The sequence below is a fragment of the Paraburkholderia sp. BGA-UO-ETr-F12 genome, assembly GCF_059567945.1.
In genome coordinates this window covers 1-57,362 of sequence record NZ_JCAQOZ010000064.1, presented here as the reverse complement: position 1 = coordinate 57,362, position 57,362 = coordinate 1, and the positions used below count along the sequence as shown (strand labels likewise).

Here is a 57,362-nt window from a genome sequence, read left to right as displayed (position 1 = left end):
ATCAAAAGCCCGGCCGCTCTCTATGTCATGAATACGAGGATGACATGAACTCCACTCTGGGTAACGTAGCGCACGTACAAGAGCAGCGCCCGCGTTCGGCAACGCCGTTTTCCGTAGGCCTGCTTGGCATCGCGATCGGCCTGCTCACACTTTGGCTGCTGCGCGACAATACTGCGCTGGACGGCGCGGCGCGCAGCACTGCCGCATGTCTCGCGATCATCGCAACCATCGCGCTATACGAACTGTTTGTCGCGCGCGCGTATCTACGCCCAAGCGCGGGGCTTGCGGGCCAGGCGCTCCGGCCGCTCAGTATTGCGCGCGTGGCTTTGCGTCTTGCCGCGCTGGCCTCCGTATATGTCGGCATCGGTCTGCTCTACTGGCTGTTGCCCGAGTATCACGGCACGTTCTACCAACCCTTCTGGTCTCTGATCCGCACGCTCGCACCGTATCTGATGGTGGCCGCGCCGTTTTACTTTGCGTGGATGGACAGGCGTCAGCGCGAAGTCGACGATGCCTATTTGTTGTGGGGCCGTCTGGTGTTTCTCGGACAGCGCCCGGGCAACTGGAAGCCCGTGCGTGAAATGCTGGCGGGATGGATGGTGAAAGCGTTCTTCCTGCCGCTGATGATCACCTATCTTTCCACCGATGCGGACCATATCGGCGCGTCGCTCGCGACCGCCATGAACGCACCGTTCTCTCTCGCGTCGTTCAGGTTCATGTATGACCTGTCCTTTACGATGGACTTGATGTTCGGCACAGTAGGTTATCTGTGCACACTGCGCATTCTCGATACCCACGTGCGCAGCGCGGAACCCACCACGCTCGGCTGGCTGGTTGCGCTAGTCTGTTATCAGCCGTTCTGGTCGCTCATCTCGAACCAGTATATTCACTACCAGGGCACGATGTTCTGGGACAACTGGCTGATCTCCGTACCCATTATCCGATTCATCTGGGGCAGCGCAATCATCGCCCTGGTCTTCTGCTACGCGCTTTCCACTGTCGCGTTCGGCTTGCGATTCTCGAACCTGACCAATCGCGGCATCATCACCTCGGGTCCTTATCGCTTCACGAAGCATCCGGCCTACATCACAAAGAATCTCTCGTTCTGGCTGGTCTCGGTGCCGTTCGTCGAACCGTTGGGCTGGCAAGTCGCGTTCACGCACTGCGTCGCGCTGACGGCCGTGAATCTGCTGTACTTCATGCGCGCCAAAACCGAGGAACGGCATTTGATGAACGACCCCGACTATCGGGCTTACGCAGAATGGATCGAGAAAAATGGCCTGTTTGCCAGAATCGGACGCGTGTTTAAATAAGATGTTTATTCTATGAACGCGCTGGCACACATTTTTTGCAGTGCAACATTTCTGATGCCGACAGAAATGAAAGCCGCACTTTTTACCGGCGACATGCGACCGCCAATGGAATCGCAGAGACAACGCCCGCCACCGATTTTCCGGACGCAATAGAAACTCGTCTGCTGCGTTGCACCCAGAACGTTACGTAACGTTCCGGGTCGTGCTCAGGATTCGCGGCTGAGCGCCAGCATATTGGCCAGCCCGGCCTTCGGACGCGCAAACAGGAAACCTTGCGCCAGCGCCTGTGGCCAGGCGCTCAACCATTGCAACTGTGCTTTGGTCTCGACACCGCTCACCACGACCTGTACATCGAGCGCATGGAGCAGATCCAGTAACGCCGACATCACCACGCAGGCGCGTGGATCACGCGGGACCATGGCCATCAATTCAGGCGCAATCGCGACCGTGTCTACGTCGAGTGCACCGAGCAGCGCGAGCGAAGACGCGCCGTTGCCCCACTTGCCCAGCGAGATGCCGGCTCCCGCCGATCGCAGTCCTGCCGTCAGGGTACGCAAAGACAGCAGACGCGCCGCGTCGGCGCTATCGGGCGCTTCGATTTCGATCAGATTGGCCGGCACGCCATACGAGCGCGCGATACGTGACAAGTCGTCGGCAAACGATTCGGTCACGGCCACCTGTGCCGGCACCGTGATTGCGACCGGCAGCAGCGCCATCTTCGCGGACAGGCAATCGCGCAGTTCACGGCACACGCCTTCGATGACGAACACGGCCATCTCCCGCGCGACTTGCGGATGCTCGAGCGGCATCATGAAAATGCCGGGAAGCAGCAGTCCGTAATCCGGATGCGTCCATCGTACCTGCGCTTCGAGGCGCGTCAGCGCTCCGCTTGCCACGCGATAGGCGCCCTGAAACACGAGATGGAATTCGCCGGCGCGCAGACCCTGGCTGACACGGCTTTCGAGTCCGCCCAGCGTCGCGGGATCGTCGCGCGCGTCGTCCCAATCGGTCTGCTCAACGCAAGCGTTACGCGTGCCGAACGACGTTGTGAGCGAGACGGGTTTTTCATAGTCGAGCGTTAGCATGGCGGAGGCGCAATTTTTTAACCTCGCCAATGTATGCACATGTCGTGCCAAGTGCTGCGCTCACTTCGCAATCCAACCGCGACCATCACCGATAAGCCCCACGGAACAATGGTTTACGGCGATAAGGATCGTATCTGCCGAGGCATGATTTTCATTATCGAACGTTCGTACGGGCGCGTGTGTTACGTAGCGTTCTGGTTCGACGTTACGGTCTATCGCGCAATGCGTAGCGTGTTGGGATTACCACAGCAGTCTTTTCACATCCGGAAATTGTGTCCTGCATGACGAACAGCACGCTCGTTCACGATCGGCAAAATTTAGACTTTCGCACCGCACCAATAAAATTTGACCGATAAAAAAAGATTTACTAGTATCGGCACCAACGCAGCATGCAACGACTGCGCATTCCTCATACAGTCATTCAAGGCGGCCGATGCTTCAGATCCCCCTCACCGACGCCGATTGGGCGCGCGTTCAGAATCTCTTTCCCACGACCGCGTCCGGGCGCGGGCGTCCTCGTCGCAGCGATCGCGAGATCCTCAACGCGATACTCTGGGTGCAGCAAACGAAAGAAAAATGGCACAGGCTTCCGGCGACTTTTCCGCCACAGCAGACCTGTTATCTGCGATATATGACGTGGAAGAAAACGGGCGTTCTGGATCAGGTGAATGAACGCCTTCCGTTGTGCGATTCGGCGTTGTCGACCTGCTGAATTAGCATCAAGCATTGCCTGGCATCCCGCATCGATTCAGAAGCGATTCGCTGTCTCGCGATTCGCTTCCATGAGCGCCGGCCCCTTCAGCATGTCAGGCCTTGCCGTTCATTCGATCCATCACCGCCATCAGATCGGCGAGCGACTGTTTGCATTGCGTTGCGTTTGGTGCGCTAGCGCGCAACGCGCTCAGTGCACGGTCGATGGCCTTGTCGACGATATGCCAGTCGGCTGCGGCACGAGGCTTCAGCGAAGGCTCGGCGTCATCCCACGCCAGCTCCAGATCCTTGATGCGCGCTTTGCCGCCCGCGAGATCGCCCTTGTCCACGAGTATGGCGGTGTCTGCGGCGATCTTGCGAAACGACGACAGATCGCCAAGCTTCGACACCTTGACGGCCTCTGCCGCTGCCGTTGACGCGAAGCCGATTCCGCCCAGGTCGCCGCCCCCGTCGCCGCGCCCGAAGCTGATGGCGGAGACAGCGATGAAAGAAGCGACGACAGCTTTGTTGAGCGTGCGTTGATTCATGATTGTCCTCTTCCGTATGATCCGGTTATGTCGATAGACGATTGAAAATGAGCGACGTGCACGGCTTATTGAGCGGCGCACGTTCAAGGCTCGCGTGCCGGGACTACCCGCACGGACCGCTGTTCGATTGCAGTCGCGACAATCACCAGCACGACAATGGCACTCAGAAATAGAACGCTCGTATTGATCGTGCCGAGGCCAAGGCCACCGTAAGCGCGCGACTGCGAAAGGAGGTCGCCAAACGAAGCGCCCAGGGGCCGCGTCAAAATATAGGCAAGCCAGAAAGTCAGCACAGGATTCCCGCCGACGTAATAGATAGCGCTCACCGAAGCGATCAACGCGCCGAATACCACAACACCGAACAGGAAGCCGAGTCCCAGAGCTTCTGTCGCGAGATCGCCGGCCGCGGTGCCGAGCGCGAACGTCACCAGCACAGCGGCCCAGTAGAAAAGCTCGCGCCGCGTCGTGTAGATCGTGTGAATCGACAGCGTCCGTTCACTGCGATACCAGAGCGCGAACACCGCGACCAGCGCCAGAGAAAACGCGATCGTGCTAGCGTAAAGACTGACATCGAGCTTGTCGGTCAGTGCATCGGTAATCTGCGTGCCGACCACGCTGACCAGCACCACGGTCAGCCAGTAAATCCACGGTATGTACTTGCGCATGCGAAGCTGCATGACCAACGCGGCAATCAGCAACGCCGACATCAATGCGCCAGTGAACGCGGTACCGAGTCCCACATGCACGGCAAGATAGTCCGCGCCGGTTTCACCGACCGTGGTCGCCATGATCTTGATCGCCCAGAAAACAGCTGTTGCCTCGGGCACTTTGTTCCGCATCCCGGCAGCACGATCATTCGCGGTCTCTAGCAAGCTGGTTCTCCCATTGGTCGGCATTCAATTCGACGTTGCGAGCAGGCGTGCTGGCGCTTACTCATGCGGCGAATAGTGCAATGGCGAACCTTATGAAAACCTTATCCGAGACGCCGGCGCAATCACGGGAATGCAGCAGGGGAACGAAGGCAGAAAAAGGTCCGAAGAGGCGCCGCCGCGAACCGCGCGCCGCCTCTTCGGACCTTGAATCGATCGTTATGGACTATTTAAAAACGCGTACGAATACCCGTTGTCAACTCCAACTGGTTCTTCGCTCCGTACGTCGTCGCCACGACATAGCCGCGGTGCAGCTTCATGTAGTCGCCGGCCACGTATAGTTCGGTGCGCTTGGACAGGTGATAGAACATCGAGGCGTACAGGGTTTCCTTATAACCGCTGCCTGTGCCGGTATCCGGATCAAAACTCAGGTTGGCATTGGCGATACTGCCGTTCGTATCGAACGCCGCGTTCGACGTATGCATCTGCTGGTAGCCGAGTTCGTAGTCGAGGGGACCCTTCGGTGCCAGCTTGAACGACACCGTCCACGCATTGTCACGGCGTTGGCCCAGCGCACCCTGATCGCCGGTGTAGTGGAAATAGCCGGCATTCACGCGGAAGATGCTGTACGTGTAATTTCCACCCACCGAGTACGCCTTGTTGGTGAAGCCGTTGTTGTTCACGTGGTTGTAGAACGAAGACACATTGAACGGGCCACCGTCATAGCCAAGTGCAACGGAATACGTAGCGTTGTTGCCGAAACTCGTCTTGTTGCCGAAAGCATAGCCCGCTGACGTGAAAATACCGTTGTTCCACAGCTTCTTCCAGGCAAGACCGTTCTCGTAACGGGTACCCGTAGCGCTGCCCGCGTAGAAGATCAGTTGCTTGAAGTTGTTGGTATTGGTCCAACCGCCTTCTTCCGTACTCAACCTCGCGCTGGTGTACGGATCGCCGTAGATCGCGGACGCATCGCGTGCAATCGTATTCTGGAACCCCGCGGTGAACTTACCGATGGTGTCGCTTTCCACCCCCACCCATGCGTCGCGATCGAAGATCTGACCCGGGTCTTCCATGGCGCCGTCGCTCACGCGGTACTCTGCTTCCAATCTGAAGATCGCCTTCAGGCCGCCACCCAGATCTTCCGCACCCTTCATACCGAACCGGCTGCCGCTGAACCACGGTTCACCGTTGATACCCATTGAAATTACGTGTTTGCCATCGGCGTTCGCGTTGGTCTGATAAGACACTGCACTCAGATCCATCAGGCCGTATAGCTGTACGTTCGATTGCGCGTGAGCGCTGCCCACCGCCAGGACACCCGTGCTCGCCACCAGCAACAAGCTGCTCTTTTTTACCATCGTCTCCTCCGATCCTGCTGCGTTGAATTGATCTGATATCCATTTGCGTAGCAGAACAAAGGATAGTCAGACCAACCCTTCACGCCTCTTTCGCAGAAGCATGGGAAACGTCGGTGAAAACACTACATATAACGATATTTAAATGAATCGAATAACCTGCTCGATACGAAGAAATACTCGCCGTTGACGCTATAACGTCTCGGCAAATGCTTCGCACGGCACTTCTTCGCGCAGGATGTAACCCAATCCTCGCAAGGTCATGATCTTTGCGCTGGAACTGGCAAGATGCTTGCGCAAGCGGTGAATGTAGATATCGATGGCATCGGCGCTGGGTTCGTCGTCAAGTGCGAAGACCTTGTCGATCAAGGTGGACTTCGAAACTGTTTTGCCCTGCTTCAGCATCAGCGTTTCGAGGATCGCATGCTCGCGCCGCCGCAACGGCAAAGGCTCGTTCTGCAGCACGAATTCACGGGAGTCGAACAGATAGCGCAGATCGCCGCAGTCGATCGACTGCCCCTTGTCGCCGGCCGCCTGGCGGCGGATCAGCGCCTTGATGCGTGCGACCAGCTCGCGTGCGTCGAAGGGTTTGACGACATAATCGTCCGCGCCGACCGAGAAACAGGCTACCTTGTCGTCGGTCGAACCGTTAGCGGTGAGCATCAGCACCGGCACGTTGTCGCGTTTGCGGCGCAGGCGCGCCAGTACGTCCTTACCGCTCATGCCCGGCAGCCGCAGATCGAGCAGCACGGCGTCGTAGCATTGCAGACCGAGCAGCGTCTCGGCCCGCTCGCCGTCCTGCGCCCAGTCGATCGCGAAATGCTCGACCTGCATGAGGTTCATCACCCAACGCGCGAGGTCGGCGTCGTCTTCAACGAGCAGCAGTTTCATAAGTCTCCCCTCATGTACCGGCGTATCAAACCGCTGCCGACCATAGTCGCATCTCGACGGTGGCGACCAGACCAACACCGCCCTCTCCCGGTTCGAGCGTTACCGCACCGCCCTGCCGGTGAGCGATCTCGCGCACGATCGGCAAACCGAGGCCGGTTCCGTCCGCATGACTCGACGCGCGATAGAAGCGTTCGAACACGCGTGCCCTCGCTTCGGCCTTGATTCCCGGCCCATTGTCGATCACACGCACAATCGCCCGGTCGTTGCTGCGCTGGGCATGCACGGTCACACGGCCACCGGTTTGCGTATAGCGCAGCGCGTTGTCGACAAGATTGGTGACGAGCGCAGCGGTCAACGCCTCGTCGCCCGTTACGTACAAATTGTCTTCCAGTTCGGCCCCCAGGTCGATTTCACGCGACTGCGCGAACGCAATCAACTCCTCCAGCACGCCCGCGATCAACGCGCCCAGATCGACCCGTTCGCGCGTATTGGGCGCCGCCGCCGATTCGGCCTGAGCGAGTAGCAACAGTTTGTTGGTCAGGGTGGTCAGCTTGTGGCTGCTTTTATGCATGCCCGCCAGCGCTTCGCTGAGCGGCGCGTCCCGATTTTCACGTTGCCGCGCGAACTGGATTTGCGCGACCAGCAGCGCGAGCGGCGTGCGCAACTGATGCGCGGCGTCGGAGATGAATTGCCGCTGGGTTGCGGCCTGCTGGCCCATGCGCGCGATGCACTGGTTGATCGCGTCAACGATAGGCCTCAGTTCGACATGCAGGCGCACCACGCGTATCGGTTCGAGTTGCGACGCGTTGCGATCGGCGACGTCGTCTTTCACCTTCATCAACGGCCTCAGCTCGAAGGTCAGCCCGAGGTAGACGAACACCATGGCGAGCACCAGCGTGAGCACCTCACCGAACAGTTGCGGCCGCAGCAGGCGCCACAGCATGGCGTCGCGCGAGCCCTCCGTCTTCGCGACCGCGACGATGACTTCCTCCGTGCGGCCCGAGTCGTATAACTGCCGCACATAAACAGCCGCGCGTACCGGCCGGCCGTCGTCGAGATGAGTGTAGTAGAGCATCGGGGCATCGCCCGCGCCGCGCGGCACCGGCAACTCGAGGCTGCCGGCCAGCAGGCGGTGGCCGCTCGCTTCGACACGATAGTAGACACTGTCCTGCTCCGGCGACTCGAACAGCTCGAGCGCGGCAGGTGGAACCTGAATCGAAACGCTGCCGTTGTCCCAATCGATGTCCTCGCCAATGATGCGCATCGACGATAGCAGCGCGTTGTCCTGAACCAGATCGGCCGTGGTCTGCGCGTTACGGTACGAAATCAGGCCGGAAATGGAAACGAACGCCGCCAGCGGCAGCAGGAGCCACCACAACAAACGTCCGCGCAAACTGCCTGAAAACACGATTCGTCGTTCCTCTTTTCTGGAAACCAGCGCACCTTTCGCTGGATGTTTAATAGGTCGACAGCAAAAATTCTAGGTGCGCGAATCCTTCCCAAAGCTTTCACATGAGCGTTTCCGGCGCCGATTGCGGGTTTGTCCCGACTGGTTCCAGATTCGTCGATCCGAAGCGGCCGGTTCAAGCGGGCTGACGCCCTTCGGCCGCCGCTCGCGGAAACGAAACGCTTACATGTACGCCTTTGCCGCCTTCGCCTGGTTTGAGCACGATCTCAGCGTGATGCGCATCGGCGATTTCGCGCACGATGGCAAGGCCCAGACCCGTTCCTTCCGTATCCGTCGATGCCCGGAAAAACGGTTCGAATACGCGATTGCGCGACTCGGCCGGAATGCCGGGGCCGTCGTCCCGCACCGACACGGTGACCAGACCGTCATGCGCGCCAACTGCCACCGTCACGTGGCCGCCACTGCCGGTATAGCGGATCGCGTTCTCCGCGAGATTGGCGATCAACGCCTGAAGCAGGCCGCGATGCCCGGCCACCGGCGCGGGGCCGTTCAGTTCGGCACCCAGATCGATGTCCCGAGCCTGCGCGAGCAGCGCCAGGTCCTCCACCACGTCCATTGCCAGCGGCACCAGATCCAACGTTTCCACGGCCAGTTGCCGGTTGTCGGCGGCCTCGGCCTGTGCAAGCAACAGCAGCTTGTTGGTCAGCCCGACCATCGAACGGTTGCTGCGATGCATCGCGGCGAGCGCTTCGTCGAGCGCGGGATTCAGGCCGTCCTGCTGACGCGCGAACTGCAATTGTGTGCCGAGCAGCGTAAGCGGCGTGCGCAACTGGTGCGCAGCGTCGGCGATAAAACGCCGTTGTGCGGCGACCTGTACGCCAAGCCGCGCGATGCATTGATTGATCGCTTCGACGATGGGCCGCAACTCGGTATGCAGGCGCTCGACGCGAATCGGTTCGAGTTGCATGGGGTCCCGGTCGGCGACGTCCTCCTTTACTTTCATCAGCGGCCGCAATTCGAAGGTGAGGCCGATGCAAGCCAGCGCAACCGCCAGCACGATCATTTCGATCTGCCGAACGAGTTGCGGCTGCCACAATTGCTGTGCCATCGCGTCGCGCGAGCGCACCGTCTTGCCCACCGTCACCCGTACCCGGTGCGTCGCGCCGTTGTCGTACATCAGCCGCACGAGGCCGACGGCGCGCACGGACTGGCCATGAAACTGGGCATCGTAGTGATCGGCCCGATCGGACGGTAGCACCGCGTGTTGCGGAAAATCCGGCGTGCCGGCCAGCAAGCGGCCATCGTCGACCCGCACGCTGTAGAACACTTGGTCGCGATACGGCGACGCGAATATCTCCAGCGCGGCCGGCGGCACGTCCACGCGCAGAAAGCCGTCTACCCATTCCACTTCGCCGGCGATCATTCGCGCCGACGAGATCAGCTGGTTGTCCTGCACCAGATCCGCCGTCCGCCGCGCATTGTCGTACTCCGCCTTGCCGGTGACGAACACGTACAGCGCGAGCGGCACCAGCAGCCACCACAGCAGACGCATGCGCAGGCTATTGGTCATCTTCTTTCTTGCGCAGCAGATAACCGAGCCCACGCAGCGTGACGATCGCGGCCGAACTGCCGTCGAGTTTCTTGCGCAGCCGCGAGATGTAGATTTCGACCGCGTCCTCGCTCGGCTCGTCCGCCAGCGTGAAAATCGCGTCGACCAGCGCCGGTTTGGTTACCGTCTTGCCCAGCCGCAAGATCAACGTTTCGAGCACCGAGCGCTCGCGTGGCGTGACATTCAGCGGTGCGCCCTTCAACGTGAACTGGCGCGTGTCGATGTCGAACGAAAGATCGCCACACACAACCTCGCTGGCTTTCGACGGCGACTGACGCCGGATCGCCACCTTGATCCGCGCGATCAGTTCGCGCACTTCGAAAGGCTTGACCAGGTAGTCGTCCGCACCGGCGCCGAGCAGTTCCACTTTTTCGTCGATCGATCCGCTTGCGGTCAGGATCAGTACCGGTGTGGCGTCGCCGCGCTGGCGCAGCCGGCGCAGCACGTTCTTGCCCGACAGCTTCGGCAGATTCAGATCGAGCAGGATCACGTCGTAGTGGTTGGTGAGCAGCAGGTGGTCGGCGGCGTCGCCGTCCTGTACCGCGTCGAGCGCGAACGCTTCCTGCTCCAGCATTTTCGCGAGCCAGTGCGCAAGCGTCGGGTTGTCTTCGATAAGCAGCAGCTTCATGGTGGGAACGGCGGACTGGGTCACTCGATGCGCGGAAAAGTCAGGACGCCGATTGTGCCGTAAAACAGCGGCCTTGCGCGCGGCTTGCGTGATTCGTGGCCTACGTTATGGGGTTTGCCAGGGGGTGGCGGGCAGGATGATGTGAATTCTCGGGTTAACACCCATAATTTGCCCCCAGCCCCGAAAGCTGCCAGAAGGTTTGCGATTTTTATAATCCCCGTCATTCACCCAGAAAGCGCCGCATCCGCAGATAGCGGCGACCAAACCTAAGGAGACTGCTTCATGCGTACCTTGCGCCAGATTGCCGCTGTGTCAGGTGTTGCGTTCACCCTTGCCGCCGCTTCGGCCGCGGCTCACGCCGAGAAGCTGACGATCATGGTCGGCGGCGCCACCAAGATCATCTATCTGCCCGCCAAGCTCACGGAGCAACTCGGCTACTTCAAGGACGAAGGACTCGACGTCGAAATTCTCTCGCAACCGGCCGGCGTGGATGCTGAAAACGAACTGCTGGCCGGCGCTGTGCAAGGCGTGGTGGGCTTCTACGATCACACCATCGACTTGCAGAGCAAGGGCAAGGAAGTCCAGGCGCTGGTGATTTTCGGTCAGGTGCCGGGCGAAGTGGAAATGGTCTCCACCAAGGCTGCCGAGACATTCAAAAGCATGGCCGACGCGAAGGGCAAGACGCTGGGCGTGACCGGCCTCGGGTCGTCGACCAGCTTCCTCACGCAATACCTCGCGCAACGCGCGGGCGTGCCGTCCACGCAATACACGCTGCTGCCGGTCGGCGCGGACAACAGCTTTATCGCCGCCATCAAGCAGAACCGTATTGACGCGGGCATGACCACGGAGCCGACCGTCTCGCAGTTGCTGAAGACCGGCGACGCCAAGGTGCTGGTCGATATGCGCACGCTGGAAGGCACGCGCGCCGCGCTCGGCGGCACGTATCCGGCGTCGAGCTTCTACGTGCAGCGCGCATGGGCCGAATCGCACAAGGACGACGCCGCGAAGCTCGCGCACGCGTTCGCGAAGACGCTGAACTTCATCGCGACGCATAGCGCGGATGAGATCGCCGCGAAGATGCCGAAGGACTACTACGGCAACAACAAGGATCTGTACGTCGGCGCGCTGAAGGCGTCGCTGCCGATGTTCACGAAGGACGGCAAGATGCCCGCCGACGGCCCGGAAACGGTTCTGAAGGTGCTGTCGGCATTCAATCCTTCGGTGAAGGGCAAGCATATCGACCTCGCCAAGACCTACACCAACGACTACGTGTCGGCACCGGTCAAGACCGCGGCGAAGTAATGCGCTAGAGGTAGTGAGGTCGAGGCAGTGAGCGCGAAGCAACGCTCTCGACGTCACGCCCATTCAACATCAAGAGAACTGCGAGGCACCAGCCGATGAACCAACCCATGTCACGCGATACGCCGGCCATCGAAATGCGCAACGTATCGTGCCGTTTCATCTCTCCGGACGGCAAGGCAACCGTCGCATTGCGCGATTTCAGCATGTCGGTGGCGCGCGGCGAATTCGTCGCGGTGGTCGGGCCGACGGGTTGCGGCAAGTCGACCACACTCAGCATGATCACCGGCTTGCTGAAGCCGACCACCGGTGAAGTACGCGTGATGGGCGCGCCGGTGGACGGCATCGATCCGCGCATCGGCTTCGTGTTTCAGGCAGACGCCGTGTTCCCGTGGCGCTCGGTGCTCGACAACGTGGCGGCCGGACCGCTGTATCGCGGCCGCTCGAAATCCGCCGCCTACGACGAAGCCAACGAATGGCTGCGGCGCGTGGGCCTCGACAAGTTCGGCAAGCACTATCCGCATCAACTGTCGGGCGGCATGAGAAAGCGCGTGGCGCTCGCGCAAACCTTCATCAACAAGCCGGAAATCCTGCTGATGGACGAGCCCTTCTCGGCGCTCGACATGCAGACGCGCACGCTGATGCAGGACGAACTGCTGCAACTGTGGGGCGGCGCCGGTTCGGTGGTGTTCGTCACGCACGATCTGGAAGAAGCGATCGCGCTCGCCGACCGCGTATTCGTGCTGACGGCCCGCCCGGCCACGCTGAAGAAAGTGTACGAAATCGATCTGCCGCGTCCGCGCGTCACGTCGGAGATTCGCTACGAACCGCGTTTCATCGAAATCTCGCGCGACATCTGGCATGACCTGCGCGAAGAAGTGCAGATCGGTTAATCAAGGAATGGCAAACATGTCTACGACCCCTCAACAGATGATGCCTTCGGGCATCGATCCCGTGACGCTCGCCCAGGTCGAGCGTGTCGCGCAAAAACGCATCCGGCAGCGCCAGGCATTGGTGATTACGCTGCGCATTGTCGTGCTGGTGGTGGTGCTCGGCGGGTGGGAATTGTCCGCGCGCCTGAAGTGGATCGATCCGTTCTTCTTCTCGATGCCCAGTGCGATTTTCGATCAGATCGTCGACTGGTTCGTGAACGGCACGTCGCAAGGTCCGCTCCTGACGCAAGTGTGGGTCACGCTGGAAGAAACCGGGCTCGGCTTCATTATCGGTTCGGTGGCGGGTGTGTTCTGCGGCATCGTGCTCGGCCGCAACAAGCTGCTCTCCGACGTGTTCAGCCTCTACATCAAGATCGCCAACTCGATTCCGCGTGTGGTGCTCGGCTCGGTGTTCGTGATTGCGCTCGGACTTGGCATGGCTTCGAAGGTGGCGCTGGCGGTGGTGATGGTGTTCTTCGTCGTGTTCGCCAACGCGTTTCAAGGTGTGCGCGAGGCAGACCGCTACATGATCGCGAATGCGCAGATTCTCGGTGCATCACGCCGTCAGGTGACGACCTCGGTGGTGATTCCGTCGGCGCTGAGCTGGATTCTCGCCAGCTTGCACGTGAGCTTCGGTTTTGCGCTGGTCGGCGCGGTGGTCGGCGAGTTCCTCGGCTCGAAGCAAGGCATCGGCCTGCTGATCTCCACCGCACAAGGCGCGTTCAACGCAAGCGGCGTGTTCGCGGCAATGATCGTGCTGGCCGTGGTCGCACTGGCCGCGGATTATCTGCTGACTGCGCTCGAACACCGGCTGTTGAAGTGGCGGCCCGCAGCCGTTTGAGTTGACCGTCAGGCTGCATGAAAAAAGGGGCGCCATCGGCGCCCCTTTTTGTATCAAATTGCGCAACAAACCTTACCTGAATTGACGATTACTCTCGCCAGATCGCAAAACTACAATGCAATCACTGACTACGAACAACATTGCTCGTAGCAAGATAAAGACCGAACTGGAGGTAGTTCATCATGAAATCGCTCATTCAAGCTGTTGTTATCGCCGCTGTGCTGGCCGCTCCTGTTGCCTCGTTTGCGCAGTCCAACCAGCCCGTGACCCGCGCCCAGGTGCGTGCAGAACTGGTTCAACTCGAAAAGGCCGGCTACCAACCGGGCCGTGCCGACCCGTACTACCCGGCTGACATTCAGGCTGCACAAGCCCGTGTCGCCACGCAGAACGGTACCGCACAAGCCGCGCAAAGCAGCTTCGGCGGTGTGGTGAGCGGCTCGTCGCAATCCGGCCATGCGGTTCCGGCAGACGGTCCGAAGTCGATCTACTTCGGCAACTAAGCCGATACGCGAGCCGGTAACCAGGCAGTCCAGCGGAATCCGCCACAGAGACTTTGCTGCTTGCCCTGTCGGCTGCCAGGCGCGCAGAACAGCCGCGCGCACTGATTCAAACGAACTGGCCCGCGACCGGGCATCCCCGGTCGCGGGCCAGTTCTGTATTCGATACCTCCGTCATCGGGCTCCCGATGACTTCGCCTGGACCTCCGTGGTCTGGGCGCTTTTTTCTATTTCCGCATAGATTGCGACGCCGTAGCAGTACCCGACACCGGCGTTATTCGCGGGCGATCAGACCGTCTACTTCGCCACGCCCCGTGACGAGACAGCTCGACAGGAAATTTTCACCTTGACTGCTGGCCCCGGCGTTACCGAAGCCCTTTTTCAACGCATTAGCCTTGACCAGCTCCGCGCCCTGGTGGCACGTTATTGTCCCCATTTCCCCGGCTTGCGCGCGCATCAGCGCCCTATCCGCCATCAGATAGCCAAGCAACAACACCACAGCAATATTGAACGCTTGTCTCATGGATCGTCTCCTCTTTTGAAGAGACTAACGCGAACCATCGACTCAGGATGCTAGGGGTTTCCCGATTGGCAGCAATTCAATGATGCAGATTAAGTGAAGCGGATTTTCGCGTGAAACTGCTATGCGGGGCTATCCGTTAGGATATTGCGGGCGATCAGTGCTGGTGAAAAGATATCGCCGCCACGCGCAGATGCCGGAACCGGGAGCGTCGGAGTTCTGGATGCGCAGGCAAGGAGGGGTCAGCGGGTCCGCACGGCCATGCTGAACGGATTATCTGGCAGCGCCATTAACGTGTAATGGTTTTTAGACGCGGCATGGGTTGCACGTCTTTTGTCCAATGCATTCGAATTAAAACGGATAACGAAGCATCTGCAGATGCGAACCCGACACTCAAAATCGTGCTTCGATCTGCTTGATCCGTTTCTCAACAGTCGCGCGCACCAGTCCATTCGAAGGCACCAGCAGCAGCGAAGACGCGATGATTCCGTACACGTGGTTGCGCCGGACCTTGGAGACCTTGGCCGGATCGAGCCAGGCCGCGTTATCCACCAGCAACAACAGCGTGTCCAGGCCGATCAGGATCGGCCACAAACAGGCGAGACGCAAACGCACCGACCACGCGGGAATCGCCAGCGTGTAGTCGAGCGCCTCGCGGAAATGATCCAGCGCACCGCGCACGAGTTCGACCATCAGAGGCCTCGCGCGAGCGGAATTCGCCGGCAGCAGCAGGTCTTGCACGCTCAGGTCGTATTGATCGAGCATCGTCTGCGGGAGGTAACAGCGGCCGATCCGCAAGTCCTTGCCGCAATCGCGCAACACGTTGGTCATCTGCAGCGCTTTGCCGAAACGCACACCGCGGCGCGCCATGGTCTCGGGCCGCTCTTTCAGCGTGCCGGGCATGTGTGCGTAAGTCATCGTGGTCCAGAATTCGCCGACGCAGCCAGCCACCAGATAGGTATAGCGGTCGAGTTCCGCATATTCGCGCAGCGCGGCGATCTGCCCGGAACGCTCGTCGGGGAACGCGCGAAGGTCGAACTCCATGCCTTCGGTCAGCGTCGAGACGATTTCGCGTACGGCCTTGCGGTCCGACTCGCTCAGTTGCGCGAGCACCTCGAGCGCGGGTGCAAGCGATTCCAGCAAGACCTTTTCATCGGACTGGACCTGCTGCCCCGCTACTTCGGTTGCCAGACGCTGGAACAGTGCGCCGTCATCCGGCGCGCCGTCGATCCGGCCGCGCAGCGACAGCAGCAGCGCAAGGCGTTGCTCTGGCGAGATCAGCGACGTGTCCGCGATAGTGTCGGCCGCGCGCGCCAGCAGGTATGCGAGGCCAATCGGATCGCGCATCCCGGCGGGCAGCACGCGCAGCGTGAGGTAGAAGGAGCGGGAAACGCCTTTCAGGAGCGGACCGAGAAGAAAGGCCCGGGTCGGATTCTGCATGAGTGGGATCAGGTGAGTATTAGGCGAAAATCAGGCGCTGCCGAATTGTATACGGCGAAGCAACTTTGTTTCATGCCCTGCACTCGTGCACTGCGCCTCCGTCGCATCGAGTTGAAAAACTCCCCGACCGCGATTATTCCGGCACGGCCGAACCCCACCATCGAATACGCGCGCAAGCCGGCTTTCATTCAGCGCCCGTCTCGGCACGCTCGCGCGGATCGCGGCCTGACGGCTAGGTAAAACCCCGAATTCCTGCCAACCACCACAAGGATTAACCTCAGCACACTCATTAAATAGAACGTCGTTCTGTTAGACAGAACGACATAGGCAAGAGACTCCCAAGGAGGATTCCATGGCAAGCCTGCCGCTCGACGCACCCGGCGCGTCGCCCGCTTCAAGCACCGGCGCGCAGGCGCTCACGCCCGGCGTCAATGCGCGCATCGATCGCCTGCCCGCCACGCGCACGATATGGATGCTGGTATTCCTGCTGTCGATCGGCGGCTGGTTCGAGTTCTACGACCTGTTTTTCACCGCGTATGTCGGCCCCGGCCTCGTCAAAAGCGGACTCTATGCAACCACAACCGCTTCGTTCTTCGGGGTATCCGGGCTGGGCGCGTTCGTGGCTGCGTCATTCGCCGGACTCTTCATCGGTACCTTCTTTCTCGCGGGTCTGGCGGATCGCTACGGTCGACGAACCGTGTTTACCGTTTCGCTACTGTGGTATTCCGCGGCCACGCTGATCATGGCCCTGCAAACCACCGCGCCGGCCATTAACCTGTGGCGCCTGATCGCGGGCATCGGCGTGGGCGTCGAACTGGTGACGATCGACACCTACGTCAGCGAACTCGTGCCGAAACACCTGCGTGGCCGCGCCTTCGCGTTTGTTCATCTGGTGCAGTACACCGCCGTGCCGTCGGTCGCCCTGCTCGCCTGGTGGCTGGTGCCGCAAACGCCGTTCGGCGTGGACGGCTGGCGCTGGGTCGTAATCGTCGGCGCACTCGGCGCGGTGATCGTGTGGGCCATCCGCCGGCGCGTGCCGGAAAGCCCGCGTTGGCTCGCCCAGCAAGGCCGCGCCGCCGAAGCCGAACAGGTTCTGCAAGCGATCGAAGCAAAAGTCGCCCGGCAATACGGCAAGCCCTTGCCCGCACCGGTGCCGGCTGTCGAGCCGGCTACCACCAAGGCCGCTTTCCGCGAAATCTGGCAGCCGCCGTATCGCAAGCGCGCGATCACGATGCTCGTCTTCAACCTGTTCCAGGCGATCGGCTTCTACGGCTTCGCATCATGGGTGCCGACGCTGCTGGTTTCCAAGGGCGTGACGATTACGCACAGCCTGCTGTATTCGTTCGTCATTGCGATCTCCAATCCGTTCGGACCGCTAATCGGCATGGCGATCGCGGACCGCATCGAACGCAAGACCCTGATCGTGTTGTCGGCACTCGGCATCGCCGTGTTCGGCAGCCTGTTCGCAACGCAAACCTCGCCTGCGATGCTAATGACGCTAGGTGTGCTGATCACGCTGTGCGGCACGCTGCTGTCGGTCGGCTATCACGCGTACCAGACCGAACTGTTCCCCACCCGTTTGCGGGCGCGCGCCGTCGGTTTCGTTTACTCGATGTCGCGCTTATCCGCGATGTTCTCCGGCTTCATGATCGCCTTCGCGCTGCGCCACTTCCAGGTGCCGGGCGTGTTCGCGTTGATCACGCTGTCGATGGTAATGGTGATGGGCGCGATCGGTCTCTTCGGGCCGCGCACCAACAATCGCAATCTCGACGAAATTTCGCATTGAGCGCAATCGAGCGCAACTGAGCGCATTGAACAAGAGGCTTCAAAGATGACGTTGCCGCTGGCTGGAGTGCGGGTACTGGATTTATCGAATGTATTGGCCGGCCCTTTCTGCGCGTATCAGCTCGCATTGCTGGGCGCCGAGGTAATCAAGGTCGAGCATCCCGAGGGGGGCGATCTTGCCCGGCGTCTGGGTGCCGACAAGGAAGCGTCGACGCGCAACATGGGGGCCTCGTTCGTTGCGGTCAATGCCGGCAAACAATCCCTCACGCTCAATCTGAAGGATCCACGCGGCAAGACCATCTTGCGCGAGCTCGTCAAAACCGCCGACGTATTGGTCGAAAATTTCCGGCCCGGTGTGATGACGCGGCTCGGCCTCGATTTCAACGCGTTGCGCGAGGTGAATCCAAAGCTCGTGTATTGCGCGATCTCCGGCTTCGGCATGGACGGCGAGTTTTCGAAGCGCCCCGCCTATGACCAGATCATCCAGGGCATTTCGGGGGTAATGAGCGTAACCGGCGACGCCGACAGCGCGCCATTGCGCGTCGGCTATCCGGTGTCGGACACGGTAGGCGGTCTCACCGCCGCATTTGGCATCTGCGCCGCGCTGGTGGACGCCCGCGCAAGCGGGCATGGCCGCATGCTCGACGTCTCGATGCTCGAAGCCACGCTCGCGACAATGGGCTGGGTCGTCTCGAACTATCTGAATGCCGGCGTCACGCCCGTGCCGATGGGTAACGAGAACTTCACCGCCGCGCCTTCGGGCACCTTCGAAACCGGCGACGGACCGCTCAATATCGCAGCGAACGAGAACAAGCAGTTCGCGAGCCTGTGCCACCTGATCGGCCGCGCCGATCTGCTCGACGACGCGCGCTTTTCCGAGCGCAATGCACGCAAAGCGAATCGCGCGGCATTGAAGGCTGAAATCGAAGCGGCGCTGGCGAGTGACAGTGCGACAAACTGGGAAGCCAAATTTTTCGAAGCAGGCGTGCCGGCCGGACGCGTGATGTCGGTGCCCGAGATCCTCGCTCATCCGCATCTGGAATCGCGCGAGTTCATCCGCGAATTTCCGGGCAACAGCGCGACTGAGCGGCAACGCGTGACTCGCGCGGGATTTCGTCTCTCCGATGCCGATACTGCGCCGGCCACGCCCGCGCCGGTTCTATCGGCTCACACGCGCGAGCAGCTCGCCGCGCTGGGTTACGACGACGCACAAATCGACCACCTACGCTCCGAAGGAGTGATCTGAACATGACGCAAGCATTCGACGCTGCCAAGCTCGCCGCCGAGTATTGGAGCACCTCGATCATCGATATTCATCCGGGCTCGATCAAGGTACGAGGTTTTCCGATTCAGGAACTGATTGGCAACGTCAGCTTTCCGCAAATGATCTGGCTGATGCTGCGCGGAGAACTGCCTGACGCCGCGCAAGCGCGCCTGTTCGAAGCGGCGCTGGTGGCGTCGGTGGATCATGGCCCGCACGCCCCGTCGATTGCAATCTCGCGAATGGCGACCAGTTGCGGCTTGCCGTTGAACGGTGCAATGGCCTCGGCGATCAATGCGCTGGACGACGTGCATGGCGGAGCGGGCCAGCAGGCAGTCGAACTGTACGATTCCATCGCTGCGCTCATGAAGGCCGGCGCCGCGCTGGAAGGCGCGGTCGAGCAAGGAGTCGATGCATTTACCGCGGAGCACGGCAAGTACCTGCCCGGCTTCGGACACCGCTTTCATCCGGTCGACCCGCGAGCCGTCCGGCTTCTTGCACTCGTGGATGAGAACGTCGAACAAAAGAGTATCCGGGGGCAATACGCCGCGATTGCGCGCGGCATTGAAGCCTTGCTCAAGCGGCGCAAGAACAAGCCCGTACCGATGAATATCGACGGCGCAACCGCCGTGATCTACGCGGAACTGGGTTTTGCGCCGGAGCTGGCACGCGGCGTGTTCTGCCTGTCACGCGCGGTCGGGATTCTGTCGCATGCGTGGGAGCAGCGCGGACGCAACGAGCGCAACAAAGGCCCGATGCCGCGCCAAATGGGCTACATCTACACAGGCAAGCCCGAACGTCACCTGTCCTGAAGCGCGGCAGCGCGCCGCTGCGCGCTGCGCATGGCGCGCGAGTCGCCGCCTAACGCATCCGTGGCACGCGCGGCGCAATCGAACAATGCGTCGAGATTGCGCTCGAAAAACGCTTGATCGATGCGCGAACTCGGGCCCGCGAGCGTGAGCACGCCGCGCAAGCTCTGACGCACGCCGAATACCGGCATTGAAATCCCTGCCGTCTCCCGATCGCGTTCGCCGATCGACACACAGTAGAAGTCCTCGCGAATCTTCTCGTACGGTGCACCCGGCGTGCCGCCGAACGCCAGCAACGCATGGCCGCCCGAGCCGCTTTCCAGCGGCAGCACGTCACCTTCGCGCACGTGAAAACGCACCGCATGGGTGGAGTCCACACGATGCAGGCACACGCGCACTGCTTCGTCGCGCACATAGAAGGACACGCTTTCACCGCTTGTTTCCGCCAGTTCACGCATCAGCGGCACCAGAATATCGCCGACGTTCAGGCTGCGCTGATACAGGGCGCCGAGCATAAAAGTGGCCGGGCCAAGTTGATAGCGGCCATCGTCCAGACGCAGCAGCAGGCGATGCTGGATCAACGAGCCGGCGAGCCGCAACAACGTGCTCTTGTAGAGCCCCGTGCGCGCCGCGAGTTCGGCGAGCGTGAGGGCGGCGTCATCCGGCCGGAAGGCGAACAGGATCGCGCAAGCGCGATCGATGACGGCCACGCCCTCGGTTTCCTTTGAGTTTGATTTGTCCGCAGGCGTTGGCATGAGTTCGCGTTAGTCACGTTGCTCCATAGGGAAGCTGAAATTTTACGCCATGACGCGGTCCTCTCATAGCCGACATTGGTTCCTCTGCGATGCAACGGATCGAAAGCAAATACTGCACGGCTAAGCAGGGTCATTTCTGCCTGTTTCAGCGGATACGCGGTCGCGACGGAACCCACTATAAAGAGATGCCTTTTGCTCTGGCAGCGCAGATAAAATTCCAATCTTCCTGGGTGCCTGGAAGGCGAAAATACAAAGGCATCAATGAGCAGATTTGCACGCTTCGATCTGTCAGTAGAGCTGACAGCAGAGCTATTGCGGAGACATCAAAGAGGGGATCTTACGGACAGCGACTACCGTCATCAGGTTCTCATCGGCCGTTTTACGAAGGAAACGCTGGCGGCGATCAACTTATCCGATCGAGCGGTTGTCACGTCCGTTCGCCTGCTTCTCAAAGTGATGGAGAAACATGGCCTACCTCCCGAGACGGTCGCCTCGCTGCGAGAACTGATCCTCAAACCCGTCGCGGTGTATGAATCAGCCACTGAGCGCGATAGCATTGTGGTAGTTACGATCGAAATGCCTGACGGCAAAAATCCGCTGCTTGTCGCGATTCGCGTCGACGTGCCGGATTCAGCAAACAAACCGAACATGCACTGGATGGCAAGCGCTTACGCGAAAGACGATCCTGCAGTTATCGAGCGCTGGGAGGCAAATGGACTTCTGATCTGGAAGCGCGAGCCAGTCGTCGAAATCACGACCGAACCGGTGTAGCCGAGGGGTAGGAAATTGCGGCGTCGAAGTCGAGGTCGACGTCCAGGCCGGAGATGCAAAAAGCAGCGACTCGTCCCGGAAATGAAAATGCCTAAGTCCACGGATAGCCGACCGTCTGCTGCTAGTCAGGTATTTATCGTGGCCCTTAGGCAAAGCGAATTATCTGCTTCGATGGGAATCTTGTCAAACTGCAAAGACTTCCGGCCTCTGAAGCGGACAAGATTCACTTAGGCGGCGGCCACGCGTCCCGGGTGCGTCGCGCAACGGCTGGCCGTGACCGGCGGCGTCGTGCGAAGCTCAACCGCCGTTTCATCTGCGGCCAGCCCACCCCATCAGACCGACGCCACCACCACCTCCCCCACATCGGCAATCGCCGCATTACAGCGCGCCGCATCGCCGCTTGTCTCGGTGAGGTAGACCGTGACGAGTATCGGCCCGCGTCCCGGCGGCCACAGAATCGCAACGTCGTTTGCCGTGCCGTGATCGCCCGAGCCGGTTTTGTCGCCGACGCCCCAATCCTTCGGCAGCTTCGCGCGAATCCGTTCGCCACTGGTCTGATTGGCGGCAAGCCAGGCCAGCAATTGCGCACGCGACGGCGCGGAAAGGCGCTCGCCCAGCAGCAGTTCGCGCAGATCGCCGAGCATTGCGTTGGGTGTGGTGGTGTCGCGCGGATCGCCGGGTGTCGCTTCGTTCAAAGTCGGTTCGTTACGGTCCAGACGCGTGACGCCATCGCCGATACTGCGTGCGAACGCGGTCAAAGCAGCGGGACCGCCGAAGCTTGCCAGCAGCAGATTGGCCGCGGTGTTGTCGCTGAGCGTAATGGCCGCCTTGCACAAGTCGGCGACGCTCATCCCCGCCTCACCGGTCAGCTCGCGGGTGTGCCGGCTGGTCGCCGGCGAATACCGTTCAAGGTCGCCTTTTGAGAATACGACGCGCCGCTCCAGAGTCTCCTGCCCGTGATCCACGCGCATCAGAACAAAACCCGCTGTCAGCAGTTTGAACGTGCTGCACATCGGAAACCGCTCGTCCGTGCGCAAACCGGTATGCAATCCGGACGTCGTGTCGAGGATCGAGACGCCCAGCCGTCCGCCGCTTTCCGCTTCGATCTGCGCAAGCCGTTGGCGGATGGCCTCCGCCTTGACCGCGCCGCCTTGTTTGACGGCGCCCGCCTTCACCACTTTCGCAAACGCTCCACCGCTGCCAACCGCAACCCCAGCTATCGAAACACCAAGCATCGCGCCCGCGAATTTCCGTCTTGTGATCATCGCCGCTCCTTATGTGAAGTCGCAACTATCGGAGTTCCACCGCGCGTTGGCAAACGATGATAAGTTAGTCGGTCCCCAAGAAAAACTTATGCTTCCGCCATGAGACCGTATCTTCCATTGAACGCGCTGCGCGCCTTCGAATCGTCCGCGCGGCATTTGAGCTTTACGCGCGCCGCGCTCGAGTTGAACGTCACCCAGGCCGCGGTGAGCCAGCAGGTCAGGACGCTGGAGGAGCGACTCGGCACGACGCTATTCAAACGATTGCCTCGCGGACTCGCAATGACGGACGAAGGCCTCGCGCTACGCCCTGTGCTCACCGATGCGTTCGATCGCATCGAAGCCGTGCTCAAGCAGTTCGAGGGCGGCCACTTTCACGAGGTGTTGACGGTCGGCGTGGTGGGCACCTTCGCGGTAGGCTGGTTGATGCCGCGGCTCAAGTCGTTTCGCGAAGCGCATCCGTTTGTCGAATTGCGCCTGCTCACCAACAACAATCTGGTCGATCTCGCCACGGAAGGCCTCGACTTCGCAATTCGTTTCGGCGACGGCACCTGGCCTGGCTCGCTCGCCACCCGGCTGCTCGACGCGCCGCTCGCGATTCTGTGTGCGCCTGACATCGCGCGGCGCCTCGCCGAACCGGCGGATCTCGCCAATGAAACCTTGCTGCGCTCTTATCGGGTCGATGACTGGGCAAGCTGGTTCGCGGCCGCCGGCATTCCGCCGCGGCCAATTCGTGGACCGGTGTTCGATTCTTCGCGATTGATGGTGGAGGCGGCGATGCAGGGCGCGGGCATCGCGTTGGCGCCCGCGCTAATGTTCGATCACGAGATCAACACGGGCCGCCTGGTGCGCCCATTCGACGTGGAGGTTCACGCCGGCAGCTACTGGTTGACGTGGTTGAAGGGCAAACCGATGACGCCGGCCATGACGCTGTTCAGCCAGTGGATCGTCAAGGAAGCGGGCTCGCTCGCATCACGCTAGCAAACTGCCGCACGGCGATAGCCGTTCATGGCGGGCCGCTCGGCTTGCGGCGGAAACACGTTCCACGAGCCGTCGGCATGACGGAAGAAGAAGATCGACAGCAGGCCGCCGGGGCGCAACGCCTCCACGCAGACGTAACGCTGCTGGGCAGACGCGCTGTGGCAGAACCGCACGACGCGCGCGGGCATCGACGGTGTCGGCGCGAGCCATTTATCGACGGCCCAGTGCAAGGTCTTTTCTGCCGTAATCATGATGCGCTCCTTGAATCCTCAAACCCTTGAATTGCTGAACTCGTTCCTGCTCGATCACGTTCGATCACGTCCGCTCAGGCGAACTGTGCGGCTGCCTGATCGTTCCTCGCAGCCCGCTCGACAAACGCCTTCACCAGACACACCAGCGTGAGCACACCGGCGCGCGGATGCCTCAGGCAGCAATGCACCTGTTCGCTGCGGCTTTCGCCAAGCAGGCACCACGCGCAAAAGTGCTCGCAGTTGTTGGTGAGCAGGCGATACCGGTTTTCTCCGAGGCGGGAGCGCGCGCGGCGCACGGCTTCATCGCCGACATAGCGGGCGCTCAGCGTCGGGCGGATCGTCAATGCGTGACCGGCCGCGAAGCGGGCCAATTCCACCTCTTCCACGGGACCACGATGCGCCGAGCTCGCAAAACCCGCGTAATGGACCACACGGCCATTGCCGACGTAAATGCCATGATGTTCATAGCCTCGGCGTTGCGTGACGAGATGCGCGCCGATCGGCAAGTCGATGCTCAGCGCTTCATCGCAGTGCGCGTCGCGGTCTTCGCTGCTTGCCGGAAGAAAGTGGGTGTTCATGGCTGGCCTCGCTTCAATATCCAACACTGTTGCGAGGTCTTTTGCATCATCCGGGCCAGGCGAGGAAAAGCCTTTATTTAAAGGGCTGGGAAGCGTTTCTGGCGGTGCCGGGTGGAGCAGGTGTCCGTTATGAGCCGACAGAAAAGACGCCGATGTGTTGGCCAGCGTCGATCATCCCGACTTACTTGAAGAGCGGCCGTGCGTGCCACTGCAAGAGCCCGGCAACCTGCCTAAGGTGTTGGGTCCGCCACCGGTGTGCGCGCCCGGATGTTGGATACCGCCCGACCTCCGCATTGCCGCGTGAACCGTTGCCGCCTGGACAAGCGTCTGGAATCGCCGCGCAATCAAGGCGTTACGTGAAAGCGTGCGCGTGCGTCGCAAATTGGCATGGCACTTGCACCGTCACGTCCAGATCCTATTCAATCGCGCGCCCGGTGCACGCGGCCAACCGGAGAACGACATGGCTTCCATCAGTGTGAACGACCTCTCGCTCAACCTCGCGCTCGACCGTAAAGCGATGGCGGCGATCCGCGGCGGCGGCGGTGCGCCGTGGGTGTACGGCTGGATTCAGCCCTATGTGCGGGAAACGCCGAGCATTGGTCCGGTTGTGAACCTGTACGACATTTCGAACAACTTCTATGCTAACCAGATGATCAACACGTTCCAGTCCGTGGATGTGCGCAACACGGGCGCGAACTCGAACATCAACGTCTCCCCGGACGCGCGCAGCAGAAACGATACGGTGTAGCTCTTGTGACCTGTCCGAGCCAATTTCGATGGACGTCGTCCGCGCGTTCCGACGTCGGACGCGTCCGTGAAATCAACGAAGATGCCTGCCTCGACCAGCCCGAACCCGGGCGCTGGGCCGTCGCCGACGGCATGGGTGGGCATGCGGTCGGCGATCTGGCAAGCCGTCTGGTGATCGATGCGCTGAGCCGCCTTGCGCCACCGGCCGCGATGAAAACCGGCGTCGCCGACGCGCGCGCACGGCTGCAAAAAGCCAATCGTCAACTGCGGGACGAAGCCGCGCGCCGCCAGGTGCAAAGGATCGGCAGCACGGTCATCGTGCTGCTCGCCTGCGACCGCTTCTGCGCCTATTTGTGGGCCGGCGACAGCCGCCTCTATTTGTATCGCAAAGGACAATTGCGGCAGCTCACACGCGATCACAGTCAGGTGGAAGAGCTCAAATCGCTCGGCGTGATTACCGACGAACAGGCGCGGCATCATCCGGCGCAGCACATGATTACGCGCGCGGTGGGCGCCACGGACGTGCTCGAACTCGATGACGATGCAATCGAAGTTGCGGATGGCGACGTCTTCCTGCTCTGCAGCGATGGCCTCAGCAACGAAGTCAGCGATGCGGAGATACTGGCGGTGCTGACCTCGGTGGCATGTGAGCGCGCCTCCGATGAACTGGTCGAGCTGGCCCTTGCTCACGGCGGGCGTGACAATGTCACGGCGGTAGTCGTGCAAGCAGAAGACCCGTACGCATCCGACAAAACCTTGCTGAACCCCGCGCCTTGAACGCACCGATCTGAAAAAAGCGGCACCGGATGCGCTATGGCCGTAGCAGCGCGCGTCACGCAAGACACCCCGTTTCAGCTATCGGCGTCTTCGTCGTCGTGCTCGTCAGTACCGTTTCTGCCCGTAGGCGGTGCGTTGCGGTTGCGAAAGTCCTTTGAATGCAGGCCGTGCTTCTTCAGCAGCATTTGCAGATGCGAGCGATTCATATCGATGCGCCGCGCCAATTCCGCCACGGTACCGCTTACCTCCCGAAGGCCGCGCTCCAGGAAGGCCTTTTCGGCGTCGTCGCTCGCGGCGCGCTTTGCGTCGCTCAGGGACATCAGGTTCGCCACGCTGATCGGCTCCTGTCCCGTCGCTTTTTCCGCATGGGACACAGCCGTGGCTGAACCCGGAGCGGCCGGCCGCATGTCCACCGGCAGATGATCGACATCCGCCACCTCGCCCGCCAGACACGAGACGCGATACATCACGTTGCGCAGTTCACGAATATTGCCGGGATACGCATAGTTCAGCAGAAAGTCGCGTAAACGCGGCGTCAATCTGACGGGCCTGCGTTTCAGCGTGCCGGCGGCCTCATCGCCGAACCATGCAATCAGCAGCGGAATCTCATCGCGTCTCTCACGCAGCGGCGGCAAGGTGACGTGAATCACGCTGAGACGGTAGAACAAATCCTCGCGGAACTTGCCCTCCTCGCTGAGCTGCCGAAGATTGCGATTGGTCGCCGCGACGATACGCGTATCGACCGCAATCGTCTCATCGGAGCCCACGCGCTGAATCTCGTGCGCTTCCAGAACGCGCAGCAGTTTCACCTGACCGGCCAGCGGGAGCTCGCCGATCTCGTCGAGAAAGATCGTACCGGTATGCGCGCTTTCGAACTTTCCCTTGCGATCATTCGATGCCCCTGTGAACGCGCCCTTGCGATGACCGAACAATTCCGATTCCAGCAGATTGTCCGGAATTGCGCCGCAATTCACGGAAATGAACGGCTTGTCCGAGCGCGCGCCATTCGCGTGAATCACCTTCGCCATCAGCTCCTTGCCCGTGCCGCTTTCGCCGTCGATCAATACGGGCAGATCGGTCGGCGCCGCTTTTTCGGCAATTTCGAGCGACTCCAGCAAACGCGGATTGTCGCCGAATGTCCCTTCGAAAATGAAACTCCGCTCGATCAACGCCTTTCTGCGCGCGCCTCGCGATTGATCGGCAGCAACGACCGGCTCCGCAGCCGTGGCAGCCTGTACAAAGCGCTCCTTGTGCGAGAGTTGCATGACCTCGTCGCGTAAGGAAGTGGCTTGCCGGAGCAGCTTGTCGATATCGGCACGCTCGAGCCGGGACGACCAGCGCAGCGTGGAGCGCAGAATCTCGATGCGTTCGATCAGCCCTGCGTAGGAAATCGCCGGGCTGGGTTCCTCAACCTGGTCGAGTATCTTCATCACGCACTCAACTGTTTCTGGACCAACTGGTAATACATGCCGCCGCGTTGAATCAGTTCATCGTGACGGCCCTGTTCGACGATCGCCCCTTCGTACAGCACCAGAATCTTGTCCGCGCGCATGATGGTGCTGAGCCGGTGCGCGATGATCACCGCCGTTCGGCCCTGCAGAATATCGTGCATGTTGCCGAGAATATTGCTTTCCGATTGCGAGTCCAGTGCCGAGGTCGCCTCATCGAAAACCAGCAGACGCGGGTCGTGGTAAAGCGCCCGGGCGATGCACAAACGCTGGATCTGCCCACCGGACAAGCCAATGCCGCGCTCGCCAACAATCTGCTCGTAGCCAAGCGGCATCTTGCTGATGAACGCGTGAGCGTCGGCCATCTTCGCGACTTCCTCGATGCGTCGCCGCTCGGGCGCATCGTCACCGCTTGCAATGTTCTCGGCAATCGTGCCGGAAAACAGCAGATTGCTCTGCATCACATAGCCGATCTGCGCGCGGTAATAGGCCTTATCGACCACGCCGAGATCGTAGCCGTCGATCGTCATCTTGCCTTCGGTCGGTGTGTAGAAACCGACCAGCAGCTTCGCGAGCGTGGTCTTGCCGGAACCGCTGCGGCCCACAATCGCCACCAGTTCGCCTGGCTTGATGTCGAAGCTGATATTTTCCAGCACGTACGCCGAATCGTTTTCGGCGTAGCGGAAATAGACCCCGCTGAGACTGATTTCGCCTTGCAGATCAGGCAGCATTACGCGCGACGGCAAGTCCTGCGGCTTCTGTTCCGGCTCGATGTCGAGCACGTCGCCGAGGCGTTCCATCGCCACGCCCGCATCGTTCAGCATGCTCCACAGCCCGACCAAGCCCATCAGCGGGCCCAGCACGCTGCCCATGAAGGCATTGAAAGCGATCAACTGGCCGATGGTCATTTCGCGCGCCAGCACCAGATTCGCCCCCACCCAAAGAATGGCGATCGTGGTCGCCGCGTTCAGCAACTGACTGCCAAGCCCAACCAGAATATTGAAAGCATGCGCCCGGTATTGCACCTCGAGCGCCTTCGCATATTTCTTTTCCCAGCGCAAGCGCACCGGCCGCTCAATACCCATACCTTTGACCGTCTCGACCCCGGCAAGCGCTTCCATCAGAAATGACTTCGATTCGGTCGATGCTGTAAACACCTCACGCGCGTAGTTCTTGATCTTCGGCGTGGCCAGCGCCGTCAACGCCATAATCGGAATCACAAAGGCGATCAATACGAGCGTCATCTTCACGTTGTAGACAAACATGATCGTGAAATAGATGAACACCATCAGCAGGTTTAGCGCGGTGGTCACCGTGGACTCGGTGAGGAAGGCGCGGATCGTCTGGTTCTCCTGGAAGCGCGCGAAGATGTCGCCCGTTTTACGCTTGGCGAAGAACGAGAACGGCAGCGAGAGGGTGTGTTTGAAGAACTGCGACATCATCGCGAAGTCCATGTTGCGCACCATGAAATTGGCGAGATACGCGCGGATCGACGACATCAATTGCGAAAACACGTTGGCAATGATCAGGCCGCCGATCAGCAGATGCAGCAGACTGACGTTCTGGTGAACGATCACCCCGTCGAGAATGTTCTGGATAATCAGCGGCGGAATCACGCCCAGCACCTGAATAACGAACGTGGCGAGAAACAGGTGGCCGAGAATCTTCTTATACGGCCTGAGATAGCCCACGAAGCGTATCCATGGTGAACGCGCGGCCGACATCTGCAAGAGATCCGGTCCACCGGTAAAGAGCAGGCAGGTGCCGCTCCAGCCGCGCTCGAAATCCTCAACCGTCAATTTCCTGAAGCCGAGTGCCGGGTCCGCGACCCAGACGTAGTCTTTCGAAAGCCCGTACACCACGACGTAGTGGTATCCCTCCCAATGCACGATAAAGGGCAGATCGAAACCGCGTAATGAATCGAATGTGCATTGCACGCCGCGCGCGGTGAAGCCGAGCGATTCGCCCGCACGCGCGAGGCTGTCGAGCGTCGCGCCCTGCGTGGTCACATTGGCGAGTTCGCGCAGCTTGCCGAGCGTCATCGGGATGTTGTAGTGGCGGCAGACCATGGCGAGACATGCCGCGCCGCAATCCATTTCTTCCGCCTGTTCAACCAGCGCAAAGCGCTTGATAACCTTTTCACCGAACTCGGGTTTGGTTTGCAGATCGAGCATCAGCGGCAGTTTGCGGCGCTGCTCGAGGCGTTTTTGCCTTTGCAGCTCGCGCTCGCCGTAACGGATCCGCTCATCCAGGACTTCACGCAGCTTCGGATTGCGCTCCAGAATGAAATGGACCGTGCGCTCGGGGATCACCAGCAGCCGTGTATCGGTCGTCGCCACGGCCGACGCCATTTGCTCCTGTCGCATCAAACAGGCTTTCTCGCCGAAAATCTCGCCTTCGCCCAGCGTCGCGAGCGTGTAGTCGTGGCCTTCCTCATGGCGGACAATGCGCACTTCGCCCTGCCGAACCACATAGAGCCGACGGTCATCGCGCCCGTCCTGCTTGAGGATTTCCTTGCCGGCGGCCACCCGTTTCACGCCGACGCTGCGCACATACTCTTCGAGTTCCGCCTTGTTGAGCTTGCCGCGCAGATCGAACAATTGCGCGACGAAGCCGCCCGCCGAGTTGATTGCCACGTAGCTCGCGATAAAGGCCAGGGCGGCCTGATTGCCGGCGAGCACGGGTTCGATCGCGGCGCGGGGAATGAACAGCAATTCCGTTTTCGCCGAAGCCCGCACCGAAGCTTCATGCACGTACGTGCGCAACATCGCAATGTCGGCGAAGATCTCGCCGGTCTTGCGCACGCCCATGCTGGTTTCCTTGCCATGCTCCTCGGTGAAGATCCGTACCGACCCTGAGCGCACCACGTAAAGACCGTCGGCCGTTTCGCCCGCCGAGCATACTGTTTCACCGAACGAATAGAAGCGCGCTTGCGCGTACTCGGCGAGACGCTCGATCTCTTCGCGCGAGAACGGCGAGAGAATTTCCACGGAGGTGAGAAACTCGGCGGCGGAGGGCGCGGTCTGGGGGGCATCCATATGCTTGCGGACCTCGATTCGGCTGTGCGTGGCTTTGCTTTACGTTACATCGCGCTGTTGCGTGGCGGGCAATGCAATGCGAAGTACGCGGTCAGCGCGCTTCAATCACATGCTCCTGCGCTCGCGCAATCAACCAGCTTTCGCGCAGCAAGCGCCTGACTTCAGCGGCCACGTCCGCATCGAGCGTTGCCGGATATTTCGCCGTCACGGCAAAAATCTCGAAACATGAACCATCCGCCGACGGAAACGGTCCGAGCAGATCGCCCACCGCCGCGTTGAAAATCTTCGCCTCGATGTCCGGCTTCAGCGATCCGCGCAGCACTTTGCCGATCACCCCGCCCGCTTCGCGCGTATCCGCAATTGAATGCTCGCGCGCCATGTCGGCGAAACTGTCGGGATCGTCGCGCAGGTACGAGATCATTTCCTTCGCCTTGCCCTCCCTGTCCAACACGATATGGCTCACTTCGATTGCATCGAACTTCGGCGAGTTGAGCGCGAAGTAATCCTTGATCGCCGCCTCGTTGCCAACCAGGTCTAGCATCTTCTCCTGATACAGGCCATCGGTAATGAACGCTTCGAACTCGTCGAGGTTCACGCCAAGCGCGTCGAGGTACTGATTCATATCGGTTGCGCGATGCAAACCGCGCACGCGGCGAAACTGATCGGCACGCTGCTGGATTTCGTCCGCTGTGACAGCGATGCCCTGCTTCTTCGCCGCGTGCACCGTGAGCTTGTCGCGCACGATCTGCTCGATCAGGCTCTCGAACTGGCCGGTCAGTTTCAGAAGACGAATGAACTCGGAAACGTCCACGACTTCATCGTCGATTCGTACTATCGCAGTCATGTCATCCGCTCCTTGAATTGATGTGTCGTCCGCGCTCATCCCGCGACCTGCCTGAAAGGATCGAGACCCAGATCGATCAGGCGCCGTTCGCGCACCACGATTTCCGCATTCGCCGTCATGCCGTAGCGAAGCGGATAGCGGGTATCGGCGATCTGGTAGTAGTTCTTCTCCAGCGTTACGCGGCCTTCGTATACCGGCTGCTTGTCCTGCGACGAAGGCTTGGTGGCCGGCGAAATATAGGCAAGCGTGCCGTTGATCAAGCCGTAGCGCTGGTATGGGAAGGCGTTGAACTTCAGTTTCACCGGCTGGCCTTCATGAAGGAAGGCCCGGTCGTGCTCGGCGATTTCGATCTTCAGCACGGGTTTCGCATCCTTCGGCGCGATGCCGCCGAGCGGCGCGTTCGCCTGAATCTTGTCGCCCCGCTGGGTGGAGGTCACGTCGGTAATGACGCCGGACACCGGCGCGAGGATCAGCAGGAAATTGTCCTTGTCGATATTCTCGAAGCGAATCCGCGCGGCGGCCTCCGCCGCGAGGCGCGCGCTTTGCAATTGCAGGCGTGCCTTGTCTTCCGCATCCGCGATGTCGCGAACTGCGGAGTCATACTGAAGTTGTAGGTCGGTGGTCTGCTGCCCGCTGGTTTCGAGTTGCGCGTTGGCCTGCGCGTATTCATGGCTGAGACGAAAATCCAGCTCCGCGAGTTTCGATTGCGCAACGCGGTAGGCGTTATCCGCTTCCAGCGCGGCGGTCCGTTTCTGCTCTACCTGCAGCTCGGCGATGCCGCCGCCACCCGGCTGGGCGAAAAGTTGCGAATAGCGGTCCAATTCCTGACGCGCCGCCTCACGCGTGCGGCGCGCATTGTCGAGCACGCTGCGCGCTTCGTCGAGTTCGGCCTTCTGGCCTTCGGCGAGCTTCGTCGTGCCTTCGGAAACACGATTTTCGTGCAGATGCGCTTCGACCTCCATCTGCGCTTTCAACGCGGCCGCCTTGCGCTCCATTAGCGCCTTCTTCTCAGGGAACTGCTTCCAGTCACGCTCGGCGTCTTCGAGCTTGAGTTGCGCCTGCAGCGCGTTACTCGCGGCTTCGATCGCGCCGCGCGCGTTCAGTCGCGCCAGCACGTCGCCCTTCGATACGGGTTGCCCCTCGGCGATGTACAGGTCGGCAAGCTCACCGTCGATCGGCGCGTAAATGCGGCGCACCTCCGATTCCGGCGACAGCGTGCCTTGTGCGCTGACGATCACATCCGCGCGCCCGACGAACGACCACAGGAGGCCGGCCACCACCAGCGCGACCATCGCCCAGATCAGCGCGCGAGCGATTCTCACCGGCTCCGCGGTCAGAATCGCAATGCCTTCGACGCTGTGGTCCTCCAGCGCCTCCGACAACGGTCTAGGGTGATTGTCGCGTTTCACTCTGCTCGCCTCCAATCAACGCCAGCTTCGCCTTCAACAGCCCAGGGTCAAGCACCATGCGCAACTCGGTCAGCGAGCGGCGCTGCAAATCCGCCTCGGCGTCGATATCCGCCAGCAGCCTGTCAAAATCGGCGGGGTGATCCGCCTTCAGTTGCGTATAGATGCGCATCCCCTGCTGCGCCGCCGCCTGTGCATCGGATAGCAGACGCGCCGCGCTACGAAAGCCGGGCGAGATCCCCGCTTCGAGCCGTTGCGTGCCGCCAATCGGGCCATTCGCCCGATACTGTTTCCAAAGGCTCTGCGCGCGCAGCAACAGGTCTTGCGCGCGCGCCAGCGCTTTGTCGTGCAAAGCGGCGACGTCTTTCTGGATCGATTGCACGAACCACGCATCCGCTGTCGGATCGAGACTGGCGTAGAACGACAGCAGGCGTTGCTCGTAGTCCTTGCTGCCACGGATCTTCTGCAAGTCGGCGAATTGATCGAGCAACGCTTTCTTATGCGCCCGTTCCGTGGCGATCACGTCCGACCACGGCCCGGCCGGCATGGCCTGCAAGTCGCTTACGGCCTGCTGGGTATCACCGCGCTGCCACGCTGCGCTCGCCGCATCGTGACGCTGGATGATGTCCGGCGACGGCAGGCGGCTCGCGGCCAGTTGCTGGAACTGCGCCTGAAATGGCGGCGTGCTGAAACGCACCGTTTTCAGCAATGTGAGCAAGGACGTCAATTGCCGGCTGAGCGCGGCGTTCAACACCTCCGTGTAGAGCCGCAGATCTTCCCGTACTCGGTCGAGGCCGGCCAGACGCGGATAGCGCTGCGCATAATCGTCGAGGACGGCAGGCAGCGCGTCGGGTTTGTCGCGCACCAGCTCGGTGCGAATGGTGCCGTTCAGGCGGTCGATGGCGGCGATGTACACCGAGTCGTCGCTTTCCAGTTTGCGCAGATGGCTCAGCGCCTGCGCGTACGGCTCCGCAAACACTGGCACATAGGAGGCAATGCGGTCGAGCGCGCGCTGATGGCCCTTCGCATCGTCTTCCCAGCGTTGCAGCAGGCCCTTGATGGTGCTCTCGTCCGCGTACATGCGGATTGGCGCCTCCACACCGCCGCGCCCCGTGACGAAGCGCTCCAGGTCGCCCACCCATTGCAATTCACCGACCAGAGACGCAGCGTCCGCATTGTTCGTACTCAACGCACGCATATCCTTGAGCAACGCGTCGGCCTGGTCGAACTGCGCCTTTTGCAACGCGTTCAACCAACCGGGGAGTTTTGCCTTCAGAAGCGCTTCGCTCGCTAACGCGCCGATCTTCGTGTCGTCGGGGTGGTGGGCCAGGTAGTCGTTTGCCACCGTCACCGCGCTGCTGTATTCGCCGCTCGCCAGCAAATTTCGCAGGTCGCGCTCCGATGAACCTCGCATGTAAAAGGTCAGCGCGATGGCCAGCAGAACGGCAAGGGCGACGCAGCTTCCCCACACGGCGCGACGCTCGATCGTACGCTCACCGCCTGCAAAGGCATTTCGGAGTTCGCCCGCGAGCAGCCGCCAACGTTGCGGGCGGCGTTTGGCTACATGTGGACCATATGAGCCGTTCGAGCCCTGCTTGCCGTTGGTTCCGCCGGTACCGCCAGTGCCGCTTGCACCGTTTTCACCGCCAGTGTGCGTATCGCGCTTCGCGTGTGTGGCGGCAGCGTGAGCCTGCTCGTTGACTTCATCTTCCCGCTGTAGCCCTGGGTCGACGCAAAAGATATCGAGGAACGAATGCGCGGCGCCGACGAAGGTGGTCTTGTCGGCATCGGCTGCTTCGCCGGCTGCTGCGTTGGGGGATAGCTGGGTCACGGTCGGCTCGACGTCCGAGGGTTGTTTCAGTGTCACCCTGTAGACGAAGTGATCGCCGCCAAATGCAAGGACGTCTCCCTCCGCAAGCGGCACGGCTGCTTCGTCAAGCCGCTTTCCGCCGACGAATGTGCCGTTGGTGCTGCCGAGATCTTCCAGGTAGAGTTCGCCGCTCTTCAGAAAGACATGCGCATGACGCCGCGAAATGTAGTTGACCTGGTGTGGATAGCGATCCTTGTAGCGCGCGAAAACCTCGTCTGTCTTGCTGATGAGAAATGGAAACGCCTGCACGTCGATTGGCAGAAGCCCAAGGTCGTCGCGCTGCGGCACCAGCAGCAGGCCAGGCACCGGCGCCGCCGTCGCGGCGGCGACAATCCGCGCACGCGGTTCGATACCCACCCGATAGCACAGCTCGCCGCCGAAGCACAGTTCGTCGCCGGCACGCACCCGCGCTGGCGCTTGCCGCACCGCAACGCCGTTGAGCGTCGTGCCATTCTTACTGCCAAGGTCGGCGACATAGACAGCGCCGTGCTCCGTGAAAATCCGCGCATGGCGGCGTGACAGGCGGGCAATCCGCTCGGCCGGGTAATCGCTAAACGGCGGGTCGCTTCGGCCGATCGCAAACAGGCTGTCGACGATCCGGATCGCGTCGAGTGCGGGACGCTGCGCGGACGCAACCGGCGACAGCACCACGTCGAACGTGGCGTCCAATGTCGCGCGCATCTCAGCTATCGGGGTTTCGCCGGCCGTCATTTTATCTGGATCACTAATCGTTTACCCGCTGCGTCGAAAGCACAGGAGGAACGGAAGGAAGAACTACGGCGAATACTGGATTTTCTGGAGAGCCACGCAGAGTCCGGCTCCTTACAAATTTTAAGTCACACATGGCAAGTGTCAATTTCCACATCGTCGGTTGTATAAGCCATTCATGCGTCATATGCAGTCGAAATACGCCACACGCACCCTGTCACCGATTAGCTCAGTGTTCCTTTACTTCGGCTTGTACATCCACGCTCGGCCAGCCACCGCCCAGTGCCTTATAGAGCAGCACCGTGTCGGACAGAATCAACTGGTGGTTGGCGAGCAGTTCCTGCTGTGCTTCCAGCAAGGTCCGTTCAGTTTCGAAAACTTCCAGCTGCGACACCACGCCGAGGCGCAACTGCGACTGAATCTGCTCGGCAACGATCTGCAGACGCGATACTTCCTGCTGCAATTCCACGCGCTGCGCCTTATGCGAGTTCAGATTGACCAACGCGTTTTCTACTTCCTCGAACGCCCCCATAACGGCGACGCGGTACTGCTGTTCGGCAACCGTGGATTGCGCCTGCGTGACTTTCACATGAGCCCGCACACCGGGATCGAGAAGCGGAATATTGATGCTGGGCATGAATCCGTACGTGAACGACTTCAGCAGATCAGTCAGTGCGAAGCTTGCGGTGCCGCCGTGGCCGGTGAGGTTGATGGTGGGCAGTTGCGCGAGCTTGGCCTCGCCGACCAGGTTATAGGCTTCCAGTACCCTGAACTCAGCGGCCACGACGTCGGGACGCCGCGCCAGAAGTTGAGCAGGTAAGCCCTCCGGCACCACCGGCAATTGCACGCGCTGTTGCAAATGCCCCTTCGGCAACTGGAACTCGCCCGCCGGCACGCCGAGCAGCGTGCACAGCGCGTTGTTCGCGACATCGCGCGAGCGGTGCAATTCGAGCAACTGATTCGTCAGGCGGTTTATTTCGGCCTGCTGGCGCAGCACCTGCGTTTGCGGTATGAGGCCGTTGCGGCGCTGGCCTTCGTAGATCGTGAGAATCTGCCGGTTCGTGACGAGCGTTTGTTGCTGCTGCTCGATCTGATCGTCGAACTGCAGGATCTGAAAATAGGCGCTCGATACGTTCGCGACCAGTTCCAGATAACCGGCGCGCCAATCCGCTTCGCTTGCGTGAAATTCGGCCTTCTGGGCCTGCACGCCCTTCTCCACCTTGCCCCAGATGTCGATGTCCCAACTCACCCGGGTGGCGACGTTGTACTGCTTGGCAAACGTCTGTCTCGTACTCTTTTCGAAATCGGCGCCGCCGCCAAGATCCATGGTCGGCAGCGCACCGGCCTTAGCCTCGCCGATCTGCGTGCTGGCCACGTCGATGCGCGCGGCCAGCACCTTGATATCGAAGTTACCTGAAATGGCCTTCGCGACCAGCGTGTCCAGATACGGATCGTGGAAGCCTTTCCACCAGTCCGGTTCGATCGTCGCGGCCGCCGACACCGGCGTGCCTTTCTGATCCGACCACGATCCCTTGGCGGGCGTATCGGGCCGCTTGTAGTCGGGCATGCTGACATCGACACATGCGCCTAGCGACAGCGCGCAGACCACTGCCGCACCGAGTCCGCGCAGCGCCGCAATCCGGCGGCTCGCACCGCGCCGCGCCGGCGCATTGCTGGCGCGCTGAAGAACCATGGAATCGGACAACGCAGACACGATTTTCTCCGATGACACCTGCTACGCCGCACGAGAAGAACGCGCTGTTTAAGTAAAGCATGTGCTGCCCGTCTTCACCATCGAAGCGGTACAGGAGGGTCGGCGGGGGATTGAGCGGTAACGCGTGGGTCGTGTGAAAAGAACGATTGGACGCAGAACTTTTTGACTCGTTGAGCTTGCGTATTCCGCGGAGACCCGAGGGCCTCCGCGGTCGGCCGCGCGGTTCAGTGCACGTTGATGTTGTTGCTCGAGCTCACATGCGGATCGATCGTGGTCGTTACGCCGGCAACGAACGCTGCATTGTTGCCGTTGGCATTCTGAATGTTCATCGTCGTGCTGATCAGTTGAGTGGCGTCGACGGTCTTGCTGTTGTTCGGCGCATACACGGGCGAGAAGTTGAGGAACGAGGACGACGGATAGCCGTAGCCATAGCCGAGGCCGAGGCCGCCACGCACGGTGCGCATGGTTTTGCTGTCGAGTTGAGCGGTAATGGACAGGTCTTTGATGATCAGCGTGTTCATGGTAAATCTCCTGGGAAGGGAAACAGCACGGTCTTGCGGTTGGGTTCGAGCATCTTGTCTGCTCGAGTGTCACTAACGCATGGGCTGTGCCAGTTTTGATTTCTGATCCTAAGAAAGATCGCGAACGGCCGTGGATAAAGGCGTTTGCAGATGCTGTACTTCCAGAGCCGATACGACTGCAAGGAAACGACGGAGTGAAACTGGTGGATCGCAGCCAACAAGCCGCGCGATTGTGTTGGCTGCGACGTGACATTGAAACGAGCAAGCCGTGTCAGGTCGATATCCGCATAGGCGGCTAGCGCGCAATGACGGTGATCTTCTTCGAATACACGGGCGGATTGTGGGGCACGTGCATGTCGTCGCCCATCAACAGTTGCAACGTATGCTTGCCCGGCGGAAGCTGAATCATCGTTTCCGTTTCGCCCGCGCCGAAATGCAGATGATTGCGGTCATTCGGGATTTCCTGATCCATCGGCGGCAGGTCGGTGTCGATCAGCAGATGGTGGTGTCCCGTGTTTGGATACTTGACGCCTTTCGGCGCCACGCCCATATAGCGCAGACCGAACCAGACCCGGAACGGCTTATTGGCGGGTACGACCTGTCCATCGTTCGGATAGCCGATATAGGCGTGCGCGCCGGCCGGCGACGGAGTCGTGCCGGCCACGGCGAGACGCGGCGATGCCAGTGATGTCAATGCCGCAAATGCGAGCAGCGCCGCAAGCGCGATGATCCTGTCCATGTTGATCTCTCCGTCCTGACGAGCCCGCCTGAAATGAACGGGACAGCTAGTCTTTTAGTACGGTGATGGTGATCTTCTTCGAATACACGGGGGGCACGTGCGGAACGTGATTATGGTCACCAAGAATGAGTTGCAGCGTGTGCTTGCCAGGCGGCAGTTCGATGCGCGCATCCGTCTCACCCGCACCGAAGTGCAGGTGATTTCGATCAGACGGAATTTCCTGGTCGAGCGCCGGCAGGTCGGTATCGATCAGCAGATGGTGGTGCCCCGTATTCGGAACAGCCACGCCCTTTGGGCACACGCCCATGTTGCGCAGTCCCATGCGGACCCACAGTTTGCCGCCGTGAATTACGGCACCATCTGATGGCCAGATGATGTATTCCTCGGCGCCCGGGGGCGAAGGGGTTTGTTCGGCACGTGCTGAGTCGGACAGCGACGCCGTACCGAGCAGGAGAAAAACGGTGGCGAACCAGGCGGTGCAGAGAGCTGCAAGCGTTGTCTTCGTTCTGCGACGTATATCGAGTACGCCGGATGTGAGGGTTCTTCGCATTGCGCACTCTCCCGAAGAATGGTCCTGGCTGCTCCACTGCGGCCGGTTGCGGCCAGACGCTCCGAGCGGACGTCGCGGACACTGGCGTACTTCCACGCGGATTCAGGTACCGGGTTCACGTCATTCGTCGATGAGCGGCAGCACTAATAAAACGGACGTACTGCGCTACTTTGTGAATTAGCTTAGGACGTAACTTGCCAAAAAGATACGCCACGCTCGTTAACCGAATAACGCATTGAAGGCGTGCGGACCATTGTGACGCGCAAACCGCGTGCTATCGTTATTCATAGGTTGCCGATGGATTGCCGATCGCAGTGCCGATGCTGCGCCCAATCCACTCCAAAGGCTGCTGCGAGCTTCGCGGTCGTCGAATACCTATGTTCTGTCCGGAACAAACAGGATATGAATATGTGGCGAACATTCCTGCTAGTCTGCATGGCCGGGGCAATTCAGGCGCACTGCGGCAGTGTTGGTGCCGCGGCGCAGCGTGGCGACGCAATGCATGGCGCTACCGCCCCCTATCCGACCGCCTTGAGCACGCCGCTCACATTTCCGAAGAACAATGCGCAGTCTGCTCGCGTGGCCCTCGTGATCGGCAACGGCGCATACGGCCACAACGCGGGCCCGATCAGCGGTAACGCTGAACGCGATGCTAGCGCCATGCGCGACAGACTGCATGCGCTCGGCTTCGAAGTCATCTTTCGTACTGACACGACGTCGCAGCAGATGCAGCAGGCCATCGGCGAATTCCGCCAACGTCTGCGCGAAGGTGGCACAGGACTCTTCTATTTCGCGGGACATGGCGTGCAAATCGGAACGCAGACGTTGCTCTTACCTGCGGGCTTGGATGAACGCTCGCCGGCACGGCTCGTCAGAGAGGGTATCGATCTGGACAATGTCTTGCAGGCTATGGGTGCACCGCGTGCAAAAGCGCTCAACCTCATCATTCTCGACACCTGTCTGGACAATCCTTTCGCCGTGGATGCATCACCCGATACGACTTCCTTGCCTGCCAATACCCTGATCGCATACGCGACGGCGCCCGGCGGCTTTGCAGCGGATGGCGCACATCACGGCATTTACACAAACGCCTTGCTGCATGCGCTCGGCGGCCCTTCTTCGACGCTGTCTCTCGTGCGATTGCTGCAACGCGTAGCGGCCAGAGTGGTCAAGCTGACTGCCGGCGAACAAACTCCGTGGTTTGCCTCTTCGCTTGCCGAAGACTTTAATCTGAACGAGCCGCTATCTCGCGGCGCGAGCGCGAGGCGCGCGTCTGCCGTGGTCGAGGACGCCGTAGTCGCGCTGCACAGCAGAGGCATCCTGCCCAAGGACAGCAGCGAACAATACGAGATCACGTTCTGGAATTCCATCAAGGACAGCAACTATCCCGGCGATTACGAAGCCTATTTGAAGGCCTATCCAAATGGACGCTTCGCCACGCTTGCCCATGCACGCATTGACCGGTTGCGCGCCGCGGCTGCAGCGAGTGCGCCGCTTGCTGCGCCGACGCCCACATCGTCAGTTGCGCCGCCCGTTGCGCAGCCACCGCAAGCCGCGAGGCAGAGTCCGCCTGCGAACGCTGCCACGCAAGATCACTCGCACGTTGCCGCGCCAATATCGGCGCCGGGCCCCCAAGCCCTAGCGCCTGCCGCGCCGGTCGTCGCGCAAAAATCCGCGACGCACCCACCGGCCGCGGGCGAGAGCCACGATTGCGCTGCCTGCCCGATCATGGTCGCGTTGCCCGCAGGCGTTTTCTCGATGGGCAGCAATACGGACGACCCCTCCGAAAAACCCGTCCACCGCGTGACCATCGGCGCGCCGTTCGCGATCGGCAAGTACGAGGTGACCGTCGAACAATGGAATGCATGCGTTGCGGCGAATGCCTGCCCGAAACTGACTCCGGAGAGCAATACGAACAGGACGGCGCCGGCACGCGACATCAGCTGGGACGACGCGCAACAGTACGTGAAGTGGCTGAGCAAAACGACCGGCAAACCGTACCGTTTGCCCACCGAAGCCGAATGGGAATATGCGGACCGCGGCAGCACCACCACGGCGTACTGGTGGGGCGAGCAGATGCGCAAGGGCAACGCCAATTGCATGGATTGCGGCCCCCCTTGGCACAAGGAAGGGCCCGAGACCGTCGGCTCGTTCGCGCCGAATCCGGTCGGTTTGTATGACATGAACGGCAGCGTCTGGGAATGGGTCGCCGATTGCTGGCACAACTCCTACCAGGGCGCACCCTCTGACGGCCGCGCGTGGGACAGTCCCAGTTGCGACATGCGAGTGATTCGCGGCGGCTCGTGGCGCGAAGGCGGCAATTACATGCTGAGCGCGACGCGCTTCAAGTACAGCGCGAGCGTGCGCCAGTCCCAGGATGGTGTCAGGGTGGTGAAGGACCTTAAATAAAGCGACCACCGATACGGCCGCGCTCGCGGCCCGTCTCTTAAGGGGTGCGCGGTTTCGTTGTAATCGGCGCGAAGTCAGCGACGATATGATTCTGACCGTACTTTTCGGTGATCTGCGCGAGTCGCGCATCCAGAGCTTGCAGATAGTCGGCGCGCGATTCACTTTCAGGCCGCGGCTTATCGAACAGTTGCACCGGCGTGATCAGAAGCACCACCATTTCCGCTCCGAACGGCCTGGAAATAATCCAGTCGCCCGCGCCGCCTATGGTAGCGGCGTAGTGCGGCGGCGCCTGATTGTCCCTGGCGCGCGGGCTCGGCACCATATGCACGACGCTGCCGTCGAGCTGATAGTAGTCAAGATTCACGTATGAGTCGTAAGCGGGCGTCGTCACGTCGACAACCAGTGAATCTCCCTCCTGCAACTGGCCGCCCGGCGGACGCACGCGCAGCGACGCAACGTGGCCTGCTTGCCAGTTGTGGATCCAGTAGGGAGAGAGTGCTTTGACCACATCGCACTTATCGTCAGCGAGCGGCTCGACCTGAAGCGTCAGCGCATCGACGCCCGGAAGCGCCGCTAACGTGTCCTTCAGACGCGCCGCACCGTAGCGTTGCGAAACGTAGCCGCGCACCATCAGCGAGTGGTCCTGTGCCGAGGCGGACAGTGCCGAGCACGGCACCTGCGCCAGCACCGGGGCGATGGCGGCCAGGGTCAGCACGGGCTTGGGCGCGGGCTGTGCAGAGGGTGCGCCAGGCGCCGCCGCGTTTGGCACGACAGCGGACGGTGGCTCAGGCGCGCTTGCCGCCGTTGCGGCAGCAACAGGCGTAGTCGCCGAAGCCTCCCGACCGGTAGCGGCTTGCGACGCACTCGCAGACGGTTGCGCCGCGCTCTGACGATTCGGCGCGGAGCGCAAAGCAAACACACTAACAACTGCGGCGCACACGACCGCCAAGCCCGCGAATCCCGTCTTGACCAACGTACCGGACTTTTCCGCGCGCGCTTCGTCATCGAACTCCGCGATGAAGCGGGTGACGCTCGGCATGCGCGTGTTGCGATCAAACGAGAGGGCGGCACGCAATGCACGCCACTGTTTCGAATCGAGATCGGGTGGCCGTTGCGGCTTGAAGTCCGCATTGCGAGCCTGGGTTGCCGACAAGCGGTCGAACGGATGGTGGCCGGTCAACAACTCGTATGTGATGCAGCCGAGCGCGTAAATATCGTCGCGCGGGTCCGGCTCGCGATGCTCGATCATTTCCGGGCTCGCATACGCGGGCGTCAATGCGCCGAGACTGCCCGGATCGAAGACCGTGGCATCGCTCTCCTCCTCGGACCGCTGGAACACGCGGGCGATGCCGAAGTCGATGACTTTCACTTCGGCATTCGTCGTGAGAAAGACGTTGGCAGGCTTGAAATCGCAGTGCACGAAGCCGTGTTCGTGCGCGTAGGCCAGCGCGTTGCACATGCCGCGCACGATCGGCAGCGCGGCCCGAACCGGCATGCCCTTGTAGCCCGGCGTGCGCAATAGCTGGCTCAGCGGCTTGCCGGTGAGGTATTCCATCGTCAGATAGACGATCGGTCCGTCGCGGTCGAAGTCGTACACCGCGATGATGTTGCGGTGCGCCAGCACCTGGGCTTTACGCGCTTCCCGTTGCAGCGCGACGAGGGAGTTCGGATTGCCGCGGAACTGCACGTTCAGCACCTTGATCGCGACATACGGCTTGCGATCCGACGCCTCGAGCTTGCGCAGATCGAGCGCCTTGTACACCGTGCCCATCCCACCCACACCGAGACATTCCTCGAGAACGAAGCGGTTGTTCAGCGTATCGCCTGTGCCCTTGATCTGGTCATATCCGGGCGTGCCGGTCGGGCCCGCTGAGCTCGCTGAGTTCGCTGAGTTCGCTGAGTTCGCTGAGTTCGCTGAGTTCGCTGAGTTCGTTGAGTTCGATGAGCGTGGCGACGGTATCTCGACGGTGGTCTGTATGCCGGTTTCCTCACCGCCGGCCGCCACGTTCGACACGCGCAACTGTTCGATGCGCCGCCGAACTTCGGCGTAGAGGTCCTCGGGCAGAGGGGATCTGCGATGCGCTACGCCGAGCATTTCCAGCAGCTGCGTGGGACCCAGTCCTTCGGTCGTCAACGTGCTGTCGAGTTGAGCGACGAACTCATCACGTGACAGCTCGCCGCTCTGATAGTCGCGAATTACGTGCGCAAGGCTAGCCATGTGTGCGAAGCGCCCCCGCTGCCGTTGGGCCGGATCGCATGCGACCGGGGCCTGTCGGGCCAATAGAAAACCTGTCGTAACCAGTTACATGTGCCGCTTCGATACTAGTCCCCGACCCATGCTTTCGCAAACCAGGATTGCCCCGCTGCCCGCGCCGCCCGCCAGTGTCTTGCGGCATCCAACAGAATCTCGCGCGTTGTTGGGAGCGCGCCATCAGCTTCCCGTTGTGGGTTAGTCGCCATCCTGCAACCTTGACGCAGCGGCGTGACGCGAAACCCTTGACCATCAATGCTTCGCAGGCTTTGTTAGGACGCGCGAATAAAACTGGCACAGCCCATGCATTAGTGACGCTCGAGCAGACGAGATGCTCGAACCCAACCGCAAGATGCTGACCTTCACTTCCAGGAGATTTACCATGAACACGCTGATGATCAAAGACCTGTCCATCACCGAACAACTCGACAGCAAGGCTATGCGTGCCGTGCGCGGCGGCCTCGGCTTCGGCTGCTACCCCTGCGGCACGTCGTACACGAACATTAGCCCTGTGTTCGCGCCGAACAACAGCAAGCAGGTCAGCGCGACGCAGATGATCAGCAACGAAATGAACATCCAGAACGCCAACGGCAACAACGTCGCGTTCGCCACGGGACTCACTTCGACGATCAATCCCTGCGTCACGTCGAGCAACAACATCAATGTTTAAAGCCTGACCCGGCGAAGCGGACTGGCCCTCGGCCAGTTCCGCTTCGCTCCGATCACGCCTAACTTCCGCGCACTTTTGGAGAATCACCATGTCATCCCTCATGATTCGCGATCTATCCCGCACCCGCGAGCTCGACCGCCACGCAATGTCGGCGGTGGCCGGCGGCACCGGCGCCAGCGTGCCGGGTGTGCCGTCGATGAGCGGCCTTGGCGGCATCGCCAATGTCAGCGTCAAGATCGACCAGAACCTCACCCAGGTACAAACGGTCAACGTTGCGGCGTTCAACGACATCGGCATGGTCGGCGCCAATGTCGTACCGTTTCATCTGAACGTCAGCCCGTCGTTGTCGGGCGCCAACTATGCCTTTGCTTAACGGCACGCAGTAGCGAAGCGCGGGGACTTCTCTGCTGCGGTCCATGCATATCCAACAGGCGGGCTGCAAGCAGATTTCCTATACTGATAGTGCGACGAGACCTCCGCACACCCAAAGACAAACACACCCCGGGCGGCGGCTGGAAGATCGCACCAGCCGTCAGCTCAATCGTTTCACCGGAGCCACCATGGCAAAGCTCGTTATCAAAGACCTCACCGAAAGCGTCGAACTCGACCGCAAGGCGATGGCGGCCATTGTCGGCGGCGCACGGGTTGGTACGCGTGCGAGTATCACCATGCTGGCGGCGCCACTTTCCGCGCGCGTTGTGGACTACCCACCCGGCTTTCCGGCTGCACGTCAGACAATTGCCGATGCTTCCAGCACCGCTGTGCCCCTCCAATCGCCGCGCAAGTAGGACCCGCCTCTGATGTTCGCCGCAACGGCACGTTGCATGGCGCGCTTCCAACCAGTTCGATTCCGGCATCGTCGATAGCCGTATTAGAAGTTCCTTCCTGTAGGACGCACGAGGCGCCCGCAATTGGAAATAAACGTAGCTGTCTGTTGGTCCGGCGACTGGTGTCTTGTTCGATTAGCCTGGTGAATGTCCGTACGCTGCGACCTCGGGGCTCGTGTGCTCACCTATGATGTTTAGGATGCCACGTGGTTTTATGTCACTTTCCGTTTTCAGAGAATTTTTGGGCAGCATCGTGGCGCAAAGGCGTTCACAGCGCCGGCGCATGCCAAAACGTCGCGCAACGCGGGTGGCAATAAAGGCGCGTCACGCGTCGGCATCGCCAAGTCATACTGGAGACATCAAATGAAATTCATCGTGCAATGGAATGGTCTGCCGACTGCGGAAAACGCCGTCATCGAGCGCTTCATGAAAACCGGCGGCGTGGCGCCTGAAGGCGTCAAACTACTGGGACGCTGGCATGCGATCGGTGGCCTGCATGGCTTTGCGGTCGTAGAGGCAGACGACACGCGTGGACTGTCCGCGCTGGCGCTCGAATGGAGTGATTTGCTAAGAGGCCAGTTCAAAAAGGCTGCTCCGTACGCCTGAAGATGTTCCAGCAGACGAGGGCGCAGCCGAATTTCAAGAATGCTTCGTGAATGTCAGCTCGACGATCGAAGCGTATGCGAAGACGACGGAAGTTGTGGAGCCACGAGTGAGTCCGTTCAACGACCCAACGGAATTTGCCCAGACCACTGCCATGTTCAGTGCGGCGCCTGGCGATCACCGGTTTGATGCCGCGTTCGCGCAATCGTTGACGATGCGGATCGGAATCGTAACCACGATCGGCATAGATGACTTTGGGTCTCTGAAGTGGTCGGCCGCGCGTGCCGCGGATCGGGGGAATCGCGTCGACGAGCGGCAGCAACTGGGTGACGTCGTTGCGGTTCGCGCCGGTCAGGATGGCGCTGATGGGAACGCCATTGGCGTCTACGAGGATGTGGTGCTTGGAACCGGGTCGCGAGCGATCCGTGGGGTTCGGGCCAGTTTTTCGCCCGCCCCAACGGCTCGTACCGACGAGGAATCGACGGCAGCGTATGAAAGATCGATCTGCCCGGCCTCGCGCAACTTGTCGAGCAGCAGTTCGTGTAGTCGATCCCATACTCCTGCTTTGCGCCAGTCGTTCAGTCGTCGCCAGCAGGTCGCGCCGGAGCCAAAGCCCAATACGGTCGGCAGGTAGTTCCATCGCAGACCGGTTTTCAACACGAACAGAATGCCATTCAACGCCGCCCGATCCGATACGCGCGGGCGACCAGGATGCTCTTTGCGCCGGGGCTTGGGCGGCGGCAGTAACGGTTCGATCAGTGTCCACAATTCGTCATCAATGATCGGCGCTTCCATCCCTTGGGTTCCATTGTTCAGGCATCCAAGGTTAACAGCTTGCCGAGAAAGTAAACAGCCCCCTCAGGGGTTTTTGAACTGGCCTCTAACAATGAGCATCTGCCCTGCCATGACGGACGAGGACCTCGGCGCGGCATTGAGCGCGCACCAGGCCGCGCGCAAATAACTACACAAGTAACATGGACATGACGCCCAGCCTCGAGACGCCTCCACCCAATGGGCAACTTTTGCCGTTTCGCGAGTCGCTGCTGGCGATGCTGGGTATTGCCTTTGTGTCGATGCTCGTGGCGCTCGATCAAACCATCGTCGGCACCGCGCTGCCGCGCATCGTCGCCGATCTCAAAGGTTTCGATTTATACGCATGGGTCGCGACGGCTTATATGCTGGCCTCCGTCATCACCATTCCCATCTTCGGACGACTGGGTGATCTGTTCGGCCGCAAGCCGTTCCTGATTGCCGCGATTCTCTTGTTCACCGGTGCATCGGTATTGTGCGGCTTTGCCACTAGCATGCTGTTACTGGTGATGGCTCGCGGTTTGCAGGGAATAGGCGGCGGTATTCTGATCGGCACGGTGTTCGCCACCGTTGCCGATCTGTTTCCCAATCCGAAGCTGAGGCTGCGCTGGCTCGTTTTCGTGACGTCCGCGTTCGGGCTTGCCAATATGGTTGGGCCGACGCTCGGGGGCATGCTCACGCAATACGGCGGATGGCGACTGGTGTTCTTCGTCAACGTGCCGGTAGGCGTCGTGTCCTTGCTGTTCGTGCAGCGCTTTCTGCCGCCGCTGCGTCACTTGCGAAGCAAGGGCCCCGTGCGGCTCGATTGGCTCGGTGCGTTTGTGATCGCCGTCACCTTCGGCGCGCTGCAATTGCTGATCGAACTGTTTCCGAAGCACGGCATTGACACGATCACGATTATGCTGGCCGCTGTCGCAGCGAGTTTTGCTCTGACGCTATGGCTGTGGGAGCGCAGGATCGCGTATCCGATCATTCCCGTGGATATGCTGTTGGACCGCAAACTCTTCGCGCTCTTTGCGATGTCCGTGCTTGGCGGTTTCGCGCTATTTTCGCTGGTGTTCTATGTTCCCCTGCTGTTTCAGGGCGGCTATGCGATGTCTGCGCACGACTCGGGCATGCTGATCACGCCGCTGTTGCTCGGCACGACGATCGGCAGCGTGGTGAACAATCGTATTGTCACCCGGATTCGCCGCGCGAACGGCATCATGTACGTCGGCTTCGCGCTATCCGCGCTGGCATGTCTGAGCGTGGTCGTGCTCCGGGGTACGGAGCCGCATCTGGTGTGGATGTCGTGTATGGGCATCAGCGGACTCGGGCTCGGTCTGGTGGCAACGAGTCTGACCGTCTGTTCTCAGCAGATTGTCGCGCGCGACCAGCTCGGCGCGGCGACTGCGTTGCTGCAATCGCTGCGCACTTTCGGTGGAATGCTGGGCACGGTGATGACAGGTGCGTTGCTTGGGCATCTCTACACGCAGGGCGTGCATCGTTCGCTCACGTCATATCAGGCGACACAGTGGTTCAAATCGTTTGCGAGCCCCGAGTTGCTGGTGGACCGCGCGGAGCAGGCGGCGTTGATCGACCGCCTGGTCAGCGCCGGGCACGCGGGCGACGCGATGATGAATTCGGCGCGGGACACGCTGGTGCAGTCAATTCACATCGGCATTCTGGTGGCTGGTGCGGCTGCGTTGACCGGATTGTGCCTTGCGTGGTTTGTGCCGCCGGTGCGGATCGGGTATTTGGAGGCGGAGGTTGGCGCAGGCGGGGGAGCGGCGCATGGTGAGGTGGTTCCGCCGCGGGGGCATGTGCTTTGAGGGGCGGCAAGCTTCGGTCCGGGTTCGGGGCTGGCTAGCGTGCGTCGGGTTTTTTCTCCTTGCTTGCCGGCAGGTACTTTTGTATGGATTTCGCCAACGCGGCGAGTTTGGCGAACTGGGCCGCATGCCTCCCGCTCAACTCGGCTGCGGTTTGCGCAATGCGTTTTACGCTCGCGTGGGCGTCACCGTTATACATTTGCGGGAGAGATAGGGTTTCAGCGGATTTTCTCACGGTGCGATTCCAGGTTGTTTCCTTGGATCGCCCGATGGATTAACCGCGCGAATTATAACCAATCTTTACATTGCGACTGGATGCTGGAACTCCGCCAGATGCTCCGCGGCATGCGCAAACGTTAAAGTGGAGCGAGCAGGTTCACGCAGATCGGGGGCGAGTTCGAGCTAAGGCGGAACATTGGCGATGCTGCGGTTGCGAGAATAGCGTGCGCACACCGAACAAGCCGACAGTTCGTAGCTACCCTGCTCCAACCTTCATCCGCCTTTTTACCTGCGTCTTCAGGTTTGGAACCACTCACTTGCGACGTTTGACTTGCGTTGCACCGAAGCAATTTCGTGTGTAGAGACGTCTTTATTGGCGACCTGCCAGGTGATGCATCGAAAGGCCTCCGTGATCGAAATAGCCCCCAAATCAAGGGAAATTCGGCGTTCCGCCCACCCGAAATTCGATCGGAAACCTTGACCTGGCCGTTCTGTTTTCTTACTATGAGCGTCGACGTTTGCGCAGCGTCTATGAACTCGCTTTCACCCAAAGCGCACACAAAAAAACAAAACTAACACCGAGGCTTTTCGGGGCTTTTGCATGACAATGGATGAGGACATCGCGCACGTCGCGCGTGTAATGGCGCCGTCGTTGCGCGCCTTTCGTGGTGAACCTGTGCTCCCGCCGGCGTATTGGCGAAAGCGGCTACAACGCATACAGGACGAGTTTCCCCTGACTCGATTGCAGACGTTTCAGATCAAGGATTTGCTTGGGCAGTTGGATCGGTTCGAGGCGGAAGCGCAAAGCCGCTCATGCTGAGTCGTTCCGTCATCGTCACAAGTCAACTACTGTTCGAACCCTGGGGACGCTAGTGACAAGATCCGGCGCTCGCTGATGCAATTCCCGATCGCAGATCGCCTTCGCCAAAACTTCCCCGACCTCGCAACAAAAGAAGCCACTCACGTCGCGAATGCTCTTCGCGGATTGCGTGTTACGTGCAATGGAACGTAACGAAGCTTAGGTGTTACGAGTTACGTGGTCGAAATATCACTAGAAATACGAGCGGTTGCTACCCACAGGCTCGAGTCGAGACCGTGGGTAGTGGGCCACTCATCTGGCATAAATCTCGCTTGTTTGCAGCGCGCCGTCACGCAAAAGCGTGAGTCTTCGGCGCGTCGAGACAAAACAGATGCTGCCAGATCATACCGGCAGCCACACACGCTACGGGACCGTATGAAAATCGGGTTGAACCTCATTCCAAAACTTTGTGTTTTGGGCGTTCTTTTTTATTTATATGTAAGCGTGAACACAGCCGCATGGGCCACAAAGCGTCACGAAGGGAAGCTGTTGTTCCTGGAGTGGCAACCAACACGTGCGCGCGGGTCGCAGGAGTTGAAACGGCTGAACGTGCTTAGGCGGTTGCGTTTCTTTGCTTTGCTGACTGCGATCATCGCAGTTGCTGTGCAAGCATTTCTCTTTTTCCGCTAACAAAAGAACGGCACATGAAAATCGGATATACGAAAGGTAACTACCCTGAACAGCGCTGCGTGCTGGGAAAAGTGCCGGACACCACATATCAAAAAATCGGCAATCCGATTTTCATCCGCTTCCTTGCAAAGATCGAGCGAAAGCTCAGCAGGAAGCAATTGTCCTTCTTCGATTTTTTCCACGTAGAGAAGAGAACGCCTGACGTTGATTGCTTCCATTTTTTCAACGACGTTTCGAACACCCGTAAGCCTTGGGTGTCGACGTTCGAGTCGATGATCCCGCGCGAGAATTTTTATCTCGATGCCAAGCAATCGCGCAATGCAGACGGTTCGCTTAGACACAGTCGGTTGGTCAGGTACAAACTTGGCCTGATCGCCCGAGACAATTGCAAAAAAATTATCGCACTCTCCCAATGCAATATGCGTATGCAACTTCGCATGCTGGAGTCCTATCCGGAGCTCAGGGAAGTCATCGTACGAAAGATGGCAGTTATTCCGCCGCCTCAGGCATTGATCAGTGGTTGCGCCGAGAAACCGGATGATGGCATTGTCCGTTTCACCTTCGTCGGGCGGCAGTTTTTCCAGAAGGGAGGCTACGAAACCCTTGAAGCTTTTGCTCGTCTGGAATCGGAGGGAATCACAGGGTATGAGCTAACGCTGGTAGGCGATCTTTCCGAGACCTGGAACCATGCCCACCGCGGGGTTCAGGATAAAGAAGAAACCCTGCTGCGGGCCCAGGCGTTGATTTCCAGTAGTCAGCGCATCACGCACAAAACGAAACTGCCCAACGCCGAAGTCATCGAGCTATTGCGGCGCACCCATGTTGGCCTGTTACCGACATGGGCCGACACTTACGGCTACTCGGTCCTGGAGTTCCAAGCGGCGGGTTGCCCGGTCATTACAACCAATGTTCGTGCGCTACCTGAGATCAACAACGGTTCGGTGGGATGGGTTGTGGATCTTCCGCTTAACGAATCAAACGAGCTCGACGTGAATAACGAAACCGTCAAACGGCAGCTTCGTGATGCGATTATCGACGGCATCTACAAAGCAGCCCGCGATGCGATCGAGCACCCTGAAGCACTGCGCGAGCGGGGGCAACGATGCATTGAACGCGTAGCCTCCGAGCACAGCCCAGTTGCCTATGCCGATCAATTGAATCGGCTCTATGCCGCGTGATTCCCGGTGCCGGTGAAAACCACCGCCTTCAATTAGTCCGATAGCGCCGCATTTCAGCCTCGGATACGACAATCCACGCGTTCGCCGCATTAAGTGCGGCGATGACTTCTTCTGATCATATCAACGTGGCGGCCGCAGCCGCCGCATCACCTCTGCGTGATCGATACCATTTGACCTCCACGCCGTCTCGATAGCGCGCAGCGCCTGCGAAGGAACGATTGCCTGAAACCAAGGTCAGTGATGTTCAGCGAACATACGCATGATTCGCCAGTCTGTACACTCTGGAAACGTCGACAAAAGCCTGTCTGGTAAAACGGCAAGCATTTCAAATACATGGAGTTCGCATGCCCGTGCGCTGGATTATCAATATCATGCTGATGCCACTTTTGCTAATTGCAGTGGTATGCGCTGCTTTGGTTGCAATATCCATAGCCAGTTATGACGAACTTCTCGAACGCGCGCGCCGTTTCAGGCAGTCCTAGCGTTCTCGGCCGACAAAGAGAGACTTTCGAATACCGAAAGACAACTCTCCACCATGTCCGCCGCTATCAAGAGTCACGCGTAGACCTTGCCTGAATACTCCCTATCGGCCCAAATCAGAAAAACGCTGACTCCCCGTTATGCCACTACCCGGCGTGCTTCCACCAAGATCTGATTGTAGTAAGTCATTCGAAGCGTTCGTATTCTCCGCACGGCCAATACTGCCCGACACCTTGTTTTGCATACCCCTCATCGCAGCGCCACTTCCCATTCCGACGCCGGCCACGGCCGCCACACTCGTCCCTCTGGCCATGCTCAAACCACCGGTCGCGCCAATACCGATTCGGGCGCCAGCGCCCATGCCTCCGCTCATGGCGGCCATTAGACCGGAAGAGCCCGGTCTTTGACCCATCCCTCGCTTCTGCCCGATGCCGCCTGCCAACATACCCGACACCTGCTGGGTCTTGACGCTCGAAACCGCGGACGGGTCTAGCGTATTCTCCGCGAGAGCGCCTGGCTCACTATAGGATGGCGTTTGATAGTCGGACTCCTCCTTTTCGGCCGCAATCCGGTTTTTTCGTCCCGCGTATCTAATGCGATAGTGCCCTTTCAAGGCATCGGCCTCTGCTTTACGCGCCGAAAAACTCGACACCGTAAAGTTACCTTCTCCGTAGCCGGCTTGATCTAAAGGCGCCGCGGAAAGTGCATCGCCTTCAACCTGAGCACACGCGCAGTTAGCCAAAAATAGGTAAGTTATCAAAGAAGCGATTTTTATTTTCATACACCGACCCCGGCAATCGAATAACTTCAAGATACTTCACAGTCTGGGCGCAGACGCCCCCGGTCAATCACATCTCATCGCCCTCGGGCAGCGCGCCTTCTGCTCTGCCTGGCTGCACGGCGTATTTCGGATACCGCCGCGTGTATTTTTCCAGCAACCGCTCATATTCCGTGAGAATCTTGTTCCACTGAAATTCTTCTTCGAAGCGCCTTACGCTCGCCGAACTTAAGCGATCGACAAGCTCGTCGTCGTCCAACAGTTCGGAGATACAGGCATTGCATTCTTCGACCGTCGAGAAAAATTTCGCGCTGTCTCCAGCCACCCAGCGGTTGAACCGATTGTTATGCGCGATCACCGCGCACCCGGCGCCCAACGCTTCCACAAGAGAGGGGTTCGTGCCGCCCACCTGATGTCCGTGAAGATAGAAGCGCGCATTTGCGCGAAGCGCGCTTACGGCGGCATGATCGTAGATTGCGCCGGGGAAAATGACTTCCTCGCTTGCGGCGTCCAGAACCCTCTGGTGATACGCGTTCTGCTGTCCGTCATAACTTCCCAACACCATCAATTTGGCCTGCCGCCGGCGCTGCGAGAATGCGGTGACGATCTCCAGGATCGAGTTCTCCGCTTCCGGTCTCGCTATGAGGATGCCGTACGGCAAGCCTGTAAGATCGTATTTACTTAACACGGAATGCTGGCGATCGCGCGTTGCCCGGTCAGCGCCGTAGACAATCGTTGTGATTTTTTTTCTGGAAACCCGTGTTGCCAGGTGATCGGCAATCGACGGATGGTCGGCTATCAAATGGTTACCAACGAGGCAACCAATCCGCTCATTCAGCCACAACCAAACTTTCGCGGGTGCGCTCCACTTTATTCGCTGCCACTCAAGTCCATCCATGTTGAAAATGTTGTTTATCCCGGACAGACGAAGCCAGCTTGAGAAAACCGCCGTGTTGTAACCGAGCGTCAACACCACATCGGGCCTCGCCTCGATTACATGACGCACGGCCTTGAAATCGAACGCCATCGTGCCCCACGCGCCAGGCGCATTCGTGGAAATCGTAACTCGCCGCACGCCTTTCCATTCGTCCACCTCGCAAAGGTTCTCGGCAGTGTCCGCCTGGCAGTAAACGGTCACTCGCCACCCCTGCTTCACCAGATAAAGTGCCAAACGCTCCGCAAAAGTCTCAAAGCCACCATGTCGCGCGGGAATCCCGCGCGTCCCCAGAATAGCAAGGTCTTTTTTCATTATTTGATTAAGCAATTTAATTTTTTAAAAATCTTAATGGAATCGATTTCCCCGAGCCCACTCCAAAAGGCCTTGCAAATCAATTCTGCCCAATACCTAGATGTCTCGAAAAATTCTCCTGTATCCATTCAAAAACCCGCACATGGACAAAAATATCGAACGAAACAGCGAGAATCGGTCCATCAAATAGTTGAAGTAGTCTTCGACGGGCTTATTACGGCCCTCAAAGGCCTGGCTCATCAGAAAAGTCCTTTCAGCTTCAATGCTGCTCCCGGCATGCTGCGCAGGATGCGAGAGCACGTCGCAAAAAAGCACCTCGCCTTTTGAGCGTTTCAGGAGCGAGGCCCAGTCGTCAGCCTTGTGCAACACCGCAGATTGCCTGGCAAGCAAGTCAGCCGCCATGCCTCTAGACAATACGTAACAGGCGGTGCGCCACATTTGCCGATAGGAATGCCCGTTGACCGTGAAAACGCCAGGCTCGCTCGAACTTCGCTGCTTGCCGAAAAGCCACCTGCGTGAGCGCAGCCCATCCTGCGCGCCGCAGCAAAGCAAAAAGTCTTTATCCAGTTGCCCCGCAACACGTGCAATTCGGCTGATGTCTTCGTCGCGCCCCTCGATATCGTCCTCGAGGATTAAAGCCATCTTCTCGTCGGTGTCTAGAAATTGCCGATACGCTTCGAGATGGCTCAGCGCACAACCTACTTCCGCCGGGCTCAGCAACTCACCTTTCGAACGATAAAGCGGAGCGGCAAGCTGAAAATACTCCCGCGCACTCATCGAACGTCCGTCGACGGCGCTCACAATTTCAAATGCTTCCCACGCCTGAGGAAATCTGCCTTTTAGCAGCTTCCTCCGGGCCTCATCCTGCGGCAGTGAAATCAGAAATGTTTTCATCGTAGATACTATTCGCACTCAATTCGAACGGCACACGGGAATCTATTTGCCCTTTAGAGCACTAGTAATCGTGTTCATTCTGACGGTCATTCCATTCGAAGCCATGCGCAAAGTCGTTTGCTGGGGATTCCAGAGCGGATTCTCCTTAAATGCGTGGAAGGCCCAACCAAACGAAAGCTGATCCATGACATCAAGCAGGTCGGCGAGGTAACGATCCCCATCGTCACCCGATATGACGCTTGCACTAAACTCTCCGATGAAAATCGGAACATGATTGGCGTTCCCGTACTGCCTTGCGACAACGAGGGTGGCCCGGATCTTATTCGCGTCCCATTGCTCTCCCGCAATCTTCCCTGGGTAGTGAACCGCAGCGGAGAACTGCGGCAGCACGCCTTCATGCGTCAATTCCATTGGCGTGTACATATGGGGACTTACAATGATCCGATCCGCACGTGGAAGCTTGAGACGGCTTAGTGCGGAAAAGAAACTGTCGTAGCCTCCTTGCGCGTTAAGCTGCCTCGCCGGCTCGATAACGATATGTGCCGTTTTATTGTTGGCTCGAATTATCGAGACTAACGATTCGACAAACTTGTTCCAATCAAAATAATTATTTTCGGCCGAGGGTATCGCCGTTACAGGTTCATTCAACAGGTCAAATCCCAACACTGCCTGGTTGTCGCTGCGATAGCGCTGCGCAATCTGAACCCAAAGCAACTTCAATCTGTTCTGAAACAAATCGGACGACCAGAAAACGTCATGCGGCGACGTCGTGTATCGATTCTTGAACCCCGGCAGCGCGTGGGGATCAATAACAACGGCCAGATGATTCTTCTTTGCGACCTCAATTATGTGGTCAAGTTTCTTGAAGGTGGCCTCGTTACTCTCGTACGAGCCAGTCAGGCTTAACAGCGGCGAATCACCGAATGAAACGCGAACCACACTACATCCGATGCTCGCGATATATTCGAGATCTGCGTCGGACACATTTGGCGTTACGTTAAAACCCCGTGCTGTTGCCCAATCGAATGCAACAGCCGGCATCGAGGAGAGCGCCAGCAAGCACAAAAAAACACCTGCAATCGATTTTTTTGAAATCATTTCGCCAGCACTCCTCTTACACCGTAGAAGGCCGTCTTACATGAATTGATGACCTTTCGCCCAACCACAACCCTGGCGAAGTCGGCGACGAACTGCCGGATTTTTACCGCGCGAAGAAAAAGTGCAGCAATCAGTATCCCTGCCGCCTTAATACGCTCAGAAAGCGGACCGTTAGCCAATTCCGGCGCGATTATGATTGCCATGAATCCAAAAATCGCACCCTTCGACAAATGATCGCTATACCGCCTAATCCACTCTTTTGACCCATCGTTGTCTACCAGCGAAGAAACACGACTCGTCTTCGAATCCTGATACCAGATCGTCTCAGCACTTTCAATAAACACAAATTCAGCGCCAATCAACTGCAGGCGGATCGCCAGGTCCCAATCCTGATGCTTTAGCAGTCTCGAATCGAATAGACAGCTTTCGAAAAGCTCTTTCGACATGAACAGCGAGCTTGTCTGAATGTGCCCCGAATTCTTGAACAGGTAGTCGCCGACCTGTTCTCTACGTCCAATTCCACGAGCAGGTTCCATAAACTCTTTGCCGTCCCGCCGCACCCGCAGCCTTGTATAACAAACGACAGCCTTTGGGTTCCCGTGCTCCAACACTGCTTCCATTTGCGTGGCCAACTTCCCTGTCAACCACTCGTCATCTGAATCGAGAAATGCTATGTATTCGCCGCGCGCCAAGGTACCGCCTTTATTCCGCGAGGCGCCTCCCTTGAGGTTCCCGTTATTCCTCAAGTATCGGACGCGGGGATCATTTATCGTCCTGACGACTTCTTCCGTACCATCAGTTGACCCGTCGTCTATGACGATTACTTCAATATTCGTCCAGGTCTGTTTAAGCGCGCTTTCTACTGCGCGAGCGATAGTAGCCTCCCGGTTGTAGGTAGGAATGACGACACTGATAAGCGCATTGTTGTTCATCATTCCGCCTAGGCACGTTTCTCGGCAAACGTAAAAACAGTCTTCTTTATCCACCCAAAGCCCATCAACCCATAAACTGCCGCCCCTAGCGCAGAGACCAATATCGCGAGCGGCAACGCGCTCATCCCGGCATCGATTAATTTAATCCGCAGCACGGTCATACAAACCATCATCACGGCGCAAATCGCCAGCGGCCGCGAAATTCTCGCCAGCAAGTACGAAATGCCTGAGCCCAGATGTTTCATGGTCGCGGTCATAGCCACGAAGAAGTTGATCAGGTTTGCAAGGGCGTACATTGCAGCGACATGATTGACATCCCAGAAGGCGCCAATAATGAATCCCCCAACCTGCAAAACCGTTGCAATCAATCCGAGTTTCATCAATGATTTCGTGTTCCCGGTCGCCATAAAAACAGTGCCGGTGGTACTAACCACCGACTGTATAAATCCAACCGGCGCAAGCCAGGCTAAAACCGGAACTACCGCACTCCATTTCGCGCCGAATACGATGTGCACGAACTCGGACCTCAAGACCCAGATTCCGCACATCAGCGGGCCCGTGATCGTTACGACCATCATGACGGTCTTCAGATACAGATTTCTCAGGACAAGCGGTTCGCTCTGATGCCGGCTTAGTAACGGGAAGAGCGCCCGGGTGGCTACGAACGTCATGTTTTGCAACGGAAACAACATGACACGATAGGCCTGGGAATAAACACCCAATTGCACCGCGCCAAGCAATTTGCCGACGACGATGCTGTCGGCGTTTCTCGCGAAATAATTGATCAGATTGAACGCCGTTAAATTGCCTCTTTTCAATTCTCAGTGGGTGGGTTGGCGGGTCAAGTACGGGCGCCAGCCCGGCGAAGCGAATACTTGACGTGCCTTGAAGAAGTAAGCTGAGAGAGGGCTGGTTGCGGCAGAATGC

At 59.7% G+C, this 57,362-nt stretch carries 52 protein-coding genes and 1 pseudogene; 22 read left to right on the top strand and 31 right to left on the bottom strand.

Annotated features, from left to right (window positions below):
* Positions 1–44: 44 nt before the first annotated feature.
* The gene (locus AC57B6_RS32080; RefSeq protein WP_496422825.1) at positions 45–1,313 is read left to right on the top strand and encodes an isoprenylcysteine carboxylmethyltransferase family protein; all 1,269 of its coding nucleotides are present in this window, start codon (positions 45–47) and stop codon (positions 1,311–1,313) included.
* Between the two features lie 206 nt (positions 1,314–1,519).
* Here the strand turns inward: AC57B6_RS32080 and AC57B6_RS32075 are convergent, their stop codons facing one another.
* Positions 1,520–2,398 carry an EAL domain-containing protein gene (locus tag AC57B6_RS32075; RefSeq protein ID WP_049814028.1) on the bottom strand — a complete coding sequence of 293 codons (879 nt, stop codon included), beginning with the start codon at positions 2,396–2,398 and terminating at the stop codon, positions 1,520–1,522.
* Between the two features lie 433 nt (positions 2,399–2,831).
* Between AC57B6_RS32075 and AC57B6_RS32070 the strand changes: the two genes are divergently transcribed.
* A complete protein-coding gene (locus AC57B6_RS32070; RefSeq protein ID WP_025496597.1) occupies positions 2,832–3,110 on the top strand; it encodes a transposase in 279 nt (92 codons plus the stop codon).
* Positions 3,111–3,204: 94 nt separating this feature from the next.
* Here the strand turns inward: AC57B6_RS32070 and AC57B6_RS32065 are convergent, their stop codons facing one another.
* The 7 genes from AC57B6_RS32065 to AC57B6_RS32035 form a co-directional block, all read right to left on the bottom strand.
* On the bottom strand, positions 3,205–3,639 hold the full coding sequence (locus AC57B6_RS32065) for a histidine kinase (protein WP_496422881.1): 435 nt from the start codon (positions 3,637–3,639) through the stop codon (positions 3,205–3,207).
* An 80-nt stretch (positions 3,640–3,719) separates the two neighbouring features.
* Positions 3,720–4,475, bottom strand: coding sequence for a COG4705 family protein (locus AC57B6_RS32060; protein ID WP_028195035.1), 756 nt, complete (start codon positions 4,473–4,475; stop codon positions 3,720–3,722).
* Positions 4,476–4,735: 260 nt separating this feature from the next.
* Positions 4,736–5,863, bottom strand: a complete 1,128-nt coding sequence (locus tag AC57B6_RS32055; protein ID WP_025496644.1) for a porin — start codon at positions 5,861–5,863, stop codon at positions 4,736–4,738.
* A gap of 189 nt (positions 5,864–6,052) precedes the next feature.
* On the bottom strand, positions 6,053–6,751 hold the full coding sequence (locus AC57B6_RS32050) for a response regulator (RefSeq protein WP_025496643.1): 699 nt from the start codon (positions 6,749–6,751) through the stop codon (positions 6,053–6,055).
* A 25-nt stretch (positions 6,752–6,776) separates the two neighbouring features.
* The gene (locus AC57B6_RS32045) at positions 6,777–8,159 is read right to left on the bottom strand and encodes a sensor histidine kinase (RefSeq protein ID WP_496422824.1); all 1,383 of its coding nucleotides are present in this window, start codon (positions 8,157–8,159) and stop codon (positions 6,777–6,779) included.
* A gap of 175 nt (positions 8,160–8,334) precedes the next feature.
* Positions 8,335–9,729, bottom strand: coding sequence for a sensor histidine kinase (locus AC57B6_RS32040; RefSeq protein ID WP_496422823.1), 1,395 nt, complete (start codon positions 9,727–9,729; stop codon positions 8,335–8,337).
* A complete protein-coding gene (locus AC57B6_RS32035) occupies positions 9,719–10,396 on the bottom strand; it encodes a response regulator (RefSeq protein WP_496422822.1) in 678 nt (225 codons plus the stop codon). Before AC57B6_RS32035 ends, AC57B6_RS32040 begins: the two co-directional genes overlap by 11 nt.
* Positions 10,397–10,678: 282 nt before the next feature.
* Between AC57B6_RS32035 and AC57B6_RS32030 the strand changes: the two genes are divergently transcribed.
* The 4 genes from AC57B6_RS32030 to AC57B6_RS32015 all read left to right on the top strand — a co-directional run bounded on the left by AC57B6_RS32030 (position 10,679) and on the right by AC57B6_RS32015 (position 13,968).
* Positions 10,679–11,698, top strand: a complete 1,020-nt coding sequence (locus tag AC57B6_RS32030; RefSeq protein WP_028195039.1) for an ABC transporter substrate-binding protein — start codon at positions 10,679–10,681, stop codon at positions 11,696–11,698.
* Between the two features lie 95 nt (positions 11,699–11,793).
* Entirely contained in the window at positions 11,794–12,588 is a 795-nt protein-coding gene (locus AC57B6_RS32025; protein WP_028195040.1) for an ABC transporter ATP-binding protein, read from the top strand.
* A 16-nt stretch (positions 12,589–12,604) separates the two neighbouring features.
* Positions 12,605–13,468, top strand: a complete 864-nt coding sequence (locus AC57B6_RS32020) for an ABC transporter permease (protein WP_046572521.1) — start codon at positions 12,605–12,607, stop codon at positions 13,466–13,468.
* A gap of 182 nt (positions 13,469–13,650) precedes the next feature.
* A complete protein-coding gene (locus AC57B6_RS32015) occupies positions 13,651–13,968 on the top strand; it encodes a DUF4148 domain-containing protein (RefSeq protein WP_106354631.1) in 318 nt (105 codons plus the stop codon).
* Between the two features lie 271 nt (positions 13,969–14,239).
* Here AC57B6_RS32015 and AC57B6_RS32010 read toward each other — a convergent pair whose 3' ends face one another.
* On the bottom strand, positions 14,240–14,488 hold the full coding sequence (locus tag AC57B6_RS32010) for a hypothetical protein (protein ID WP_028195043.1): 249 nt from the start codon (positions 14,486–14,488) through the stop codon (positions 14,240–14,242).
* Between the two features lie 390 nt (positions 14,489–14,878).
* The gene (locus tag AC57B6_RS32005; RefSeq protein WP_496422821.1) at positions 14,879–15,925 is read right to left on the bottom strand and encodes a phytoene/squalene synthase family protein; all 1,047 of its coding nucleotides are present in this window, start codon (positions 15,923–15,925) and stop codon (positions 14,879–14,881) included.
* Between the two features lie 352 nt (positions 15,926–16,277).
* On the opposite strand from AC57B6_RS32005, the gene AC57B6_RS32000 reads away from it, so the two are divergent.
* The 3 genes from AC57B6_RS32000 to AC57B6_RS31990 are packed head-to-tail and all read left to right on the top strand — an operon-like array spanning position 16,278 to position 19,783.
* Positions 16,278–17,711, top strand: coding sequence for an MFS transporter (locus AC57B6_RS32000; protein WP_029673783.1), 1,434 nt, complete (start codon positions 16,278–16,280; stop codon positions 17,709–17,711).
* A 45-nt stretch (positions 17,712–17,756) separates the two neighbouring features.
* Positions 17,757–18,956, top strand: a complete 1,200-nt coding sequence (locus AC57B6_RS31995; RefSeq protein WP_029673784.1) for a CaiB/BaiF CoA transferase family protein — start codon at positions 17,757–17,759, stop codon at positions 18,954–18,956.
* 2 nt (positions 18,957–18,958) lie between these two features.
* On the top strand, positions 18,959–19,783 hold the full coding sequence (locus tag AC57B6_RS31990) for a citryl-CoA lyase (RefSeq protein ID WP_281665030.1): 825 nt from the start codon (positions 18,959–18,961) through the stop codon (positions 19,781–19,783).
* Here the strand turns inward: AC57B6_RS31990 and AC57B6_RS31985 are convergent.
* Positions 19,771–20,490, bottom strand: coding sequence for an IclR family transcriptional regulator (locus AC57B6_RS31985; RefSeq protein WP_244144128.1), 720 nt, complete (start codon positions 20,488–20,490; stop codon positions 19,771–19,773). The genes AC57B6_RS31990 and AC57B6_RS31985 overlap by 13 nt on opposite strands.
* 306 nt (positions 20,491–20,796) lie before the next feature.
* Between AC57B6_RS31985 and AC57B6_RS31980 the strand changes: the two genes are divergently transcribed.
* Complete coding sequence (locus AC57B6_RS31980) at positions 20,797–21,306, top strand: MuF-C-terminal domain-containing protein (protein WP_029673787.1); 510 nt, start codon at positions 20,797–20,799, stop codon at positions 21,304–21,306.
* A 332-nt stretch (positions 21,307–21,638) separates the two neighbouring features.
* Here the strand turns inward: AC57B6_RS31980 and bla are convergent, their stop codons facing one another.
* The gene (bla, locus tag AC57B6_RS31975) at positions 21,639–22,571 is read right to left on the bottom strand and encodes a class A beta-lactamase (RefSeq protein ID WP_028195050.1); all 933 of its coding nucleotides are present in this window, start codon (positions 22,569–22,571) and stop codon (positions 21,639–21,641) included.
* Positions 22,572–22,670: 99 nt separating this feature from the next.
* On the opposite strand from bla, the gene AC57B6_RS31970 reads away from it, so the two are divergent.
* A complete protein-coding gene (locus AC57B6_RS31970) occupies positions 22,671–23,549 on the top strand; it encodes a LysR family transcriptional regulator (RefSeq protein ID WP_028195051.1) in 879 nt (292 codons plus the stop codon).
* On the opposite strand, the gene AC57B6_RS31965 is transcribed toward AC57B6_RS31970, so the two are convergent.
* Both AC57B6_RS31965 and AC57B6_RS31960 read right to left on the bottom strand, forming a co-directional pair.
* A complete protein-coding gene (locus AC57B6_RS31965; protein ID WP_028195052.1) occupies positions 23,546–23,800 on the bottom strand; it encodes a hypothetical protein in 255 nt (84 codons plus the stop codon). The genes AC57B6_RS31970 and AC57B6_RS31965 overlap by 4 nt on opposite strands.
* A gap of 74 nt (positions 23,801–23,874) precedes the next feature.
* Positions 23,875–24,378 (bottom strand): lecithin retinol acyltransferase family protein, encoded by a 504-nt coding sequence (locus AC57B6_RS31960; RefSeq protein WP_496422820.1) that lies wholly within the window; start codon positions 24,376–24,378, stop codon positions 23,875–23,877.
* Between the two features lie 460 nt (positions 24,379–24,838).
* Between AC57B6_RS31960 and AC57B6_RS31955 the strand changes: the two genes are divergently transcribed.
* Both AC57B6_RS31955 and AC57B6_RS31950 read left to right on the top strand, forming a co-directional pair.
* The gene (locus AC57B6_RS31955; RefSeq protein ID WP_028195054.1) at positions 24,839–25,126 is read left to right on the top strand and encodes a hypothetical protein; all 288 of its coding nucleotides are present in this window, start codon (positions 24,839–24,841) and stop codon (positions 25,124–25,126) included.
* Between the two features lie 5 nt (positions 25,127–25,131).
* On the top strand, positions 25,132–25,902 hold the full coding sequence (locus AC57B6_RS31950; protein ID WP_106354636.1) for a PP2C family protein-serine/threonine phosphatase: 771 nt from the start codon (positions 25,132–25,134) through the stop codon (positions 25,900–25,902).
* 74 nt (positions 25,903–25,976) lie between these two features.
* On the opposite strand, the gene AC57B6_RS31945 is transcribed toward AC57B6_RS31950, so the two are convergent.
* From AC57B6_RS31945 to AC57B6_RS31905, 9 genes are all read right to left on the bottom strand, one after another.
* Positions 25,977–27,335 (bottom strand): sigma-54 interaction domain-containing protein, encoded by a 1,359-nt coding sequence (locus tag AC57B6_RS31945; RefSeq protein ID WP_046572511.1) that lies wholly within the window; start codon positions 27,333–27,335, stop codon positions 25,977–25,979.
* The gene (locus AC57B6_RS31940) at positions 27,332–30,388 is read right to left on the bottom strand and encodes a peptidase domain-containing ABC transporter (RefSeq protein WP_028195057.1); all 3,057 of its coding nucleotides are present in this window, start codon (positions 30,386–30,388) and stop codon (positions 27,332–27,334) included. Before AC57B6_RS31940 ends, AC57B6_RS31945 begins: the two co-directional genes overlap by 4 nt.
* A 91-nt stretch (positions 30,389–30,479) precedes the next feature.
* Positions 30,480–31,232, bottom strand: coding sequence for a peptidylprolyl isomerase (locus AC57B6_RS31935; protein ID WP_183797364.1), 753 nt, complete (start codon positions 31,230–31,232; stop codon positions 30,480–30,482).
* Positions 31,233–31,267: 35 nt separating this feature from the next.
* On the bottom strand, positions 31,268–32,641 hold the full coding sequence (locus AC57B6_RS31930) for a beta-barrel domain-containing protein (protein ID WP_028195059.1): 1,374 nt from the start codon (positions 32,639–32,641) through the stop codon (positions 31,268–31,270).
* Positions 32,619–35,219, bottom strand: coding sequence for an FHA domain-containing protein (locus AC57B6_RS31925; RefSeq protein ID WP_496422819.1), 2,601 nt, complete (start codon positions 35,217–35,219; stop codon positions 32,619–32,621). The genes AC57B6_RS31930 and AC57B6_RS31925 overlap by 23 nt, the downstream gene beginning before the upstream one ends.
* A gap of 226 nt (positions 35,220–35,445) precedes the next feature.
* Positions 35,446–36,909, bottom strand: a complete 1,464-nt coding sequence (locus AC57B6_RS31920) for an efflux transporter outer membrane subunit (protein WP_496422880.1) — start codon at positions 36,907–36,909, stop codon at positions 35,446–35,448.
* A 245-nt stretch (positions 36,910–37,154) separates the two neighbouring features.
* Complete coding sequence (locus AC57B6_RS31915) at positions 37,155–37,451, bottom strand: hypothetical protein (RefSeq protein ID WP_046572507.1); 297 nt, start codon at positions 37,449–37,451, stop codon at positions 37,155–37,157.
* 295 nt (positions 37,452–37,746) lie between these two features.
* Positions 37,747–38,190 carry a DUF4399 domain-containing protein gene (locus tag AC57B6_RS31910; RefSeq protein ID WP_028195063.1) on the bottom strand — a complete coding sequence of 148 codons (444 nt, stop codon included), beginning with the start codon at positions 38,188–38,190 and terminating at the stop codon, positions 37,747–37,749.
* Positions 38,191–38,236: 46 nt separating this feature from the next.
* A complete protein-coding gene (locus tag AC57B6_RS31905; RefSeq protein WP_281665023.1) occupies positions 38,237–38,740 on the bottom strand; it encodes a DUF4399 domain-containing protein in 504 nt (167 codons plus the stop codon).
* 297 nt (positions 38,741–39,037) lie between these two features.
* Between AC57B6_RS31905 and AC57B6_RS31900 the strand changes: the two are divergent.
* Both AC57B6_RS31900 and AC57B6_RS31895 read left to right on the top strand, forming a co-directional pair.
* Positions 39,038–39,955 (top strand): annotated as a pseudogene (locus AC57B6_RS31900) (caspase family protein); the annotation flags it as partial.
* A gap of 513 nt (positions 39,956–40,468) precedes the next feature.
* A complete protein-coding gene (locus AC57B6_RS31895) occupies positions 40,469–41,149 on the top strand; it encodes a formylglycine-generating enzyme family protein (RefSeq protein ID WP_414692006.1) in 681 nt (226 codons plus the stop codon).
* Between the two features lie 37 nt (positions 41,150–41,186).
* Here the strand turns inward: AC57B6_RS31895 and AC57B6_RS31890 are convergent, their stop codons facing one another.
* A complete protein-coding gene (locus AC57B6_RS31890; protein ID WP_496422818.1) occupies positions 41,187–43,367 on the bottom strand; it encodes a serine/threonine protein kinase in 2,181 nt (726 codons plus the stop codon).
* Positions 43,368–43,782: 415 nt separating this feature from the next.
* Here AC57B6_RS31890 and AC57B6_RS31885 point away from each other — a divergent pair, with 415 nt between their 5' ends.
* The 4 genes from AC57B6_RS31885 to AC57B6_RS31870 all read left to right on the top strand — a co-directional run bounded on the left by AC57B6_RS31885 (position 43,783) and on the right by AC57B6_RS31870 (position 45,503).
* The gene (locus AC57B6_RS31885; RefSeq protein WP_444513891.1) at positions 43,783–44,070 is read left to right on the top strand and encodes a hypothetical protein; all 288 of its coding nucleotides are present in this window, start codon (positions 43,783–43,785) and stop codon (positions 44,068–44,070) included.
* Positions 44,071–44,158: 88 nt separating this feature from the next.
* Positions 44,159–44,443 carry a hypothetical protein gene (locus AC57B6_RS31880; protein ID WP_028195068.1) on the top strand — a complete coding sequence of 95 codons (285 nt, stop codon included), beginning with the start codon at positions 44,159–44,161 and terminating at the stop codon, positions 44,441–44,443.
* Between the two features lie 187 nt (positions 44,444–44,630).
* Positions 44,631–44,858, top strand: a complete 228-nt coding sequence (locus tag AC57B6_RS31875) for a hypothetical protein (protein ID WP_496422817.1) — start codon at positions 44,631–44,633, stop codon at positions 44,856–44,858.
* A 402-nt stretch (positions 44,859–45,260) separates the two neighbouring features.
* Complete coding sequence (locus AC57B6_RS31870) at positions 45,261–45,503, top strand: DUF3303 domain-containing protein (protein ID WP_496422816.1); 243 nt, start codon at positions 45,261–45,263, stop codon at positions 45,501–45,503.
* On the opposite strand, the gene AC57B6_RS31865 is transcribed toward AC57B6_RS31870, so the two are convergent.
* Positions 45,478–46,295 (bottom strand): IS5-like element ISRme6 family transposase gene (locus AC57B6_RS31865; RefSeq protein ID WP_095422244.1). Its coding sequence is split into 2 segments (ribosomal slippage): positions 45,478–45,947 and positions 45,947–46,295, totalling 819 coding nucleotides; the frame shifts between segments, so codons are not numbered across the junction. The genes AC57B6_RS31870 and AC57B6_RS31865 overlap by 26 nt on opposite strands.
* A gap of 185 nt (positions 46,296–46,480) precedes the next feature.
* Here AC57B6_RS31865 and AC57B6_RS31860 point away from each other — a divergent pair.
* The 3 genes from AC57B6_RS31860 (at position 46,481) to AC57B6_RS31850 (ending at position 51,004) form a co-directional block, all read left to right on the top strand.
* Positions 46,481–48,121 (top strand): MFS transporter, encoded by a 1,641-nt coding sequence (locus AC57B6_RS31860; RefSeq protein ID WP_496422879.1) that lies wholly within the window; start codon positions 46,481–46,483, stop codon positions 48,119–48,121.
* Between the two features lie 1,450 nt (positions 48,122–49,571).
* Positions 49,572–49,826, top strand: coding sequence for a hypothetical protein (locus tag AC57B6_RS31855; RefSeq protein ID WP_025647789.1), 255 nt, complete (start codon positions 49,572–49,574; stop codon positions 49,824–49,826).
* 14 nt (positions 49,827–49,840) lie between these two features.
* Complete coding sequence (locus tag AC57B6_RS31850) at positions 49,841–51,004, top strand: glycosyltransferase family 4 protein (protein ID WP_025647787.1); 1,164 nt, start codon at positions 49,841–49,843, stop codon at positions 51,002–51,004.
* 583 nt (positions 51,005–51,587) lie between these two features.
* Here the strand turns inward: AC57B6_RS31850 and AC57B6_RS31845 are convergent.
* From AC57B6_RS31845 to AC57B6_RS31820, 6 genes are all read right to left on the bottom strand, one after another.
* Positions 51,588–52,265, bottom strand: a complete 678-nt coding sequence (locus AC57B6_RS31845) for a hypothetical protein (protein ID WP_030099783.1) — start codon at positions 52,263–52,265, stop codon at positions 51,588–51,590.
* Positions 52,266–52,332: 67 nt separating this feature from the next.
* Positions 52,333–53,511, bottom strand: a complete 1,179-nt coding sequence (locus AC57B6_RS31840; protein WP_025647784.1) for a DUF1972 domain-containing protein — start codon at positions 53,509–53,511, stop codon at positions 52,333–52,335.
* Between the two features lie 96 nt (positions 53,512–53,607).
* A complete protein-coding gene (locus AC57B6_RS31835) occupies positions 53,608–54,405 on the bottom strand; it encodes a glycosyltransferase family 25 protein (RefSeq protein ID WP_025647783.1) in 798 nt (265 codons plus the stop codon).
* A 42-nt stretch (positions 54,406–54,447) separates the two neighbouring features.
* A complete protein-coding gene (locus AC57B6_RS31830) occupies positions 54,448–55,503 on the bottom strand; it encodes a glycoside hydrolase family 5 protein (protein ID WP_496422815.1) in 1,056 nt (351 codons plus the stop codon).
* The gene (locus tag AC57B6_RS31825; RefSeq protein ID WP_496422814.1) at positions 55,500–56,438 is read right to left on the bottom strand and encodes a glycosyltransferase family 2 protein; all 939 of its coding nucleotides are present in this window, start codon (positions 56,436–56,438) and stop codon (positions 55,500–55,502) included. The genes AC57B6_RS31830 and AC57B6_RS31825 overlap by 4 nt, the downstream gene beginning before the upstream one ends.
* 5 nt (positions 56,439–56,443) lie before the next feature.
* Complete coding sequence (locus tag AC57B6_RS31820; RefSeq protein WP_496422813.1) at positions 56,444–57,253, bottom strand: oligosaccharide flippase family protein; 810 nt, start codon at positions 57,251–57,253, stop codon at positions 56,444–56,446.
* Positions 57,254–57,362 lie beyond the last annotated feature (109 nt).

Excerpts from the sequence above, each read along its gene's own strand:
- AC57B6_RS32080 (WP_496422825.1), top strand. The coding sequence starts at position 45 with ATGAACTCCACTCTGGGTAACGTAGCGCACGTACAAGAGCAGCGCCCG.
- AC57B6_RS32075 (WP_049814028.1), bottom strand. The coding sequence starts at position 2,398 with ATGCTAACGCTCGACTATGAAAAACCCGTCTCGCTCACAACGTCGTTC.
- AC57B6_RS32070 (WP_025496597.1), top strand. The coding sequence starts at position 2,832 with ATGCTTCAGATCCCCCTCACCGACGCCGATTGGGCGCGCGTTCAGAAT.
- AC57B6_RS32060 (WP_028195035.1), bottom strand. The coding sequence starts at position 4,475 with ATGCGGAACAAAGTGCCCGAGGCAACAGCTGTTTTCTGGGCGATCAAG.
- AC57B6_RS32055 (WP_025496644.1), bottom strand. The coding sequence starts at position 5,863 with ATGGTAAAAAAGAGCAGCTTGTTGCTGGTGGCGAGCACGGGTGTCCTG.
- AC57B6_RS32050 (WP_025496643.1), bottom strand. The coding sequence starts at position 6,751 with ATGAAACTGCTGCTCGTTGAAGACGACGCCGACCTCGCGCGTTGGGTG.
- AC57B6_RS32040 (WP_496422823.1), bottom strand. The coding sequence starts at position 9,729 with ATGACCAATAGCCTGCGCATGCGTCTGCTGTGGTGGCTGCTGGTGCCG.
- AC57B6_RS32035 (WP_496422822.1), bottom strand. The coding sequence starts at position 10,396 with ATGAAGCTGCTGCTTATCGAAGACAACCCGACGCTTGCGCACTGGCTC.
- AC57B6_RS32030 (WP_028195039.1), top strand. The coding sequence starts at position 10,679 with ATGCGTACCTTGCGCCAGATTGCCGCTGTGTCAGGTGTTGCGTTCACC.
- AC57B6_RS32025 (WP_028195040.1), top strand. The coding sequence starts at position 11,794 with ATGAACCAACCCATGTCACGCGATACGCCGGCCATCGAAATGCGCAAC.
- AC57B6_RS32020 (WP_046572521.1), top strand. The coding sequence starts at position 12,605 with ATGTCTACGACCCCTCAACAGATGATGCCTTCGGGCATCGATCCCGTG.
- AC57B6_RS32015 (WP_106354631.1), top strand. The coding sequence starts at position 13,651 with ATGAAATCGCTCATTCAAGCTGTTGTTATCGCCGCTGTGCTGGCCGCT.
- AC57B6_RS32010 (WP_028195043.1), bottom strand. The coding sequence starts at position 14,488 with ATGAGACAAGCGTTCAATATTGCTGTGGTGTTGTTGCTTGGCTATCTG.
- AC57B6_RS32005 (WP_496422821.1), bottom strand. The coding sequence starts at position 15,925 with ATGCAGAATCCGACCCGGGCCTTTCTTCTCGGTCCGCTCCTGAAAGGC.
- AC57B6_RS32000 (WP_029673783.1), top strand. The coding sequence starts at position 16,278 with ATGGCAAGCCTGCCGCTCGACGCACCCGGCGCGTCGCCCGCTTCAAGC.
- AC57B6_RS31995 (WP_029673784.1), top strand. The coding sequence starts at position 17,757 with ATGACGTTGCCGCTGGCTGGAGTGCGGGTACTGGATTTATCGAATGTA.
- AC57B6_RS31990 (WP_281665030.1), top strand. The coding sequence starts at position 18,959 with ATGACGCAAGCATTCGACGCTGCCAAGCTCGCCGCCGAGTATTGGAGC.
- AC57B6_RS31980 (WP_029673787.1), top strand. The coding sequence starts at position 20,797 with ATGAGCAGATTTGCACGCTTCGATCTGTCAGTAGAGCTGACAGCAGAG.
- bla (WP_028195050.1), bottom strand. The coding sequence starts at position 22,571 with ATGATCACAAGACGGAAATTCGCGGGCGCGATGCTTGGTGTTTCGATA.
- AC57B6_RS31970 (WP_028195051.1), top strand. The coding sequence starts at position 22,671 with ATGAGACCGTATCTTCCATTGAACGCGCTGCGCGCCTTCGAATCGTCC.
- AC57B6_RS31965 (WP_028195052.1), bottom strand. The coding sequence starts at position 23,800 with ATGATTACGGCAGAAAAGACCTTGCACTGGGCCGTCGATAAATGGCTC.
- AC57B6_RS31960 (WP_496422820.1), bottom strand. The coding sequence starts at position 24,378 with ATGAACACCCACTTTCTTCCGGCAAGCAGCGAAGACCGCGACGCGCAC.
- AC57B6_RS31955 (WP_028195054.1), top strand. The coding sequence starts at position 24,839 with ATGGCTTCCATCAGTGTGAACGACCTCTCGCTCAACCTCGCGCTCGAC.
- AC57B6_RS31940 (WP_028195057.1), bottom strand. The coding sequence starts at position 30,388 with ATGGATGCCCCCCAGACCGCGCCCTCCGCCGCCGAGTTTCTCACCTCC.
- AC57B6_RS31935 (WP_183797364.1), bottom strand. The coding sequence starts at position 31,232 with ATGACTGCGATAGTACGAATCGACGATGAAGTCGTGGACGTTTCCGAG.
- AC57B6_RS31925 (WP_496422819.1), bottom strand. The coding sequence starts at position 35,219 with ATGACGGCCGGCGAAACCCCGATAGCTGAGATGCGCGCGACATTGGAC.
- AC57B6_RS31920 (WP_496422880.1), bottom strand. The coding sequence starts at position 36,909 with ATGGTTCTTCAGCGCGCCAGCAATGCGCCGGCGCGGCGCGGTGCGAGC.
- AC57B6_RS31915 (WP_046572507.1), bottom strand. The coding sequence starts at position 37,451 with ATGAACACGCTGATCATCAAAGACCTGTCCATTACCGCTCAACTCGAC.
- AC57B6_RS31910 (WP_028195063.1), bottom strand. The coding sequence starts at position 38,190 with ATGGACAGGATCATCGCGCTTGCGGCGCTGCTCGCATTTGCGGCATTG.
- AC57B6_RS31905 (WP_281665023.1), bottom strand. The coding sequence starts at position 38,740 with ATGCGAAGAACCCTCACATCCGGCGTACTCGATATACGTCGCAGAACG.
- AC57B6_RS31895 (WP_414692006.1), top strand. The coding sequence starts at position 40,469 with ATGGTCGCGTTGCCCGCAGGCGTTTTCTCGATGGGCAGCAATACGGAC.
- AC57B6_RS31890 (WP_496422818.1), bottom strand. The coding sequence starts at position 43,367 with ATGGCTAGCCTTGCGCACGTAATTCGCGACTATCAGAGCGGCGAGCTG.
- AC57B6_RS31885 (WP_444513891.1), top strand. The coding sequence starts at position 43,783 with ATGAACACGCTGATGATCAAAGACCTGTCCATCACCGAACAACTCGAC.
- AC57B6_RS31880 (WP_028195068.1), top strand. The coding sequence starts at position 44,159 with ATGTCATCCCTCATGATTCGCGATCTATCCCGCACCCGCGAGCTCGAC.
- AC57B6_RS31875 (WP_496422817.1), top strand. The coding sequence starts at position 44,631 with ATGGCAAAGCTCGTTATCAAAGACCTCACCGAAAGCGTCGAACTCGAC.
- AC57B6_RS31870 (WP_496422816.1), top strand. The coding sequence starts at position 45,261 with ATGAAATTCATCGTGCAATGGAATGGTCTGCCGACTGCGGAAAACGCC.
- AC57B6_RS31860 (WP_496422879.1), top strand. The coding sequence starts at position 46,481 with ATGACGCCCAGCCTCGAGACGCCTCCACCCAATGGGCAACTTTTGCCG.
- AC57B6_RS31855 (WP_025647789.1), top strand. The coding sequence starts at position 49,572 with ATGAAAATCGGGTTGAACCTCATTCCAAAACTTTGTGTTTTGGGCGTT.
- AC57B6_RS31850 (WP_025647787.1), top strand. The coding sequence starts at position 49,841 with ATGAAAATCGGATATACGAAAGGTAACTACCCTGAACAGCGCTGCGTG.
- AC57B6_RS31845 (WP_030099783.1), bottom strand. The coding sequence starts at position 52,265 with ATGAAAATAAAAATCGCTTCTTTGATAACTTACCTATTTTTGGCTAAC.
- AC57B6_RS31840 (WP_025647784.1), bottom strand. The coding sequence starts at position 53,511 with ATGAAAAAAGACCTTGCTATTCTGGGGACGCGCGGGATTCCCGCGCGA.
- AC57B6_RS31835 (WP_025647783.1), bottom strand. The coding sequence starts at position 54,405 with ATGAAAACATTTCTGATTTCACTGCCGCAGGATGAGGCCCGGAGGAAG.
- AC57B6_RS31830 (WP_496422815.1), bottom strand. The coding sequence starts at position 55,503 with ATGATTTCAAAAAAATCGATTGCAGGTGTTTTTTTGTGCTTGCTGGCG.
- AC57B6_RS31825 (WP_496422814.1), bottom strand. The coding sequence starts at position 56,438 with ATGATGAACAACAATGCGCTTATCAGTGTCGTCATTCCTACCTACAAC.